Here is a 47618-nt window from a genome sequence, read left to right as displayed (position 1 = left end):
ATCACGGCAGCGTCTTTGCGTGCGGGATCGTGCCGGTCCGTTTCCGGTCCGGTCGAGGGTGTAACCTCGATATCGATCCTGTTCCGCTTGACTGCCATCGTCTCCAATATCCCATGCCCGGAAGGGGTTGGGGCAATGGAAACGCGCAATGTCATCGCAGGGGAAGGCCTCGGGCACAGCTGTGCGGAGAATAGGATACGGTGGCGTATAAAAGGGACGGGTCAGTTCCAAACAACAATCAACAATGATAAGGCCCAGTCTGATCGAACGCCTTGCGCTAAGGAAGTAAAGACAAGCCATGGCGCGAAGTATGTTTTCAAGAGTGAGATCGAAACGATCCGCAAGTAACTACAGTTCACGGCATCCAATTCAATATACACTATTGGCTTCCAATAACCTTCAACCGCATAGCGCGGGTTTCTAGAAGATAAGTCTCGACTCCGGCGAGCAGATGCAAGCCTTCTTCACCGATGGCCTTCCGCGAGAGACCAGGCTGGACGATACGAACGTCGAACTCAAAGCGGTGGTCCTGCCAGCCAACTTTCAATTTTTTAATCCCAGCGGCTGAACCCTGCTCGATCCGCGAGCTCACACCGCGATCGCGGCGCATCTTTTCGCGCCTCAGCATGTGCTGAAGCATACGGCCAGGCCGATCGCGCCACCGTGCCGACTTCTGCGCTTGGCCGCATACTTCATAGAGGTCGGCAAGCCGCGCCCCCGGAGTATCGGCCCCTGAATATTTGCAATGGTACAAAGTCACGGAGACCACGCTGTCCGTGATCCGTAACGCCACCACGTCGGCGATCTCACCCTTGCCGTCGTCGTCGAAGACCACGTCATAAGGATCAGGGTCGGCCAATAGCATCTCGATAACGCTGCGCTGGACGGAGTCCGCACGTTTTTCGGGGCCTTGCGATTCCACCCGGATATTGGTTTTCGACCAATCCCAGGCCTCGATACGGTCCGCCGGATAGGGTTCGATCGTTTCGCCTTCGGGCAGGGTATAGAGATGGCTGTAGATGAGTAGCGAACCATCGCCGAAATCGATCTGGGGCGAGTCTTCGCCGAACGATTCCGAGAGGCTCTGACTTATGCCGCCAACCTTGATTGTGGCCTTCGGGCCGGCGCGCTGAGGATAGCGGGCATGTCCATCGCTGAAGAGAATCTCGAACTCTGCTGAATTGTTATCGCTGCGCACGGCGAAGCGCAGCGGCCCGGTGCGTGCATTGCCGAGCAGTTCGATATCGCACTCGGCAAAGTTGACCGCCTCATCGCCGAATGAGATCTCGATCCGCTGAGCTGCTGCCGGTTCGGTGGACACGAAGTTAGGCTAGCTTAGCTTGCTCTTCGTATTCCACGGGGCTGAGATAGCCCAGTGTCGAGTGTCGGCGCCTCGGGTTGTAGAAGCGCTCGATATAGTCGAACACATCGGCCTTGGCGTCGTCCCTTGTGCGGTAGACCTTGCGGGCGGTGCGTTCGGTCTTGAGCGAGGAGAAGAAGCTCTCCATCGCCGCATTGTCCCAGACATTGCCAGACCGGCTCATTGAGCAGGTGATGCCGTGATCGGCCATCAGGCGCTGGAACTGCTCGGATGTATATTGGCTGCCCTGGTCGGAGTGGTGCAGCAGCCTGTCGGGCTTGCCGCGACGCCAGATCGCCATGATCAGCGCATCGGTCACCAGTTGAGCGGCCATCGATGAACTCATTGACCAGCCCACCACCCGGCGGGAGTAGAGGTCGACGACCGCCGCCACATAGAGCCAGCCCTGAGCCGTCCAGATGTAGGTGAAGTCGGCGATCCACTTCTGGTTCGGCGCCGACGCCACGAACGCCCGGTCCAGGATGTTGGGCGAGACCGCGTGGCGCTGCCCGCCATCCTTGGGCAGGCCGCGCCGACGAGGGCGTGCCCGCAGGCCTTCCTGGCGCATCAGCCGCTCGATGCGATGCAGGCCGGCCTCGAGCCCCTCGGCCAGCACATCGTGCCAGACTCGCCGGGCGCCATAGGTGCGATCACTTCCGGCAAAGCTGGACCGGATCCCGGCGACAAGCACTTCGTCATATTGAGTCCGTCTGCTCGGCGAGCGGTTGAGCCAGGCATGGAAGCCCGAGCGAGACACACCGAGCGCCTCGCAGATCCACGAGACCGGCCAGATCCCTCGGTGCTTCGCAACAAAAGAGAACCTCATATCGAGTCCCTGGCGAAGTAGGCCGCGGCTTTTTTTAGGATATCGCGCTCCGCCTTGAGCTTGGCGACCTCACGGCGCAGCTTCTCGATCTCAAGCTGCTCGGGCTTCATCTGCCCATGACCGGGGAAGGCCTGCTGCGGGTCGGAAGACTGCTCGCGCACCCACTTGCGCAACACGTTCACATGCAGATCCAGATCGCGGGCCGCCTGCGCCACCGCAACGCCCCGTTCCCTGACCAGCTTAACAGCCTCGAGCTTGAACTCCCGGCTGAACTTGCGTCTCTCCATAAAAACTCTCCAGTTCCAAAAACACCTTAACTCGGTGTCCTCAAAACCGGCAGCAGCTCAGTCGGTCAGGGCTTGCTCATGCTGGTCCGCCCGATCTGGGCGCGTCTGCTGATCGCTCTGGCGTTCGTCGCTCCGGCAGGGATGGCCGGGTTTTATGCGACGCTCGGTATCGTCAAGCACATGATGCCGTCAGAGACATGGCAGCTCATCTTCTCGGTGATCGGCGCGGTTGCCGTGGGTGTGACAGCCTTCCTGCGCGTTGCAGGCATGGCGGCAGCCGGTCCGATAGACGAGATTGTTACTCGTGCATGAAATACTTGACGTTGTCGTTTTGAGCCCGCCAATATCACCTAGGCAGATCGAAGCATGGCGCAACTTTTCGCAGGTGCATCACAAGGCTCGGTCCAAACCGGCCATCCACTGCTGTACCTTGCGCTATGGCTGGGCTTCGTGAAACCGGCGTTTGACACATCGTGCATCGTTTACAGTAGTCCAGTGGTTGCTGCGCGGGGAAGAGGTACTGCAGGATCGCCCGCAATTCGGTTGCCAACACCCAACGAATACTCATCACATGAACCTTAGTGGTTGCAAGAATGTAGCTAACCGAGGAAGATAAAGTAGCTGGGGCGTTGGAGCAGTTATAATCCATATTGTTTTCGAGGGGCTGTGTTGGAGGGCGTTAATATAGAGAGAAGTGAAGTGGGGTCGTTATGCTTCACTATTGAAAATATTTCTGAAGACCTGAAAGGTGTTGTTCGGAATCGCTTATCAGAGATTTGCCATGGTGCGGCTAAGGCGTCGAGAAAATCAATTATCTATTCATACAGAAGGACTCTTGCCGCGTTCTTCGAGAAATTCGATGCAAAGTCCCCTGATACGCAAAAGGGCATGATTGGAGAGTTGCTGACTCACGTACTATTTCTGCACTTCGAGGAAGAGTTTTGTGCGGCATCGCCATTCTTCAATATGGAAGAGGATTCAATTAAAAAAGGCTTTGACCTTGTCTTGCATCATAAAGGAACGAGCGAAATTTGGTTTGTTGAAGTGAAGGCTGGGGACTGTGGGGTAGAAACGAGCATTAACAAGTTAGGCAACCTTTTGTCTCTAGCAAAAAACGGCCTGAAAACCGCGCTGAATAGCAAAAGAAATACGCTTTGGCAAAATGCTGTGAACGGGGCAAATTTAGTCATTCAAAGTTCAGGTCTCAAGTCACAAATCGAAGCGCTGCTCGAGAGCTACAATGAAAAGGCAGTGGCGGGTGAATCGTTAAGCACTGAATATAACGCTGTTCTAGTGGCTGTGTGTTTTTCCGGCGGTCAGGCGTTCGCAACTGGGGCGGAGTTTGAAGGGCGACACACCACACAAAGGGATATGCGTGAGTTTCGCAGTTTAATCTCAATTGCCCTGCAAAAGAACACACTCAAAGGCATTGTAGACTTCCTAAGAGGCGAGGTTGCTGATGGCTAAGGCACCGCTCAGAACGCTCAGAAATTCGGATTTCTTTGAGATATATCAGGCGCTGTTAACCCGGGGTGAATTGACTCGGGTGCAAGCGGAAGCGCTTCTGACGGCTGCGGTCCTGTTCCTGAATAATGACAACCCAGATGTCATCGCTTTGGGATACCGGATTGTTGTAATGTATTCGAACCTTACCGGTGACTACGTTCCACTATACGACGTCGCGATTGGCAGGGGCTTCATGCCCATTGTAGACAGCGTGCAATCCGGCTTGGCTGATGATGAAGAGACTGTTCATTTTTTTCCGGAGTATTTTTCATCACTGCTAAATTTATTTGAGGTCGAGGGCGCGGTATTCACTCAGCAGCAACTAGAGCTGCAAAACTTCTTCTTTGAGCAAAGCGTGGCGGACGTGACTGTCACGGCTCCAACATCTTACGGTAAATCCGAACTGATTTCCGGGTTCTGCAATCAAAATCTTCAAAGCAATATCTGCGTCTTGGTGCCGACCAAGGCGTTGCTCGCGCAGACCAAACAACGCTTGCTTAGAAAGCGGATTGCTGGCGACAACCGCCAAATCATAACCCATGCCGAGATGTTCCAAGGGGGTGATCGCAATTTTCTGGCAGTCTTGACTCAGGAGCGCCTGCTCAGGTTCTTCATCAAGCATCCAGGGGTGAATTTCGACTTTGTTTTCGTTGATGAAGCGCACAATCTGCTCGGGAAGGACCCGCGGGCTTTGTTATTGGCCAAGGTGATCATTCTGCAAAAGCGGAGACATCCGGCAGTGCGTTTTAAGTACCTGACTCCATTTTTGGTTGACCAAACAAACTTGCAGCTTCGATATGCAGAAATTGAACCTGTAGGGTATAAAGTCAAAGAGGGCCTGAAGACTGAGCGTTTTTACGTGGTTGATTGCAGGGACGGCGGTACTGTCCAGCTTTACGATCAGTATTTCGACAAATTCGTTCGATGCGGCGATGGCGCTTTTGAAGACGAACTTGATTTAATTTTGCAGAAATCGGCAAGTAAGAACATAATATTTTTCAATTTGCCTAAGAATATCGAGCGGTTCACGCGCGATATTATTTCTCGAATTGATGGCGTCGAAAGCACTAGTGTTGCGCGAGTTTGCGAGAGCATTTCAAGCTTTCTTCATAGTGAGTACTTGCTTGTCGAGGGTTTGCGAAAAGGCGTATTGTATCACCATGGCTCAGTTCCGGATATTGTAAAGCTTTATATTGAGAGGGCATATGCCGAAATCCCGGAAATTCAGCATATCGTGTGCAACTCGACTTTGCTTGAAGGGGTTAATATCCCGGCAGAGAAGATGTTTATTCTCGAAAAGAAGAAAGGATCAAGTAACCTCTCAAAGGCGCAGTTCCGGAATCTTGTCGGCCGGGTCTGTAGATTCAACGAAATTTTCAACGGTGATCCTAAAAGATTGAGGATGTTGGAGCCGGAGATTTTCTTAGTGGGAGGCGACGCGTATTTGGACGGTGGAGCCAATTTAAAAGATTTCATTAAGAATGTTTCGCAAGTCGACCTGAAGCTTCAGGATGAGGTCGAAAACGTATTGCTTGAAGAAGGTGTGATCGAGGATGAGATCACAGAGGGACGGAAGCGCGAGGCCGATGAATTCCTTGAGAACATCCTTCCAGGAACGACCGGGCTGGAGGTTGAGCGCGCGAAAACGCCTGTCGGGCGCGGATGTTTTTTGAACAATCTCTCTGAGATGGATGTCCTGCAGCACGAGATAGAAATTCAGAATATACTCGACAGTGTTGTTGAGCCGCTTCAAAATTCAAACGAAGTTATGGCTTTGATTGCCGACGCGTTCATCCCTTTCCTCAAGGATGGTGCAGCCTTCGATATCTTTCGCCGTTTGAAGGAGGAAAACGCCCGGGCCTTCTACGCCATGCTCATTGATTGGAAAATCAAAGGCGCGTCTTATGGGGAAATGATCAGGAACTTCCTGCGCTATTGGGCGGGTATGGGAAGCGATGAAGTTTATGTCGGGAAGTGGGGTGAAATCGCTAGGGAAGGCTCTTTTCGCCAAAGTTGGGTTGTCATCAGCGAGAAGACACATGCCGAGCAAGTGAACCTGGCCATAGTGCGGATCAAGGAAGAGCAGGATTTCGTTGATAATAACTTGTTGAAATACGTTGAACTTCTTCACGATCTCAGCAAGCTTGATGAAGAGCTATATTTGCAGATCAAGTATGGAACGACCAACCGTGAAAAGATCAGTCTGATGAATTTCGGAGTAAACTCGATACTCGCGGGAAAGCTAATCGATAGTTATTCTGAGTTTGTTGACGTTCAGCATGATGCCGGTGTCGTAGAACTTCGACCTGATTTGATCGCAAAGATGCGCCAAGATGGTGAGAATGAAATCTTGGTGTTTGAAGCTCAAATGCATATGGGACTAAGGCACGAATTTTGAGCCGAGATAGCGAACTGTTCCGCTGAGACATAATGGCCTTTTAGGTCGGTCGGCGGCTTTCTTCACGTGTGCAGCGAACGGCAGCTTCGCCCGGCAAGACAGTCACTGAACAGTGGTACTACAACTGCTTTCCCATACCTATCGGGCTTGGTGGCAGCCGGTCCTGCGGGCGGATACCTTTCACGCACATGAACCATAGTGAGCCTCCGATGAAGACCAGGCGTGGATATGAGCCATCTTCATCATCAGGAGCGTGGCGGTGGTAGGCAGCGGCCAAGCATCGGATCAGCTTGAGGCGCAGACGCGGCACATAGGAGCGCAGAACGGTCCGCAGCAGCGTTTGTGGTCTGACCAGAACCCGGTTGGGGGCAATGCCGGTAGAACAGTCCGGGAAGAAATATGCGCATGGCCTGAGACGCAGGGCGACAGGCAAGGCCGGTGTTACCCGTCTGGTCATCATGATGGGCTTCAAGATTGCCACGTCTCCATTCAGCCCCCGTGTCTCGACCGCTCCAAACGGCCTCTTCAATGGCCTGATCTGGCCGAAGAACAGCGCGATGCGCTTCGACCGCTTTAGCGCAACAGCGTCGTCACAACTTTCTTCCCCTGACGGCAGGGCCGCCATTCCGTGCGGAACAAGAAAGTTTCTCCTGTGCTGTCCAGCCCCCAAAGGGGGTGCGCCAGCGTTCGTCTCCGGCCGGTCGATCGCCATAGAGGCCGCAATGGTGCGGGCTCGGAAAAGGAAAACGGAGACTTAAAATGGCAACCATCGGCACCTTCAAGAAGACCGGCTCGAACGAATTAACCGGCGAAATCGTCACCCTGAGCGTCAAGGCCAATGGCGTGCGCATCGTTCCCGACCTGCGCGCCACCGGCGAGAACGCCCCCAGCCACCGGGTTCTGGTCGGCCGCGCCGAAATCGGCGCCGCCTGGTCCAAGCGCTCCAACGAGGGCCGCGACTATCTGGGCCTCAAGCTGGACGATCCGAGCTTCAACGCCCCGATCTACGCCAACCTCTTCGATGACGATGAAGGCGAAACCTTCTCCCTCATCTGGTCACGCCCCAACGGTCGCCGCGGCGACTGAGGCGCGGCAAAAAGGCCCCGACCACAAGATCGGGGCCTTTCTCATGCCCGCAGGAAAGCCGTCACGCCCACCGCAACCGCTACACCCGGCTCTCCACCCGCAGGCCAGGCATGCAGACCAATACCTTCATATTGTTTGTCACCATGATCAGCCCCTCGCTACGGGCGTGTGCGCGGACCTGCCCGCAATGGGCGGCCGCCTTGTCGCCCAGCGGGCCGGGCTTGTCGAGCGCGCCGGAACCACACAGTCGCGCGTTTCCGCCATTCAGCTTCGATCACTGACACAAGTATGTCGTCAGGGTGTCTCCCATGTGATGCGCAACAGTATAATGGATTGATCGGGTTAGGCGATCCACTTATCGCGTTAGAGACGCTACCGCAAAACCATTCAATACCGCAGCCTTTTCAGGTCGGATGTGGCCTTGTGCCGTCCGGCTTTGGGAGGACGCGCCATGCAGAGCATAGATTGGCGTATTCCGGCGGCCTATAGACGCATTAAAGACCTTCCGCCCGCTGGTTTCGCCTGGGAATATCTTCGTCGTAACGAAGACTATCGCCATGACGTCGAGAGACTCGCGCAGAGGAGAGAACCCGCGGGAGAAGAGGTTGACGCCTTTGCTGCCCGCTGGGGGGTGCGATTTCGCACACGACCCCGACGCGCAGCCTGACGGCGCACCGCCTTTCTGGTCGCCGCATTTCAATCCGCAGGCTATTATTCTGTCACCGGTCGAGCAGAACAAACCCGATGACAGGAGGCTTGTCGCTCTTGCGCATCTCGATGGCCTGATCCTGCGCCGCGCGCCGGATGGCTGGCACGCAATCTGGCGTATCGGTGGGATGGAGCATCAATTCTGGCTGCCGCAGGGCGCGATCGATGCGGCAGCTTTCTATGCTGCAATCCTGCCTATGGACGAGTTCATGGAATTACGCGCCCATGCGGCACGCCGCCTCTGGCGGTGCCTGACAGGCCGCTCTCCGGGGCCGGATACTCGCGCCATGCCAGCGCAGCTTCGGCAATGGCACCTTTTGTCGTTGCGCGCCCTGGACGCACGGCTCCACGGCGAAAGCTATCGCGCCGTTGCCGAAGTCCTGCTCGGCTTCCGTGGCAACAAGGAAGATTTCGAAGCCGATCCGCGCAAGAATAAGGCACGTCGTCTTGTTTCCCACGGCATCAGGATGATGCGCGGGGGCTATCGGCTACTTTTGCATTATCCGGTAAAGCCAGGTCCGCGCTCAAAGGGCAAATGAGGCAGTCTCACCGATTCCTGTTTGCCGCAGCCTGTTCCAGTATTTGCCTGTAACCTTCCCGTGACAGCCATTGAGCGCGTTCCAGATGGCTCTGCCAGCATCGTCGGGTTCGCATCTCATCTGATGTCGGATCGCGGTGCAGAACTATTCGCGCCACTTCCTTCCAGTCGGCTTCCTCGGACTTGGCGTCGAGAAGGCGCAGATAGGTCACGAAGTGCTGCTCGTCATAGGCGGTGATGACATGGCCGGACGGGGCCAGATCATCCACATCGGGGTCAAGTTCGACGGGTGTTTTCACGATTATTCCCCTTCTTTCAGAAGAGTTTCTGCGGTTCGCCCCCGCAATAAAACTCTCTGACTCCTGGTGATCGGGGAGTTAGTAACCGTGTTGGACGGCCCCATGGCCTTTAGGCGAGAAGCCCTGGACATACGCCAAGGGCTCCCCGACCATAGGGTCAAGGAGTGTGGCATCGTCACGGCCGACACCAACCGCCAACAGGGGTTACTAAGCCCCGGAGCAGTGCGTCTGCTCCAACGGTATTCTTAACCGAATTGCACTCCGATGTCTTGAGGGATTCCGCACGCCTCCCCCTGAGTTGCTGAAATCTCAGGTCTTTTCGCACTGACACAGCCCCTATCAGGGGTGCCGTCTGCGCATAGCCGCAAATGCGGCACGCTACACGCCGCCGATCACTTTCCATGGTTCGCTACAGCGCGCAGCCGTCTCCGGCCGCCGCACCAACCTGACGAACCGGAGGTGATCTCATGGCCGAGCGCCGCAACACGGAAATGCCACCGCGCATGCTGCGCACTCAGGAAGCTGCACGTTTCCTCGGTATTTCTCTTCGCACGCTGGAAAAACACCGGACCTACGGGACCGGTCCGACCTATCGAAAAATCGGCGGCCGCGTCCTCTATACCGTCGAGGATCTTCAGTCCTGGGCCGACATTGGCACGCGCAAATCCACCAGTGACGAGGGTGCCGGCACGGTCTTTCCGGCGCGCCCCCTGACGCCTGAAGAGCGGCGCAAGCTCTGAATGCGGCGCGTCGATCACCCTGACGGCTTGCGCAGAGAAGGCGGTAGCGAGCGCAGCCACCTCGATCCCTTCGTGGTCGCAACCGGCGATGCCAGTCCGCGCGACCAACGCGATCTGATGGAACGGCCTTTCTTCTCGCTGGCGAAGACGCCGCGCACGAAGCCGATTCTCTACAAGACTGCCGATGTCGAGGTACAGGTGTTCGGGATGCCCGAACATGGCATGGCGACGATCTGGGATGCCGATGTGCTGATCTGGGCTGCGAGCCAGATCGTCGCCGCCGAAAACAACGGCATCAAGACATCCCGTTTCTTCCGCTTCACGCCCTATCATCTGCTGCGCGCCATCGGACGCGACACCGGAAACCGGCAATATCTGCTGCTGAAGGCAGCGCTTGCCCGGCTGCAATCCACGGTCGTCGCCACGACGATCCGTAACGGCAAGCATTGGCGCCGCCGCCAGTTCTCCTGGATCAACGAATGGGAAGAGATGACCACGCGCGACGGTCGGGTAGAAGGCATGGAGTTTGTCCTGCCCGAGTGGTTCTACAACAGCGTCCTCGACCGTTCTCTCGTCCTCACCATCGATCCGGACTATTTTCGGCTGACAGGCGGTATCGAGCGCTGGCTCTACCGTGTCGCCCGTAAACATGCCGGACAGCAGCCGCATGGCTGGATGTTCGAGGTTGCGCACCTCCACCAGAAATCCGGCAGCATGGCCCGACCATCGGACTTTGCGCTGGACCTGCGCCGCATTGCGGCCCGCCAGCCGCTGCCCGGTTACAGGCTCAAGATCCTGCGCGAAAATCGCCGCGAACTGCTGCAAATCCGTCCTGAACTCTTATCCACAGTGCCTGTGGATAACATTGTGGATGCCGTCGGTACATCAGGCGCAAAGGGTATCGGTACATCAGGCGCAGCACTATCGGCACATCAGGCGCACGAACCCCAATTAAGTCTCTGGAACGAAAAGAAGAATCCGACTGCTAACTTAGAATCTAACATAGAATCTAACTTTTCTTCTTTGACGCGCGCGCATGAAAGGCACGGTGCCAGTGCCACTTCCCGCCGACCTGGGCGAGGTACGCCATGATCGTCGCGCTCCTCAATCAGAAAGGCGGCGTGGGCAAGACCACGCTGGCGCTGCATCTCGCCGGAGCCTGGGCTGCGCAAGGCAAGCGGGTCATCCTGATCGATGCCGACCCGCAAGGCTCCGCACTCGACTGGTCGCAGCGGCGCAGCCATGAAGGGCTGCCAAGGCTGTTCACCGTCATCGGCCTTGCCCGCGATACATTGCACCGCGAAGCACCAGAGCTGGCGCGTGACGCCGATCATGTCGTCATTGACGGTCCGCCCCGTGTCGCTGCTCTGATGCGCTCAGCGCTGCTTGCAACCGATCTGGTGCTGATCCCGGTGCAGCCATCTCCCTTTGATGGCTGGGCCTCTGCCGAGATGCTGTCGCTTCTGAACGAAGCACGCATCTATCGCCCTGAACTGGCCGCCCGTTTTCTGCTGAACCGATGCGGTGCGCGCACCGTCATCGCCCGCGAAACGGCCGAAACGCTGGCAGACCATGATCCGCCCTTGCTGGCCACGACGATCGGCCAGCGTGTCGCCTTCGCCGAAGCCGCACAGACCGGACGGCTGGTCTCGGAGACCGATGGCGGAGAACGCGCCGCACAGGAGGTCATCGCACTTGCAACCGAGATCGATGCGCTCGGCACCGGGAGGATCGTGCCATGACACGTCCGCCCGTCAAATCCGGCTTCGCATCGCGGCCGGGCAATCCCGATAGCTGGATCAAAGCCGCCGAGGCGACGGCAACCGGCAAGGCGGCTACGGAGGCGTTCACCGCCCGCTTGACCATCGACATTACGCCCGAACTGCGCGGGCGCATTAAGGTTGCCGCTTTCCGGCGTGGCGTCACCGTCGCCGTGATGCTGCGCGAGCTGCTGGTCCGCGAGTTTCCACCCACCGAAGGGGACCAGCCATGACCGGCAAAACCGTGCGTGCAGCGCATGAACATCCGCAGGCGGACGGGCCAGCACCGTTCACAACATTGGTCGAACTGACCTTCCAGAAGAAGAAGGTCGAGCGCTGGATACGCTTCGGCCATAAGAGCTTTGAGCAGATCATCGACCGCCGCCGCAGTGTGATCGGTTTTGCGCCCGAAAGCATCTTCGCCTTCGTCCGTTGGGCCTCGAACGATTACGGCACCATCGTTTCGCGGCTCGACATTCTGCGCGCTGTCGGGCGTGGCGAACCATACCAGACCGTGCCCTTCGTTCGTCCTGGCGGCGAGATCCTGCTGCGTGTCGATGGCTGGCGACAAGTCCAGCGGGTGCTGGCTCTGATTGACGCCGTGGACGCGCTTGGCGTCGATCCGGCGGATGTTGCGCCGGACCATTGGCGGCACGTCCACAACCGTTTGAGCGCCGGTCAGGAACCTAATCCCTACACCCGGGAGCGCCATGCCGCGTGGGTCAACCGCCGGAGGATTGCGCGATGAGCCGCCGTCATATCCTCGCCATGTCCATGCTGGCTGTCGGAACACTTGTCGCCACGGCGGTTGCCGATCTGCCAACCCGACTGATCTGGAATGCGACTGCCAGTGCCCCCATCGGCTTCTACACAGTTGCTCCCGCCGATAGGCTCGAAGTTCCCGAACTGGTCGCCATCATGCCGTCTGAGCCGTTGGAGCGCTTCATGGTCGAGCGCGGCTATATCGGACGCGGCGTACCGCTGCTGAAGCGCGTCCTCGGCCTGCCGGGACAGCGCGTCTGCCGCAACCGTGCGACCATTTCCGTCGATAATGTCGAGATGGGGGATGCGCTGGAGCACGACCGCATCGGCCGGGATCTGCCGGTCTGGCAGGGCTGCCGCATCATCGGCGACGGTGAACTCTTCCTCATGAATTGGGAAATCCGGGACAGCCTCGATGGCCGTTACTTCGGACCTGTTCCCGCCAGTTCCGTCGTCGGCCGGGCGCTCCCGCTCTGGACCGATGAGGAAGGCGATGGCCGCTACGAATGGCGGGCGGCCACGCATTGATCTGACGCCAAATTCACCAACACAGGAGATATACCATGCCACAGATCGGTCAATTCGCGCGTGACGCATCCGGCTTCGCCGGTCAGCTCGTCACGCTCACCATGAAGCGTGATCTTGTTATCGTGCCCACTGAGCATTCCGATGCGGAGAATGCGCCGGACTATCGCGTCCATTACATTGAACATGACGGGCCGGAGGTCGGTGCAGCATGGAAACGCACCGGCGAAAAGGCTGGCGAATATCTCTCGGTGCTGCTCGACGATCCCGCCTTGCCGCAGCCGATCCGCGCCAACCTGTTCCGCGACGACGATGCAGGAGCGTCATGGTCGCTGCACTGGAGCCGCCCGCGGCCCCGCGAAGATCGGGACTGAGATCATGCGATCCCGCGCCCTTCTTCTCTTCACGGCCCTTCTGTCGGCTGGCAGCGGATTGACGCCTGCATTTGCGCAGGTCACGCTGCAACCCGCGCCAGTCACCGCGCATCCCCATGCGGCTTTCATTGCCGAGGCGTCACAGCGCTTCGGTATTCCAGAGCATTGGATTCGGGCCGTGCTGCGTGTGGAAAGCGCGGGTGATGTGCGTGCTATCTCATCGGCGGGTGCAATGGGACTGATGCAGGTCATGCCCGATACCTGGGCGGGCCTGCGCAGCCGCCATGGCCTCGGGCGCGATCCTTACGATCCGCGCGACAACATCCTCGCAGGTACGGCGTATCTGCACGATATGTGGGACCGCTATGGCAATGTCGCGGCCATGCTTGCCGCCTACAATGCTGGTCCCGGTCGCTATGACGAGTATCTGGCGACGGGCCGCACTTTGCCCGCTGAAACACGCGCCTATGTCGCCACTCTCGCACCTGTTCTTGGCAGTGCGACTGCGCCTGATGTGCCGACGATCGTTCCGCCGCCACCGCCGGATTGGCGTGAAGCTCCGCTCTTCGTTGCGCAATCCGGCGGCCATTCGGCGGCGGCCAATCAGCCGTCGAGCGACGTCCGTGCAACCGTTCCTCTGCGCGTTTCCGTCGATCAGGAGCCGCAGGACGGCGGCATATTCGTGGCCCGTGCAAGCGATGGAGATGGGTCATGAGCATGGCGTCCCCACGCTCCTTCGGTCCGCTTCCGGTGTGCAGCGAGGCTTGGGGGCGCCTGGCCGCATTCCCGGCAGGAAGGGCAAAAAGGGCAGGGAAGGCGGAGGGCAAGATAAAGGAAACCGGCACCCTGTCGGGCCGGTTTCTGGGCAAGCCCTTGTCTGCACACTGTTTTGGGGCGCGGCGCACGGCACCCTTCTTTTGCGTCTCGCGTGCCGCGATATGGCGCAAAGCCTTGGCTTTGCTGGGTTTTGACCGGCACTATAGCCGAATAGCTGCCGTTTGCGTGCCTAAACGTCATGGGATGCGCTCATGAGCGCCGACGACGAGAACCGCTTTCGCCCCAGGCCAGGTCGTATCAAATCCAACGTCCCGAAGGTGGGCAAGGCGAAGAGCTTTCTGACGCAGGCGAAGAAGCTGGCGCGTCAGCATAGCAACAGCCCCGGCAGATCATCATCATTCGCATCACTGACTTCCTCGTCGTCTTCATCTGGTTCGGCCGGAAAGAGCGGGAAGGCATCGCGCGCTGGCAAAGGTCCGGGCGTCAAGCGTGGTCGTGGCGCGGCCCATGTCCGCGCCCGAACCCTGTCGGGCGGTTGGCGTCACAGTGCGGCCGGAGTGCGCCGCGTCGTCGTCAAAACCCGTTATGTCCAGAGCGCGGGAAAGAATGGAAAAGGGGCTGCCCATCTGCGCTACATCCAGCGCGACGGCACCTCGCGTGACGGCGAACGCGGCCAGCTCTATTCCGCCACCGAGGACCGCGCTGATGGAGATGCTTTTCTTGATCGCGGCAAGGATGATCGCCACCAGTTCCGCTTCATCGTTTCGCCCGAAGATGCCGCCGATCTTTCCGACCTCACCGAACACACCCGCGATCTGATGAACCGCATCGAGGGCGACCTTGGCACGAAACTCGATTGGGTGGCGGTCAATCACCACAATACCGGCCATCCCCATGTCCATGTCATCGTTCGGGGCAAGGACGATCTGGGCGAGAACCTGGTCATTAATGGCGACTATCTCGCCAATGGCATTCGTGAGCGGGCGAGCGAACTGACCACGCTGGAACTTGGCCCCGTGACCGAAATCGAGCAGAGCCGCAAGCTATCTGCCGAAATCGATCAGGACCACTTCACCCGCATTGACCGCGCCATGACCGAGGAGGCCGACGAAAGGTTCCTCGATCTGCGCCATGAACCGGCCGATGCGCGTCGCGAGTTTAACCGCACTCTTCGCCTGCGCCGTCTCGCTAAACTGGAAAAAATGGGGCTGGCCACGGAACATTCACCCGGCGTCTGGGAGCTTGGCGCGAAGATGGAACCGGCACTGCGTGAACTTGGTGAGCGCGGTGACATCATCCGCAACATGCACAAAGCGCTGAAGGCCGATGGGCAGGAACGTGATCCGATGACCTTCCAGCTTCACGATGCAGCTCCTGAGATACCCATCACCGGCCGCGTCGTGGACAAATATCTCACCGACGAGATGTGCGAGAACCTGACCCTCGTGGTGGACGGCATCGACGGCCGAACACACCACCTTCCCGGCATTGATCCGGCCCGCGTCGAGGACGCCCGGATCGGCAGCGTCATCGAGATTGGTCCTGCCGATACGGCGCAGCGGCCATCCGATCGGACCATTGCCACCATCGCCGAGAACGGCATATATCGGCCGCGACGCCATCTGGAGCAGGCGAAGTTCGATGGTCGAGTTCCGGGCGGCGACTATGAGGGCTTCGTCGATGCCCATGTGCGCCGACTGGAGGCGTTGCGCCGCGCCGGGATCGCTGAACGGATCGACGCCGACCAGTGGCGCATCCCCGATGACTTCGAGAGCCGCGCCGCCGCCTATGATGCCGGTCGCAACCGGAAGGCCAGCATCCGTGTCGTCTCGACCTTCGATCTGGAAAAGCAGATCGGTGCCGATGGTGCGACCTGGCTGGACCGGAGGCTGGTTACGCCAGATGCTTCGGATCTTACCCCGGCAGGGTTCGGTCAGCAGGTGCGCGAGGCTATGGATCAGCGCCGTGAGCATCATATCGCACAGGGCGACGCAACGCGGCAGCAGGATGGACGCATCCTCTATCGGCGCAACCTGCTCGCCAATCTGCGCGAACGCGAAGTCGCCCGCGTCGGTGCGGAAATGGCCAGCAGCAAAGGCTTACCGTTCCGGGCGGCTGCCGATGGCGAGATTGTCAGCGGCAAGTTCACCGGGACCGCACATCTATCGAGCGGCAAGTTCGCCATCGTGGAAAAGAGCCATGAGTTCACCGTTGTACCATGGAGACCTGTTATTGACCGCGAGCTCGGCCGCAAGGTCGCGGGCATCATGCAGGGCGGTTCAGTGTCGTGGCAATTGGGGCGACAGAGGGGGTTGGAACTGTAATCAAACTTTACAGTCCCAACATGACCCATAGAAAACTTCTCAGAACTGTCGGCCAATATGGCCATCGATCGAATGAGCGTTGCCGCCGCGGATGACGAAGAACGCCATGATAGCGGCCCAAAGGATCGATTTCTCGGCCCCGCCATACCCTTGGCCCAATGTGATCCAGTGAAACCAGACAGTGACCAGCAAAACGATAGTCGCCGCTGCCGCAGCCGGTCGCGTGAAGAGGCCCAGGGCAATCAGCAGCCCGCCGAAAAACTCCGTTGCCGCGAGCAGTGGTGACCAGAGCGCGCCCGGATAAAAGCCAAGCCCTTCGACCATCTGCACCGATCCGAAGGGGTCCATCAGCTTCGGAAAGCCATGAGTAACGAGGGCAAGGCCCGACACTACGCGCAGGAAAGTTTCCGCCGATGTGTCGAGGCGCGCGTAGAGCTTGCCCAATGCTGGGAGGTAAAGAGCATTCCGGAATTTTGTAGTCTGCATGATTGAAAACCTTTCGTGGAGGAAAAATGAGGCCGCGCCCAACGCATGGTTCTGGCGCGGGAAAAGACTTGGCTAAGTGCGGGGGTCAGAACTTGTAAGCGTAGCCGAACATGAACGAAGCGAGGGTCTTGTCGACGGCGATCGGGCTGTCGGCTATGCCGTCACCAACTCTGGTGATGCTTGCATCGATCATCAGATGGTGGTTTTCGCGAAGGGCGGTAAATGCGCTGATACCGGCCTCGAAATTGGTCGTTGACGAACCTTCGTAGGCCGCGCGCGTGGCAGTCACCTCTTCCGGGCGCACCCCATAATAGTAATCGACGGTGTTTGAATCGAGCCAAGTGGCTCCAACTCTCGGGGTCAAGCCGATCCCGTTGAGGAAAAACGTATGCGATGCGGCCATTTTGATCCGGCTGCCTTTACTGTCGCCGGACACGTCGAACATGCCTTCAACGCTTAGATCAACTAGGGGCGTGTTCCACTCAATGGCAGGTCCAGTCCAAAACGCGGCGTGTCGACGGTTCATGCCGTCCAGAATGTCGGCATCATCGGGTTCGTAGCCCTCTCCAAACATGTAGCGGGATCTCAGCGAGACGTTCACGGCCTCCGATGAGATCCATGGCAGCTTCAGATCGGCCGCATCGCCGCGCATCCGAAAATAGGTGCTGTCAAAGTCGATGATTGGGACCGGGCTAGTTGTGGTGGTGCCATATGCCTGTTGGCTCCATACCACGCCGGCACCGGCTCCCAACTGCCAGTCCTGCGCTTGAGCGACGGCAGGTATATTGGCGAGAAATGCCAGCGTGATGGTCGAAGATATCAGTGTCCGTTTGCAAAAGCTCATGGGATGAGGCCCTTTTAGGCATGCCGGAGGCGGCCGTCGAAAAAACGACGCTCCCGACATGGTGCTTGCGATAGAGATTGATTCAGAGGTTGGATCGTGTATCGGCGGATATCTTGCCGCCGAGCCAAGGTTCTACTTGTGGTCGGAGCCGGGTGCAGCGCTTCCGCTATAGCCGACAAGGCCAGAGACCAGACCTGCTACATCCGGCATTGCCTGATAACGGCGCTTATGGATCTCGGCGATCTTTGCACTCATGTCGGGATCGGCATCGTCGGTGATGTCAAAGGACATGAATTTCTGGACAAGAGGCAGGCCGATCCGATCGATTTCACGATGCGCTGGATCGTTCATCATGGACTCGTAATCGGAAAGATTTTCGACGGTCGTAATGGCACCGTAGTCAAATTCGCCGCCATAATCGGGCCCGATGACCAATGAGCGGACGAGCGGATTATTGGCGCTTTCCCGGCGCATGCGATCGAGGACGGCATCGGCTTGTTGCTTGGAAACTTCGGGTTTGATGCTCATGCGAATGCAATGATAGATCATCTTGAGTCCTTTCGGGGGTGTGTCAGGCTCGGCCGAATGCAGCGGCGTGATCGCGGGCGAAGTCGGCGATGTCGCGCGGTGCATGGCCGGTCAGGTCGGTGACGCTGGTGTGCACGTCAGAGGCTTCGCCCCGCTCATAATGGGCGTAGTCCTCAATCAGTCCTTCGAGCTGCCAGGCCGGAACGTATCCTTGTAGGGCGCTGGCGAACTGATCTGATGTGATTTCGTGGAAAGCGACGTTGCGTCCGGTCGCTTCGGCGAGGGCGAGGGCGATTTCCGCGTGGGTTACCGCGCGCGGACCCGTCAAAGTGTAGGTGCGCCCCCCATAACCGGTTCCCGTTAGAACTGTCGCCGCCGAAGCTGCAATATCGCGGACATCGATGGCGCTGACGGCAGCGCTGCTGATGGGGGCTGCGAGGACGCCGTTGGCGATCGTCGGTGCAAATGCGAGCAGAGACTGCATGAAGAGGTTTAGCCTCAAAATGGTGAGGTCGAACCCGAGCCTTTCTACTTCATCTTCGACCTGGGCATGCCAGCGTAAGAAGCGGACGGGAGAATCCGGCCGCGCGCCGTACTGCGAGAGTAGAACGAGTTTTGTCACACCAGCCTGCCTGGCGATGTTTGCAAACCTGATCTGCAGCGTCGCTGCGTCTTCTGCCGAAGGGCTGTTCAGGAATGCGACATCGATGCCTTCCAAAGCGGCTCTGAGTGAAGTTTCGTCGCCGAGATCCGCGATGACCTGACGCGCGCCCGAGAGCGACCAGTCGGGATTCCGCGACATGGTGGTCACTGTTGCATTACGGGCTAGAAGCGCAGGGACGAGGGCAGAGCCAATTGCGCCGCTGGCGCCCGTGACGAGGATTGAAAGAGAAGACATATCGAACGACTTTCTGTTGTTGAGCGTGGACTGTGTCTCTGACGAAAGGTCAGGAGGGATCGGGTGCATCCAGTGCGCGCCGCGATTTGATGGTCGCAATGAGGGCAAGGCACAGTGCGATGAGGATAAGAAAGGCCTGGCCGGAGAATGCCGCGGTGAAGTTGATTTCCCCGCTGCCCGCCCCAATGGCGATGCCGGCGATAAGAGCGATACCCAGGGCGCCGCCGATCTGTTGCGCGGTGTTCACCAGACCGCTGAGCAGGCCGGACTCTCCTTTGGAGGCGTCACGGACAGTCATGGCGATCCCATTGACGAGGCCTACCCCGAGGCCGCCGCCGATCAGGATGAACGCAGCCATGAGGGGGATCGAGAGGCCGGTCGTGACCGGGTTGAAGGCCAGGATGAGGAAGCCCGCGAGAAGAACCGCGATTCCGGCAGCAAGAGCTGATGGCAGGCCGATGATGCGAGCCAGCACAGGGGCGGCGCCGCTTCCGACGATGGTCATCAGCGCAAGGGGGATTTGCGACATACCGGTGGTCAGCGCGTCCATGCCGAGAATCTGCTGCTGGTACTGCGGCAGAAAAAAGAACAGTCCTGCCAGCGTGGCGCCCATGAGGAGCACGATCAGACAGGCCGCGACGACTGTTCGATTGCGGAAAATCCCGAGCGGCACCAGTGGATGAGACGCGCGTCGTTCAATCGCGACAAAGCCTGCTATGGACACGAGGCCAACCGCTATGGCGGCTAGTGCGCCCGGAGCGGCCCACTGCGCTTCGGCTGCATAGATAATGCCGAATGCGAGAGCACCGATGCCGAGTGTGATAGTCACGGCGCCGGGTGTGTCGAAGGACGCCGCGCGTCCTTGTTCGGATTGAACGGCGCGGAGCACGATCAAGGCGCTCACAATGCAGAACGGTACTGGCGCCCAGAAGACCGACGGCCACCCGAACATGTCGGTAAACATCCCACCAAGGAAAACGCCAACCAGGCTGCCTGTGCCGGAAACAGCACCCCAGATGCCCATGGCACGAACGCGCTCGGACGGTTCTTTATAAAGCTCGAGGACCAAAGCGAGTGCCGAGGGCACCACAAGTGCAGCGCCCACGCCCTGTCCTATACGCCCTGCAATCAGCATTGAACTATTGAGCGACACGGCACAAAACGCCGACGCCAAAAGGTATATGACCATGCCCGCCAGAAAGACGCGACGCCCTCCGAGAACGTCGGACAATCGGCCCCCCAGCAATAGAAGGCCTGCCAGGGTGACGAGGTAGGCGTTGACGATAATCGTCAGCGTTGCGGCCGAAAGACCGAGCCCGTCGCGAATGGCGACAGTGGCGAGATTGACCATCGTTGCATCGAGAACGATCAGGAACATCGACATGGACAATCCGGTCATGGCGACCCAGCGCGGAATGCTGCGTTCGAGAGTGGATGGTTCCGGTGGAAGCGAGGTCAGTTGAGTTGAATGTTCGATCATGCTTTAGCTCATGCTAGTGAGTGGTCACTATCTAACCACGCAAATAAAAAAAGGGCACTTCCTGGCAAGTCAGCGCCCGGACTCGAGGAAGCGTTTGACCCAGTCGGCCTTGTCGACCTGGGCCGGTAGGTCCATAGAGGCGGACACCATGTAGAGCATTCCTGCCGCAAAGAAGTCATGGGCCAAGTCGGTGCCGACAGAGGGCAGCGCCTCCATCCGCTCGAAAACATCGCGCGTCCAACCTTGCATTAATTCCCGAATGACCGGATCTGCCGACGCTGCATAGCCTTGCAGCAAGATCAACATCAGCTCTCGATCCTCCATGAGGATGCCCCAGGCATTGGCCATGGCTTGCAGAGGTTCGTCCTTCGTCGTTTCCCCTGTTGCCAGCATTGTCTTGGCCACGGTCGCGAAAGCCTGTTCGAGAACAGCGGTGAACAGATCGATCTTGGTAGGATAAAGCCTGAAGACGTTCGGGTGTGAGATACCGACAGCCTGCGCGATATTTACGGTCGAGCCGCCGTGCAGACCCTTCTCGCTGAACTCGGTGAGGGCAGCTGCCAGAATCTGTTCTCTACGCTCATCGGCGCCAACGCGCTGTTTTTTTTGTGTCGATTTCATAATGATAGTGAACACTCACTTACCTCTTTTGTCAAGAGCGTTTTGAAACGGATTTGCGCTGGTGGGTGGCCGGTATTGTGCAGTGATAGGGGGGGAGAAACTGCTTTTCGATCAAAAGGTTGGAACAGGGCGAGGTGGTTTCGAGACTATGTGGTTGCCGATTGAAACCTCGTAAACCACATAGTCTCATATTGCGTCCGGGTCCGTTTCCTTGGAGCATGACGCCAGTCGCTCAGGCACGAGTTGATCAAGCGTAACCTGCCCAAAGCGTTCTATGAACAACGCCTCTGCTTGCGCCATCGTGTCAGATAGAGCTGCGTTGACGTTCTTTTGCACCCGGCAATCAGGGTGTTCATCACGGTTCCCCATGGCGAATAGCGTCGGGCGTCCAAGGGCCTCGTAAACGGCGAGAAGGGTGATGTTGTCGAGAGGTCGAGCGAGTTGCCAACCGCCGCCATGGCCTTTCCCCGATTTGACGTAACCGGCCTCACGCATACCCGCCATCGTCCTGCGAAACACTGCCGGATTGGTGCCCATACTCTTGGCCAGCACCTCGGAGGTCAGAGGTTCATCGAACTGCCCCATGTGCAACAGCACATGCAACACGTCCGAAAGCCGGGTGTCCTTGTTCATTTTTCGACCGCTCCAACGTTCTCACGCACAATGCTCACCCAAGACGATGATTCTTACGTATCAGATGTTGATACGTGATATTTAAGCTGTTATGTAGCGCCAACTGATACATTATATGGTGCTTCCATGTCCAGCATAGACAACTCATCTCAGACCGAACCTCCTGTACTCCAGACCAGCGACCCGACTATCCACGATCCGAAACGTCGGCGAAGCATTCTCATTACGGTTTGCATCGCGCTGATGGCCGTGATCGCCGCAGTGACGGGCCTCAATGTCGCGCAACCGCATCTCGCGCTCGATCTGGGAGCGTCCCAAAGCCAAGTGCTCTGGATGATCAACATCTACGCGATCAGTCTCGCCGCGCTGCTTCTGCCGCTCGGTGCCGTTGGTGATCGTTGGGGCCGGAAGCCGGTGCTGCTGATCGGTCTTGGTGTCTTCGGCGTTGCCAACATCGCGTCGGGGCTCGCACCCAGCACCGAAATCATGATGGCCGCGCGCTTTTTGAGCGGTGTCGGTGCGGCGATGATCATGCCAGTGACGCTCTCGGTTATCACTTCGGTGTTTCCTGACGAGGAACGGTCGAAGGCCATCGGCGTGTGGACCGGTGTTGCCGGCGCTGGCGGCATCCTTGGCATGTTCCTGTCTGCCGTACTGGTTGATTTTCTGTCTTGGCGCTGGCTGTTCGCGCTTCCTGTAGTATTGGTCGTGGCCGCTGCCGTCCTGGCTTTGCGCGCTGTTCCGAATTCACGCCAGTTCTCCCAGCATCGGTTCGACACGCTCGGGTCGATACTGTCGCTTCTCGCAATCATGGGCGTAAGCTTTGCGCTGCATGAAGGTCCGGCGATCGGCTGGGCAGCAACAGAAACGCTGGTCGGCCTTGCACTTGGCGTTAGTGCCTTCATCGGCTTTATCGTTTGGGAATTGCATCACGCCGAGCCGTTGCTCGATATTCGCCTGTTCAAAAAGCGCAGCCTGACCAGCGGATCGATATCCCTAACGACATGGTTCGGCGTTCATGCCGGCGTATTCATTGTCCTCTATCCATTCTTTCAGGCCGTTCTTGGCTGGTCGGGTCTCCTCGCCACGCTGGGCCTTATGCCCATGGCGTTACTTATGATGATCTTTTCCGGCGTTGCGCCGCGATTGTCCGCAAACATCGGCCCCAAGGCAACGATTGCCAGTGGCGTGCTTCTAGGTGGTGCGGGACTCGCACTCATGGCGCTGCTGGTTTCGGTCGATGGCGGTTATCTTTCGGTATTGCCAGGCATGGTGACGATGGGAGTCGGCATGGGGCTGGCCATGGCCCCATCGACAGAAGCGATCACGTCTTCCTTGCCCCGCGAACAACAGGGTGTCGCATCAGCCCTCAATGACGTGACGCGCGAGCTTGGAACCTCGCTTGGCGTGGCTCTGCTCGGTGCCGTTTTCGCCGCGAGCTATAGCAGCGCGATCGCGCCGCTTCTGTCAGGTTTCCCCGAGGACGCTGCGGCGGCAGCCAGCCAGAATATCGCCAACGCGATGGTCATTGTCGACCAAGGGCTTCCCTATGCTGACGCCCTCTACAGGACAGCACAGGAAGCGTTCGTGCAGGGCTGGCAGCAGGCGATGTGGGCCGGCGTTGCCGTGATGGCGATTCTATTCCTGTTCGTCGCCTTGCGTGGTCCGGTACGACCTGCCCCGATTGATGCGGCCCCGGCCGAAGCCTGATTTAGCGAGGTTTTCCAATGCACTACGATGCGATCATCATCGGCGGCAGTTTTGCCGGGCTTTCCGCCGCAATGTATCTGGCACGCGCCCGCAAAACGGTGTGCGTCTTGGATACGGGCGAACCGCGAAATCGGTTCGCTGCCGAGTCCCACGGCTTTTTTGCCCAAGATGGCAGTGATCCGAAGGCCATGCTGGACACCATGCACCAGCAGGTCGCCGCCTATGCGACTGTTAGTTTCATCAGGGATGCCGCAGTGGATGCGTTCGAGGAAGACGGCACGTTCTCGGTAGCGCTGTGGAGCGGCGCTGTCATCACTGGCAAGCGCCTGCTTTTGTCCTTCGGCATTTCCGACATCATGCCGAAGACGTCCGGACTGGCAGAACGGTGGGGCGCGTCGGTCATCCATTGCCCCTACTGTCACGGTTACGAGTTCAGCGGTCAGCAACTCGGAGTGTTGAACGTCTCGCCCATGTCGAGTCATCAGGCCATGCTCATCTCCGAGTGGGGGCAGACAACGTTTTATCTCGATGGTGGCGATCTCGAAGCGGCGGAGAGCCAAGCGTTGACGCAACGGGGAATCCGCATCGAGCCTGTTGCCGTCGAGCGCCTGGCCGGCGAGGGTCGCAACTTGTCGGAAATCCATCTCACCGATGGCCGGTCGCATGGGCTCGATGCTCTGTTCATTGGCCCGCACCATCATCTCAACAGCGCCATAGCCGAGCAGATCGGGTGCGCAATCGAGGCCGGTCCACTTGGCCCGATGGTCAAGGTCGATGAGATGCAGATGACCAGTGTGCCGAACGTGTTCGCGGCCGGCGACATTACGCGCATCGCGCACAACGTCACTTTTGCCTGCGCCGATGGCGTTATGGCCGCCATGGCGATTCATCGTTCGCTAGCCTTCGAGGCAGCAGCATGAACGCAAATCTCGCACCGTTCACGAACCCGGCTGCCGTAGCATCCTATACTCAGGACGCCCCGAAAAAGGTGCCGGGACTGGCCGATCTCCACCGCATGACGACCATTTTGCTTGGCGAGCGCGCACCGGGTGCCGCCGATATTCTCGTGGTCGGTGCCGGCGGCGGTTTGGAACTGAAAGCAATCGCGCAGACGCGGCCCGACTGGCGGTTCACGGGCGTCGATCCATCGCCCGCGATGTTGGATATCGCTCGACAGACGACTGCGCTCTATGCTGATCGGATCGAGCTTTTGGCGAGCACTGTGGATCAGGTGCCCATTAGCCGGTTCGACGGCGCGACATGCCTGCTCACGCTGCACTTCCTCAACAGAATCGAGCGTCTGCACACCCTAAGGGAAATCCGTCTGCGCCTGAAACCGGGGGGCGTACTCGTGATTGCGCATCACACCGCGCCTGACGGCAATCCAGAGCGCTGGCTAGCACGTTCAGCCACCTTCGCCGATCGCACAGATTCCGATGCGCGAAGGTCTGCGGCCTCCGCCAAGGCGATGGCTGAACGTCTATCGCTGCTCTCCCCGGACGAGGAGGAAGAGCTTCTGCGGGAGGCCGGGTTCGTAGAGCCAGCATTGTTCTATGCCGCCTTCTCGTTTCGCGGATGGGCGGCGATCGCCGGCTAACCGATGTCCTCTTTCAGCCAGCACAAGGAGCACAAGACGTTGCCGATCAAACTCTACAACTTCGCTTTTGGACCCTACCCGCAAAGGCTGAATATTTATCTGGCCGAGAAGAATCCGGCCAATGTCGAGTTCATAATATTCGATGAACCGGGCAAGCAGGCCGGTATGCCTCCAGCAGCGGTCAGAGAACTCACTCCCACAGGATCGATGCCAATCCTTGAAGATGATGACGGCACGGTCATCGGGCAATCGCTGGCGATCCTCGAATATTTAGAAGACAAGACGTCCGGTCCTGACATGCTGGGAGCCACCCCGGCGACACGGGCACGCACCCGTCAGTTCGTTCATGTTCTCGACGAGGCGTTAACCTTCTTCGGGCTTTGGGCTCGCCATGGGAGTCGCCTCGGACATGGCATTGTGCGGACCAGCCAAGACGTCGCTGAAATCTGTGCCGCGCGGTATTTCGAACAGTTAAGGCTGATCGAAAAGATGACAGGCGACACAGAGTTTATCGCTAACGATTGCGTGACTATCGCGGACTGTGTCGCCATGGCGACCTTACAATACTCAATTGACTTCTACGACGTGCCGATCCCACGCGATTGTGCGGAACTTGCGCGCTGGTATGCCGGGTTTTCCAAACGGCCAAGTGCAGTATCCCCTCACTATCCCGAAAATAAGCGTGCGAGGGCGCGGGGACTGATGGCCCAAACCCAAGTTACTATGTAGCGGACAGGCTTTCCCGATGCGCAGGCGAGAGCTGAAACACATTACTCCCCGTGAGCTACCCCAACTGCTGGGCGGACGCATCCCGCTTGCGTCGCTGATCCAGACGCTCGCCGTTGCCGAACATCTGAACTTTCGCCATGCTGCCAAGGCGCTTGGCGTGGCGCAGTCCAGTGTCAGCGCGCGGGTAAAGGCGCTTGAGGAAGACCTCGACATCCTCCTCTTCGAACGTCACGCACGCGGCGTCCGGCTGACCGAGGCAGGACGCCACTTCGTCGAGCGGATAGCGGCCGGCGTCGATCAACTGGACCGCGCCGTGAAGACGGCCGGCATGGCGGCGGTGGGAGAATGTGGTCGCTTGCGCATAGGCATCCATGCCCTCATCCCCGGAAGCTTCCTTGCAGAGTTGATCAGACAATATCGGGAGAACCATCCCGGCATTGAGGTCGAGATAACGGAGTGCACTGCGCGTGATGCGGTCGTACATATTCGTGCCGACCGACTGGACGTGGCGTTTGTTGCCGGCAAGCTAGAATTACCGGATTGCCACGCGCGGCCGATCTGGAGCGAACCTTTAGTGGCCGTGCTGCCAGAACAGCATCGCCTTGCCGGTCAGTCAGCAATCACTTGGACCGATCTGGTCGGAGAGACCTTCCTTGTCCGAAGTGGCGGCGCTGGCCCGCAGGTGCATGATCATATCGTGCTACGTCTCACTGGCCGCTGGCTCACACCATCCATCCAGTGCTTTGATGTCGAGCGTAGCACATTGCTATCTATGGTCGGACAAGGTTTCGGCATTACTATTACCGCAGCCGCAACGGCGTTGCTGCCGACTTCCGGCGTCGTCTTCTTGCCCTTCGCCGATGAGCCAGAGCCAGCCGCTTTTACCGCAGTCTGGTCGCCGTTCAATCGCAGCGCTATCCTTAGAAATCTGCTCACGCTCGCAAGCAGCATGCACCGTTGTGATGATTCGCCCGGCTAGTAGCGCAGCGGCAAAGATCCTAGCGAACGGTGACGACAACCCGTCCTATTTGCCGCCGATAGTATCCAGCAGCCCTCCGGCAGCCTCTTTCCTGTTGCCCGTCTCGATTTTGCCTACTCTCTGATCGGCTCCACCTCTTTTGCCGACTGGAGCCTGCATTGCGCGGAGGACGAATCCTTTGGGGTCAGATCGCCGTCGTCTTCACCATCGTTCTGGTGATGGCGTGGGCGGCCACGCAATGGACGGCGTTCCGACTCGGCTTCCAGTTGCAGCTTGGAGCACCATGGTTTGAGCTGGCGGGCATGCCGGTCTATTATCCGCCCGCCTTTTTCTGGTGGTGGTTTTCGTTCGACGCCTATGCGCCCGCGATCTTCGTCGAGGGCGCGATCATCGCAGCGTCCGGTGGCTTCGTCGCCATCGCCGCCAGCATCTTCATGTCGATCATCCGGGCACGGGAGGCGCGCAACGTCGCCACCTACGGATCGGCGCGATGGGCCGAGGACAAGGAAATCCGCGCGGCCGGTCTGCTCGGCCCCGATGGTGTGGTGCTCGGCCGCTACGACCGGGACTATCTGCGCCATGACGGGCCGGAGCATGTGTTGTGCTTCGCCCCAACACGGTCGGGCAAGGGCGTCGGCCTTGTCGTGCCGTCGCTGCTAACATGGCCGGGAAGCTGCATCGTCCACGATATAAAGGGCGAGAACTGGACCCTCACGGCCGGCTTCCGCGCGAAGCATGGCCACGTCCTGCTGTTCGATCCGACCAATGCCAGATCGTCAGCCTACAATCCGCTGCTGGAGGTCCGCCGAGGCGAATGGGAAGTCCGCGACGTGCAGAACATCGCGGATATTCTGGTCGATCCCGAAGGCAGCCTCGACAAGCGCAACCATTGGGAAAAGACATCCCACAGCCTGCTTGTCGGCGCGATCCTGCATGTCCTGTATGCGGAGAAGGACAAGACCTTGGCGGGCGTCGCTAACTTCCTGTCCGACCCCCGCCGTCCGGTTGAGGCGACCTTGCGCGCCATGATGGACACGCAGCATCTCGGCGAGGCGGGCGTTCATCCCGTCATCGCGTCGTCGGCCCGCGAGCTGTTGAATAAATCCGAGAACGAACGGTCGGGCGTGTTGAGCACGGCCATGTCCTTTCTCGGCCTCTACCGCGATCCCGTGGTGGCGCGGGTGACGGCGCGATGCGATTGGCGCATTGCCGATCTGGTCGGCAGCCGCCAGCCCGTCACGCTCTATCTGGTCGTGCCGCCGTCCGACATAAACCGGACCAAGCCACTTATCCGCCTGATTCTCAACCAGATCGGCAGGCGGTTGACGGAGGAATTGACCAGCTCCGGCACGCGCCATCGGCTGCTGCTCATGCTGGACGAGTTTCCCGCGCTCGGCCGTCTGGACTTTTTCGAGTCCGCCTTGGCCTTCATGGCGGGCTACGGGCTCAAGGGCTTCCTGATCGCGCAGAGCCTCAATCAGATCGAGCGCGCCTATGGGCCGAACAACGCGATCCTCGACAACTGCCATGTCCGCGTCAGCTTTGCCACGAACGACGAGCGTACGGCTAAGCGGGTGAGCGACGCGCTCGGCACTGCGACCGAGCTGCGCGATTCCACCAACTATGCCGGCCACAGACTCGCGCCCTGGCTGGGGCATCTCATGGTGTCGCGGCAGGAAACCGCGCGCCCGCTGCTGACGCCCGGCGAGATCATGCAGCTTCCGCCCACCGAGGAAATCGTCATGGTCGCGGGCACGCCGCCGATCCGCGCGACCAAGGCCCGCTACTATGAGGATGCGCGGTTCATGGAGCGCGTCCTGACCCCACCCGATCTGGTCGCCGCTCCGCTGGCGCCCAACCCATCCGCCGATGATTGGTCCGGCCGCGTGGTCGCGGCGGAAAGCAGTTCCTCGGCCGGCGTGGCAGACGAGACCGAGGGCGATCCGGCCAATGCCGGAATCCGCCGTGAACCGGATTTGCCCGAGCATGAGGAGATCATCCCACCGCCATCATCGCCTGCGCAGGAGTTCGATTTTTTGGACGATGACCCCGACGTGGACTCGGCCAAAGCCCGCGCACTGCGCTCGCGGATGCGGATGATCGCGCGGCAGGCGTCTATGAATCCAGATGACGGTATCGAGCTTTGAGAGACCGCTGATGACAACCCGTACCCGTATGAATGTCTATTTCGACCCGGACCTGCTCAAACAGGTCGACGCGCTGTCGTTGCGCCGACAGGTATCGAAGTCCGCTATTATCGAGGCAGCCGTCGCGTCCTTCCTGTCGGGCGACACGTCGGATCGGCTGGAAGCAGCCATGTCGCGCCGCCTTGACAAGATCGGCCGACAGGTCGACACGCTAGATGAAGACGTCGCCGTCCTCGGTGAGACCCTTTCTTTGTTTGTCCGCTTCTGGTTGACGATGACCCCTCCGTTGCCGGAAAGCGCGAAGCAATCCTCGCGGATCAAGGGGAATGAGCGGTTCGAGGGCTTCATGCAGAATCTCGGCCGCAGGCTGGCGACTGGCGACAGGTTCCTCAAGGAAATCTCGCGTGAGGTGCCGGCAGAGCAGGCGCCTCATGATGATGATTAGAACGGTGTGAGGAATGCGCGTCGATTCTGGCACTCTTCGGGGAACTGCAAGATGCGTGATTTATGCGGCCTGGCCTCTGGCAGCGAAAGCGCCGGGTGGCGTGCCGACATGTCGCGAGAACGCCATGCTGAAGGAACTGACGGACCCGTATCCGACACGGCTCGCGAGCTCGGCCATTGCGATGTTTCCTCCTATCAGCATGTCCTTTGCCACTGCCATCCGCCAGGCAGTTACATATTCCATAGGCGCTGATCCGACCTCGCAGTTAAAGCGGTGGAAGAAGGTTGAGCGGGACATACCCGCTGCGGCGGCCAAGCCTTGAACGGACAGACTGGCACTGGGGTCGGCGTGGATTTTCCGCAGTGCCAAGGCAAGTCTTCGATCAGCAAGGCCGCGGAGCAAACCTGGTTCTGCCATCGTGCTCTCGACGGAGCGCAGGGCCTCAACCAAAAGCAGCTCCAGAAGCCGCCCGAGCACCATGTCACGGGCCGCGAGATTGCTTTGCGTCTCTTCCTGAATCATCTGGCCAAGCGCAATCAGGCGGCGTTGTGCGCGCACATGGACGACCGCCGGCAGCAGTGAAACGAGCAGCTCCCGGTCCGGCGAGGCAAAGTTGCAGTGGCCCACCAAGCACCGCACCTCGATCGGCGCGTCCTGCTCGCCCAAGCGGAAAATGCCTGGACCAGTCTCCAGCGGCAGATGCGGTGCACCGCTTTGTGGAGGGTTGATGCTTGACATGGTGAAATCGAAAACTTCGGGCACCAGCACAAAGTCCCCCGCTTCAAGTACAAGCGGTGGACGGTTTTGAATCGTCAGCAGACACGTGCCTTCGACCATTGCGCAGTAGAACGGGTTTGTCATGTTCGTACGCGTGACGCGCCAGCGACCACCGCCACTGACAAGCTTGGCGATAGACGGCTCTGGCTTGAGCAATGCGACGACGCTGGCGAGGGGGTCAGTTGTCGAAATGGTCAAGTTTCGGACTTTTGCTGAATGATGATGGACTTATAAATATAGGAAGTCCGGGTATTTTGTCTATCTCTCATCGTACAAACGACAGGAGATACACTCATGCCAAAAATTCTTATCACCGGTGCCTCAACGGGCTTCGGCCTTGCAACAGCAGAGCTATTCCTCGCTCAAGGTTGGGATGTTGTCGCAACCATGCGCACACCGCAGGAACAGACAATGCCGGAGCACGATCGCCTGCAAATCCTGGCCCTCGATGTCACGGATGCAGACAGCATCGCACAAGCCGTTGCAGACGTCGGTGTTGTCGATGCGCTCGTCAACAATGCTGGGGTCGGCATGCTGAACGTGCTGGAGGGCGTAGATATCGCCAAGGCCCGTGAGCTTTTCGAGACCAATGTCATTGGTACGATGGCTATGACTCAGGCTGTTCTGCCGGGCATGCGTGCGCGACAAACCGGTGTCATCGTGAACATCAGTTCCAGCGTCACGCTGCGCCCGTTTCCGGCGCTGTCGGTCTACAGCGCCAGCAAGGCCGCCATTAATACGTTCACGGAAAGCCTCGCCCTTGAGGCAGCGCAGTTCGGCATCCGGATCAGGCTAGTCCTGCCAGGATCAGCTCCGACGACAGCCTTTGGAAAGAACGCCGTGGCACGCATGGGTATGAACGTCCCGGCGCCCTACGAGGCTTTCGTGCAAGACTATTTCGCCACGATGCGCACCTCGACCGAAAAAACAGAGGTTGGCGATGTGGCACAGGCCGTGTGGCGGGCCGTGACAGACCCGGGCGCGCCGATGCGTCTGCCGGCGGGTGCCGATGCCGAAGCAATTTACAATGAGACCGCCGCCGAGGCCAGAAACTGAACGCACTGGACTTTTTGACCCAGCAGCCCGTTGAGGGGCAATGAAGGATGATACATGAACAATCTTATTGATCTGTCACGGTCAATCTCAGCGCCCCCAGCGGCGCTGACCGTAGCCTATACCCCGATCCTCTTGCCGATGGCAGGACGCGCGCCGCTTGAACTGCGTGTGACTGCACCAGCCAAAGGCGATGCCTTGCCCATCGTGCTGCTGTCGCATGGGGCAGGGCCATCAAAGTATATTCCGTCTAAAGATGGCTATGCACCTTTGGCGCAGTTTTGGGCTGAACGCGGTTTTGCCGTGATTCAGCCAACCCATGGAAATTCGCCCGTCGGTGGTCTGCCGCAGGACGCCCCCGGCGCGCCCTACTTCTGGCGCCAACGCGTGACTGAGATTACAGCAATTCTTGACCAACTAAATGAAGTGGAACGGCAGGGGCCAGCAATAGCAGGTCGGCTTGATCATCAGCGCATTGCGGTGGCAGGTCACTCGTTTGGCGGCCATACCGTTAGCTTGCTGCTGGGCGCGCGACTTGCAGGGGAAAGCTTCGCCGACCCGCGGATACGCGCAGGGGTCCTGCTTGCAGCACCAGGTCGGGGCGGAAGCGACCTATTCGCGCAAAGCGCAGCCCGTTTTCCGTTTTTCGACGTGGATTTCACGCTTATGAAAGCGCCCAGTCTGGTGGTCTGCGGCGCTGACGACGCCCCGCACTTCACAGGGCGCGGACCGGAATGGCATGCAGACGCGTTTTACGACAGCCCGGATGCCCAGGCACTTGTCACGGTGTACGGTGTTGGTCATGGATTGGGGGGAATCGCCGGGCTGGATGCGAAGGAAACCGAGATCGAGGCACCTGAGAGCCTTGAAGCGACTCGGCGGTTGACCTTGGCTTGGCTTCGCAACGTCCTGGACGTTGATAAGGATACCTGGCCAGCCGCAATAAGTTCACTCGACGGACCAGCACGTACCTTGGCGAAGGTAACGCTGGCTACCACTCCCTAAGGCCATGATGGCGGTTACCCTATTCTTTCAAAGCGATTAGGTCAGAGGTTGCCGATTGATCCAAAGCTCGACATCCCGCTTCCATCTACACCTGAGGCATAACCTCTCCGATTTCCCGCCGATCACCGCCCATGGCCGCGCGCGCGTAAATACTTGTTGAACCGCCCCAATTTCGGGATTTCTTAATCGACCCCATTGCGGGGACCGTCTGTCGCGCCCCGCGAGAAATCGGGGCCGATATGACTGCACACCACCATAAACCTGAGGCTATCGCACGCGGCGCGCAAATGCTGCGCACGGCGCTTGGGGCCTCTATTGCCCGGTTTCTGGAAGATCCCGGTGTGGTGGAGGTGATGCTGAACCCGGATGGTCGCATCTGGGTGGACCGGCTGTCGGAAGGGCTGGCCGATACGGGGGAGAAGCTATCCGCCGCCGATGGCGAGCGGATCGTGCGGCTTGTCGCCCATCATGTTGGCGCGGAGGTTCATGCCCGCAACCCGCGTGTGTCGGCTGAGCTGCCCGAAACTGGCGAGCGGTTCGAGGGGCTTCTGCCGCCTGTCGTCGCGGCACCTGTCTTCGCCATCCGCAAGCCTGCCGTCGCGGTGTTCACGCTTGATGATTATGTGACCGCCGGAATCATGACCGGCCTTCAGGCGGAGGTGCTACGCCTGAACGTCGCCACGCGCGCCAACATCCTTGTGGCTGGCGGCACGTCCACCGGCAAAACCACACTGACCAATGCGTTGCTGGCCGAGGTGGCGAAGACCTCGGATCGCGTGGTCATCATTGAAGACACGCGCGAGCTGCAATGCGCCGCGCCCAATCTCGTGGCCATGCGGACCAAGGATGGCGTGGCGACGCTCTCCGATCTGGTCCGCTCATCGTTGCGGCTTCGCCCTGATCGCATCCCGGTCGGGGAGGTGCGTGGTTCCGAAGCGCTTGATCTGCTCAAAGCCTGGGGAACGGGACATCCCGGCGGCATTGGCACCATTCATGCCGGTTCAGGCATCGGTGCCCTGCGCCGCCTCGAGCAGCTCATCCAGGAAGCTGTCATCACCGTCCCGCGCGCGCTGATCGCCGAGACCATCGACCTTGTTGCTGTCCTTGCCGGACGCGGATCTTCCCGCCGCCTGGTCGAACTCGCCCGCGTTGATGGGCTGGGACCAGACGGCGACTACGCCATCACCCCTGCAACCACCTCGAAAGGAGATCCTTCATGATCCGCACGATTTCGCGCGGCTGCCGCATCATGGCAACCACCGCCGCCGTTGTTTCCATCAGCCTGATGCTGGCGCCTGCCGCGCACGCCTCCGGCTCTTCCATGCCCTGGGAGGCACCGCTTCAAAGTATTCTTCAGTCGATCGAGGGGCCGGTCGCCAAAATCATCGCCGTGATCGTCATTATCTCGACAGGTCTGGCGCTGGCCTTCGGCGATACGGGAGGTGGTTTTCGGAAGCTGATCCAGATCGTGTTCGGTCTGTCCATCGCCTTCGCCGCATCAAGCTTCTTCCTGTCGTTCTTCTCCTTCGGCGGCGGAGCGCTCATCTGATGGCGGGCGGTCTCGAACAGCTCGATGCGGTGCCGGGATTTTCGATCCCGGTCCATCGGGCGCTGACCGAGCATATCCTGCTCGGCGGCGCACCGCGCTCCATCGCCATTGTGAACGGCACACTGGCCGGGGCCGTCGGCCTCGGCCTTCGGCTCTGGCTGGTTGGCATCGCCATCTGGGCGGTCGGACACTTCCTCGCGGTTTGGGCAGCTAAACGTGATCCGCTCTTCGTCGAAGTCGGGCGCAGGCATCTGCGCATCCCTGGTCATTTGTCGGTGTGAGGGCGCGAGCATGATGAACCTCACTGAATATCGCGGCACCTCCGCTCGCCTTTCCGACTATCTGCCATGGGCAGCCTTGGCCGGCCCCGGCATTGTGCTGAACAAGGATGGCAGCTTCCAGAGGACAGCGAAATTTCGTGGCCCGGATCTGGATTCTGCTGTCGCCGCCGAATTGGTCGCCGTCGCTGGCCGCATCAACAACGCCGTGCGGCGTCTCGGCTCCGGCTGGTCGATCTTCGTCGAGGCGCAGCGTTCTGAGGCCGCGACCTATCCTGACAGCCAATTTCCCGATCCGGCTTCCGCACTGGTCGATGCCGAGCGCAAGGCAGGGTTCGAGGAAGCGGGCATGCATTTCGTGTCCGGCTACTTCCTGACCTTCCTCTGGCTGCCGCCTGCGGAAGACGCGGCCCGCGCCGAAACCTGGCTCTATGAGGGCCGCGAACAATCAGGTGTTAATCCGCATGAACTGATGCGCGGCTTCATCGACCGCACCGACCGCGTGCTGGCGCTATTCGACGGCTTCATGCCGGAATGTCGCTGGCTGGATGATGGTGGCACGCTGACCTATCTGCATGCCACCATCTCGACCAACCGTCATCGCGTCCGCGTACCCGAAGTGCCGATGCACCTCGATGCGCTGCTGGCCGACCAGCCCCTGACCGGCGGGCTGGAACCGCGTCTTGGCGACCAGCATCTGCGCGCCCTGACTATCATCGGTTTCCCGACAGCGACCACGCCCGGCCTGCTCGACGAAATGAACCGGCTCGCGTTCCCGTATCGCTGGTCCACCCGCGCCATCCTCATCGACAAGACGGATGCGACGAAACTCCTCACAAAAATCCGCCGCCAGTGGTTCGCCAAGCGGAAGAGCATCGCCGCGATCCTCAAGGAGGTGATGACCAACGAACAATCGGTGCTGGTGGACACCGATGCGTCCAACAAGGCGCTCGATGCCGACATGGCCTTGCAGGAACTCGGCGCTGACGTCGCGGGCATGGCCTATGTCACAGCCACTGTCACGGTCTGGGACGCCGATCCCCGTATGGCTGACGAGAAGCTGCGTCTGGTCGAGAAAATCATTCAGGGCCGCGACTTCACGGCCATGCCGGAAACCGTCAATGCCGTCGATGCCTGGCTCGGCTCGATCCCCGGACACGCTTACGCCAATGTCCGGCAGCCACCGATCTCGACGCTCAACCTTGCCCACATGATCCCGCTATCGGCCGTGTGGGCGGGGCCGGAACGGAACGAACACCTCGGAGCGCCCCCCTTGCTATATGGCAAGACCGAAGGTTCGACGCCGTTCCGGCTTTCTCTTCATGTCGGCGACGTGGGCCATACCCTCGTCGTTGGCCCGACCGGCGCGGGCAAGTCCGTGCTGCTGGCGCTGATGGCGCTGCAATTCCGCCGCTATGAACGCAGCCAGATCTTCGCCTTCGATTTCGGGGGCTCGATCCGGGCATCCGCGCTCGCCATGGGTGGCGACTGGCATGATCTCGGCGGCGAGTTGACCGAGGGATCAGAAGTTTCCGTCTCCCTGCAACCATTAGCGCGGATCGATGACGCTTATGAGCGATCATGGGCCGCTGACTGGATCGCCGCCATTCTGATGCGTGAAGGCATGACCATCACGCCGGAAGTGAAGGAGCATATCTGGACGGCGCTGAACTCGCTGGCATCCGCACCCGTCAGCGAGCGCACCATCACCGGCCTTGCGGTCCTGCTGCAATCCAATGACCTCAAGCAAGCGCTGCGACCCTATTGCATCGGCGGCGCCTATGGCCGGTTGCTCGACGCGGAGGCGGAACATCTCGGCCACGCCGATGTGCAAGCCTTCGAGATCGAAGGACTGGTGGGCACAGGCGCTGCGCCGGCTGTTCTGGCCTATCTGTTTCATCGCATCGGCGACCGGCTCGATGGTCGGCCAACCCTCCTCATCATCGACGAAGGTTGGCTGGCGCTGGATGACGAGGGGTTCGCCAACCAGCTCCGCGAGTGGTTGAAGACGCTCAGGAAGAAGAACGCTTCCGTCATCTTCGCCACGCAGTCGCTCTCGGACATTGACGGGAGCAACATCGCGCCCGCCATCATCGAAAGCTGCCCGACACGGCTGCTTCTGCCGAACGAACGCGCGATCGAGCCACAGATCACTACGATCTATCGGCGCTTCGGTCTCAATGACCGGCAGATCGAGATCCTCGCACGGGCCACGCCCAAGCGGGATTATTACTGCCAGTCGCGGCGCGGCAATCGGTTATTCGAGCTGGGCCTGTCCGAAGTCGGCCTCGCGCTCTGCGCCGCATCATCCAAAACCGATCAGACCCGCATCGCCGATCTTGTCGCCGAGCATGGGCAGGACGGCTTCCTCGCCGCCTGGCTGCGCGATCGCGGCGTCGAATGGGCGGCGGAGCTGATCCCCGATCTCACCAATCTCATCCCCCAGACCGAAAAGGAGTCCTGACTATGACGATCCGTCTTTCCCGTTCGCGGGCCATGCTCATGGCGGCAACCATGCTTGTCGCACCGCTTGCGCTCTCGCCCATGCTGACCAGTCCGGCCCATGCGCAGTTCGGCTTCGGCCGCATTGTCTATGACCCGACCAACTATGCCCAGAACCTGCTCACGGCCGCGCGAACGCTGGAGCAGATCAACAACCAGATCACCTCGCTTCAGAACGAAGCGCAGATGCTCATCAATCAGGCTCGCAATCTTACCAGCCTGCCATATTCCTCGCTCCAGACCTTGCAGCAGAATGTGCAGCGCACGCAGCAGCTCCTGAGCCAGGCCCAAAACATCGCCTTCGACGTGCAGAACGTCGATCAGATGTTCAGCCAAAAATACGGCAATGTCTCGCTGTCGGCCACCGATACCCAGCTTGTCGAAGATGCCCGTTCGCGCTGGCAGAACACAGTTGGCGGTTTGCAGGATGCCATGCGCGTGCAGGCTGGCGTTGTCGGCAATATCGACACCAACCGCGCCGAGATGTCCGCCTTGGTCGGGCAGAGCCAGAACGCCACCGGCGCCTTGCAGGCAACACAGGCGGGCAACCAGCTTCTCGCCCTCCAGTCGCAGCAGCTTTCCGACCTGATCGCGCTGATGTCGGCCAATGGTCGGTCCGAAGCGCTGATCGAGGCCGAGCGGGCCACCGCCGCCGAACAGGGCCGCGTTCAGCGCGAGCGCTTCCTCACGCCGGGATCGGGCTACCAGCCCGGCAATGCCCGGATGTTCGGCAACGGCAACAACTGACCGGACAGGAGGGGCGCGACATGGACGGCAAGATGCTGGCACGGCTGGGCGCGATCATATTCGTGGCTATCGCCATCACCGCCACGGTGATCGAAATGACCCGCGAAGATGATCCGGCGCAGAACCGACCTGCGCCATCGCTTCAGCCCTCTGCCGATCCGCTGCGCCAGAGCCTTCGCCACTGCCAGCAGTTAGGCGAGGCCGCCGTGAACGATCCCGGTTGCCTCGCCACCTGGGCCGAGAACCGCGACCGCTTTCTCGGCCGGACGCCGGTGCCCGCCGCCCCGCATCAGAACGGGGGAGAGTGAACCATGGGCGGCACCGGCGTCATCGACTCGTTTCTAGGCGTATTCACCTCCTATATTGACAGCGGCTTCGGTCTGCTTGGCGGGGAAGTCGCCTTCATCGCCACCACGTTGATCGTCATCGACGTGACGCTGGCCGCACTGTTCTGGTCTTGGGGTGCGGATGACGACATCATCGCCCGGCTGGTCAAGAAAACGCTCTTCGTTGGTGTCTTCGCCTATCTGATCGGCAACTGGAACAATCTCGCCCAGATCATCTTCAACAGTTTTGCCGGTCTGGGCCTCAAGGGATCGGGCACCGGCTTTTCCGCCGCCGATCTGCTGCGTCCCGGCAAGGTGGCGCAGACCGGCCTTGATGCTGGTCGCCCGTTGCTCGAATCCATCTCCGACATGATGGGCTACTGGTCGTTCTTCGAGAACTTCATCCAGATCGCCTGTCTGATGTTTGCCTGGGTGTTGGTGCTGCTCGCCTTCTTCATTCTGGCCGTGCAGCTCTTCGTCACGCTGATCGAGTTCAAGCTGACCACGCTGGCCGGTTTTGTGCTGATCCCCTTCGGCCTCTTCGGCAAGACCGCCTTCATGGCTGAGCGCGTTCTGGGCAATGTCGTTTCCTCCGGCATCAAGGTGCTGGTCCTGGCCGTCATCATCGGCATCGGATCGACGCTGTTTTCACAGTTCACGGCAGGCTTCGGCGGTGTGACGCCGACTATCGATGATGCCATGGCGATCGTGCTAGCCGCGCTCTCCCTTCTTGGTCTCGGCATATTCGGTCCCGGTATCGCTTCCGGTCTCGTCTCAGGCGGCCCGCAGCTTGGCGCAGGTGCTGCCGTTGGAACCGGCCTTGCCGCAGGCGGCATGATGCTTGCCGGGGGTGCCGCCGCAGGCATGGCCGCGAAGGGAGGAGCAGCTGCGCTCTCTGGGGGAGCGGCTGCCGTGCGGGGTGGTGCTGCCGCCGCAGGTGCGGCGAGCGCCGCCTATAGTGTCGGTTCGCTTGGCCAGTCCGGCGCTGCCGGTGTTGCCTCGGGTCTGGTTGGTGTTGCCCGTGCCGCAGGCTCCGCCGCCGCATCGCCCCTGAAACGTGCTGCCTCGAAGGCATCTGAAAGCGTCAAGTCCAGCTTTTCCGATGGAGCGCGTGCCGGCTTCGGCGTCACTGGCGGCTCTTCCACGGCTGGAGCCGTCGGAGGCGCCAGCGAGGCCGCCAGCGCTGCCCCATCGCCCTCCGCGCAGGCTGGCGGCTCTCCGGCATGGGCAAAGCAGATGCACCGCAAGCAGACACTCAGTCACGGCACGTCGATGGCCGCCCATGCCGTGCGCTCCGGCGACAGCCATGGCGGCGGCTCCTCCATCAATCTTTCTGAAAGTGACCGCTCATGAACATCTTCAAACGTCCATCGGCCCATTACGGCAAATCGCCCGAACCCGAGACGCCTTACCAGAAGGCTGCTCAAGCGTGGGATGAACGCATCGGCTCGGCTCGCGTACAGGCAAAGAACTGGCGCATCATGGCCTTTGGTTCGCTGATCCTCTCAGCCGGTTTCGCCTCTGCCCTTGTCTGGCAATCGGCGCGTGGGACTGTGGTGCCCTGGGTAGTGCAGGTCGATAATCTCGGCCAGTCGCAGGCCGTTGCGCCCGCCGTGGCTGAATACCGTCCGACCGATCCCCAGATTGCGTTTCATCTCGGCCGCTTCATCGAGCAGACACGCTCTATCCCGTCCGACGCCATCATCGTGCGGCAGAACTGGCTCCGCGCCTACGAGTTCACCACGGATCGAGGTGCGGCAACACTCAATGATTACGCCCGCGCCAATGATCCGTTCACCAAGGTCGGCAGGCAGCAGATTGCGGTTGAAGTGTCGTCGGTGATCCGCGCCTCGAATGACAGCTTCCGTGTCGCCTGGACGGAGCGTCATTATGAGAACGGCCAGCTCTCCACGACCGAACGCTGGACCGCGATCCTGACCATCGTGATTCAGACCCCGCGCGACGCGGATCGCCTGCGCGCCAATCCGCTCGGCATCTACGTCAACGCAATCTCATGGTCGCGGGAGATGAGCCAATGACCCGCACGATGATCCGTAAAGCCGCGTTCCCGGCTTTCCGTAAACCCGCTTTGGCTGCTTTGTTGCTGTCCGCCACCATGCTCGCCGGCTGCGCAACCAACCGCACCCCGCAGTTCAGCTATGATGCCGATGTGCCAGCGCTTCCCGTCGTGCCGGCAGCCGTTGCCGATGACCGGCCCCGGCCTTTGCACACGCCGCCGGCATGGACTGTGGCGCGCGGCGGGACCGTTGCCACGACGCCGACTGGCCGCGTCGAGAACGCCAATGCCGCCGCCCGGGTCGAGCCGCGGCGTGAGGGCTACTATAATGCCATCCAGATCTACCCCTGGTCGGAAGGGGCGCTGTTTCAGGTCTATACCGCACCGGGGCAGATCACGACAATCGCGCTGGAGCCGGGCGAAAGCCTGACCGGCGCGGGACCGATTGCGGCAGGCGACACCGCCCGCTGGATCATTGGCGATACCGAAAGCGGATCGGGTACAAGCCGCCGCGTCCATATCTTCGTCAAACCGACCCGTGAGGATATTTCCACCAATCTTGTCATCAGCACGGATCGCCGTGTCTATCTCATTGAGCTTCGCGCCCGCGCGGCGCTCTATATGCCCGCTGTGGCCTGGGCCTATCCCGCGCTACCTGCTGGTCAGCGTGTAGCCGTTCCCGCCGCGCCCATCATCCCTGTCGAGACGGCCCGTAACTATCGTTACGGACTGACTGGAGACACGCCACCGTGGCGGCCCATCTCCGTCTTCGACGATGGCCGCCGTGTCTATGTCGTCTTCCCGCGCGGCATCGTGCAGGGCGAGATGCCGCCAATCTTCGTCATCGGTTCCGAGGGTGAAACGCAGATCGTCAACAGCCGCATCCACCAGAACATCCTGATCGTGGATCGCCTGTTCGGTGTTGCCGAACTGCGCCTTGGCAGCGGTGATCGCCAGCAGACCGTCAGGATCGTCCGCGTCGAACAAAGGCAGGCGGCCCAGCCCGCAAAGACCGGGGAGACTCCGTCATGAGCGAAGAGACGACCACCAACGCGCCTCCTATGCGCCTGCGCGCCGAGCCGCCGCGTGTCACCCGCCTGTCGCGCAAGATGCTGGCTGGTGTTGGCGCCATCGCGCTCCTCGGCATTGGTGGCGCACTGATCTATGCGCTCCAGACCCGCGACATGAGCGGCAGCGGCGAAGAACTCTATTCAACCGAGAACCGCCCCACAGCGGACGGGCTGGCCGGTCTGCCGCGTGATTATACCGGCCCCGTCCTGGGACCAGCTTTGCCGGGCGACCTCGGCGGCCCAATCCTCGACGCCCAGAACAGGGGGCAACCCGTTACGCCGCCCGCTATGGCAACACCAACCCGCGATCCTGCCGAGGAGCGCCGTCTTGCCGAGGAAGAAGCGGCACGTCTTAGCACCGTGTTCTTCCAGTCGGGGCAGCGATCAGCAACGATACCTGGCTCCAATATGCCGGGCCTCGCTGGCCTTGACCTTGGCGGTCAGCCCGCCACGCAGGACCGGCACACGGCATTTCTGAATGGTCCGGTGGATCGCCAGACCGTTGCCATGGATCGGATCATGGCGCCAGCCTCGCCTTATATCCTTCAGGCTGGGGCCGTAATCCCGGCTGCTATGATTACCGGCATCCGTTCCGATCTGCCTGGCCAGATCACCGCGCAGGTCACGGAAAATGTCTATGACAGCCCGACCGGCTCGCTTCTGCTTATCCCGCAGGGCACGCGCATCATCGGCCAATATGATGCCGGCGTGCAGTTCGGCCAGCGCCGCGTGCTGCTCGTCTGGAACCGCCTGATCCTGCCCAATGGCCGCTCCATCGTTCTGGAGCGCCAGCCCGGTGCTGACGCTTCCGGCTATGCCGGTCTGGAGGATGGCGTCGATTACCACTGGTGGGATCTGATGAAGGCGGCGGGCCTGTCCACTCTGCTCGGCATCGGCACGGAACTGGCGACCGACGACGAGGATCGCCTGATCCGCGCCATCCGCGACGGGGCGCAGGACACTATCAATCAGGCCGGACAGCAGATCGTCCAGCGCCAGTTGCAGGTCGCGCCAACGTTGACCATCCGGCCGGGCTATCCGGTCAGGGTCATCGTCACCCGAGATCTCATACTCGAACCTTACAGGAACTGACCATGACGAAGCTGAAACTCGGACCGCTTGTTGAGGACAAACCCGTCAAAGTGACGGTGGAACTGTCGGGCGCGCTCCACCGTGATCTTATCGCCTATGCCGAGGTGCTGGCCCGCGAAAGCGGCCAGACCGCAGCCGATCCCGTCCGGCTCATCGTGCCGATGCTGGAGCGTTTCATCGCCACAGATCGGGGGTTCGCAAAGGCGCGTCGTCTGGGGAGCTAATTCGCTGCGATGCCGCGCAAGGCACCATTTGCATGTGCTTCTCTGAGCGAGGTCATATAAACGAAGAATTCACATGCGGCAGATGTGCTGTTCTGTTTACCTAAGTAGGGCTGGGGGCTGAGGGTTCTTGGGGATAAACGTTTACGCCAATAAGACGGTGATTATCGATCACTCCCATCAGGAACTCGTGGATACCTCCACCGAAGGAAATCCGACAGAGGGCGCGATAGACGGGCTACGGCTTCAATATGTCTTCCGCCGCAAGACTACGAAGGGGCATGACCGTGATGGAAATCCGCTAGTCTATGCTCTCAAGGAGATGAACGGCTACCGTATGCAGCCAATGTACCATCAGATGCTCTACAAGCGCGCCGATGAGATCCTGACAGCATTCGTCGGCGATTTGGACGTAGATGTCCTTGTCGATGTTCCGTCGAGTAAGCCCTTGTGTCGTTCGTTTGCGAAGCAAGTGTCGAAGGCGTCGGGATTGCCGCTCGTAGAATCGAGCTTTCTACGCAAGCGGATGGTCGGTGAGGTTCTGGACGCTATCGATGCCGGCTTTCCGCAGTTCGCGAAAGATCGTGATGAAAGAGCCTTCAAAGCTGCACTCGGCCAACTGAGAAGGGCAAAGCGGGACACGGATTTCCAGATGAAGGAAGTCGCCAAACCGATGCGGCGTTTCTTTCAGCCGTTTACCATAAGCGGAGAAGTGCCCGTCCTGGAAGGGCAGCGGATTGCGCTGATCGACGACCTTGTGTCGTCGGGAACATCTATTATCTCTGTGGCGGAATGTCTGCGAGAGCAGGGTGCGATCGTCCAGCGTGGGGTGTGTCTGTTGAGCGACCTGAACGCGGTCCGCGCTTCCTGATGATTGACATTTGAGGCTTGTTACGCTATCTTTCCACCCATCAAGACAGACCGTGCCTATGCCTCACGGTCTCAAAACATCAAGCACGGCAACGTGCAGGTCCGAGCGGCGCCCGAGGTGGCCATCCTGTAAGGGGAAAAAGCCTCACGATCAGGTATCGGCTGGTCAGGTTCAGGAAGCCGTCACGCTGCGAAGTGTGACGGCTTTTCCTTTCTGGTCGATGTGTGCCGATGTTCATGGTCATCCCTGAACTTCTTTTACGAAGCCGCGCGGAGTAACCACACGGCCTTGTCCGCTCCACTACACCCAGATTAGACGGCAATTTGGAGCGAATGTCGGTATCGGTAGTTGCGTGCCCCCGCAACCAACGATCCCTGAAAATCCATCAAGCCCTTCTTAACGAAGGGCTTTTTTGCGTTTACGGATATGGCGAGAATGCCAGCCAGATCACCGCGAACGTCGATCTCCATCCTGCCATCTGCTGGTGTGAGGACGATTGCATCAACGAGCGAACGGATAGCATCGACAGCTTCCATGCGCGTGTCTTCGCTATCGTGCTGTAGTGTCTCGTAGAGTTGCTGGACGCGTTTGCGATATTGTAGCGCCATATTTGGATGGAGCGCTCATCGGCAGAGGCAAGAAACCCTGTCAGTTCTGCCTTACGGAATTTGAGCTGATCGCCCCGTTCCTTTACCACCTCAATGTAAATAACCTCCTTAGGATAGAGGTCCATCAGTCGGCCTTCTTCCCGAGTGATGGAGACGACTAAAACCACGTCACCAGAAGTTTCGTATCGCTCGCAAACCCATGTGGGTTCGGACATTACAGTGGGTGGTTCCGTCGGTGTTAACGCAGGCGGTCCTGCGGACACCAGCGGTTCGCACGATATCATTATCATAGGCTCGAAAGTCGATACCAAGGAAAAGGCGGCTCGTTCAGCAAGCGACAAGATAACCAGAGCGGAAGCACGGGACATTAGCGAATTCGAAGCACATAGCAGTTCAAAAAAGCTGTTCGGCAAAAAGGCAAGCTACAGCCGGACTGAAACGTCTCCGTTGTCGAATGATTTGAGACAAGTTTGTCTTTAGAAGATTGGAGTTTCCGGCTCTGTTTGCGGTTTGATTTAAGCTGCTTTGGACTGGTGGTTCAAGCGACGCTGTCCGATCGTGTTTCGTTTAATCCTTTCGCGTTCGAGTAGAATGGTTTGGCCGCGCCCGAAGTAGACGTAGGCCGGGGTTAGATTGTCGAGGCTCTCGTGGCATCTGCGATAATTGCAATGCTCGACGAAGGTTGCGATCTGGGCTTCGAGGTCCTCCTTGAAGAAGTAGTTTTCGAGCAGGATGCGGTTCTTGATCGTCTGGTGCCAGCGTTCGATTTTCCCTTGCGTCTGCAATTGCCCAGGCGCGCAATGGACCTGATCGATCTTGTATTTTTGCAGCCATTCACCAAGGTTGGAAGCGACATAACACGAACCGTTGTCCGACAGCAGACGGGGGCGATGCTCGACCTTGACCACGTAATAGCCTGAGCCAACCAGTGCCAGGTTGAGCGTATCGGTGACATCACTGACTTTCATGCTGGTGCACAGTTTCCAGGCGTTGATGATGGACAAGCAATGAACTGGACATCAATATCATCAAAGGCGTAATTTCTGGTGATCATGTGCATATGATGATCTCAATCCCGCCACATCTGGCCGTAAGCGATATCGTGCGTCGTATGCAAGGACGCTCATCCATAAGGTCCGGCGGGAATTCCCCGCCTTAAAAAAAGCGCTACTGGGGTCGCCATTTCTGGGATTGTAGATATTTCTGCACAACAAGCGGCAATGTCACCGATGATGACATACTTCAGTATATCCAGAACCATGCCGACAAACCTACCGTCGCCAACCGTTAGTCGTTTAGTTGATAAAGAGACCGGTAAGTGCATCGGAGCATGTGAAGTCAGCCTCTCGGTCAGTGGAATTTATCCGAATAGTTTCTTTCCGATGCGCGATGAATAGAACTCTCCGATGATGCCTTTTCGGAATACCAGCACGCATGTCATAAAGATAACTCCTGTGACTATGGTGACAGGGAAGTCGGAGGTTGCGAGATAGTTCTGGAGAGCTACAATGAAGGTAGCACCGACGATGGGGCCGATGAGCGTTCCGATGCCGCCCAGAAGCGTCATTAGGATCACTTCGCCCGACATCTGCCAACCCACATCGGTGAGAGTTGCAAACTGGAAGACGAGTGCCTTCATGCCGCCTGCAAGGCCGGCAATAGCTGCCGACATCACGAAAGCGGCCAGTTTGTACTGATCAACGGAATAGCCGAGTGATATGGCACGGCTTTCGTTTTCTCGCACCGATTTCAGAATCATGCCGAAAGGTGAGTTTATAATACGCCAGATCGCAACGATCCCAACCACGAAAAGGGCCAGCACAAGATAATACATGTTCATTGTCTGGTTGAGATCGATGATGCCAAAAAGATAGCCCCGGGGTACGCCCTGAAGGCCGTCTTCGCCATGGGTGAAGGCTGCCTGCAGGCAGAAGAAGAAAAACATCTGCGCCAGTGCCAGCGTGATCATCGTTGAATAAATGCCCTGACGGCGGATTGCGAGATAACCGATTACAAGCCCCAGCGCTGCAGCGGCGAGAATACCGAGTAAAATACCCAGCTCCGGCGTCACACCCCATTCTTTGACCGCATGTGCCGTAACATAGGCAGCGCCGCCAAAGAAGGCTGCGTGGCCGAAGGACAGAATACCGGTATAGCCAATTAGCAGATTGAAGGCCGACGCGAAGAGAGCAAAACACAGCATTTTCATCAGAAATATAGGGTAGACCATGAAGGGGGCTGCGATCAGGCCAAGAAGAGCAATGGCAAGAATGATTGCCGAAAGGCCGTTGAGCGTCCGAGCCTTGGTCTCATGTGGTGAAGCTGTTGCTTTAAGAGTGGTATCAGCCATGTCAGGCTTCCTTCCCGAACAGTCCGGCGGGTCGCACCAGAAGGACGATAGCCATGATAACGAAGATTACGATGTTGGAGGCTTCAGGATAAAACACCTTGGTCAGACCTTCAGCCAGTCCCAGGAGATAGCCGGTGATGATAGCTCCTAGGATCGAGCCCATGCCGCCGACCACGACTACGGCAAAAACCACAATGATGATATTGGATCCCATCAGCGGGCTGACCTGATAGATAGGAGCTGCCAGAATGCCAGCAAGACCGGCAAGGGTGGCACCCAGAGCATAAGTGAAAGTCAGAAGCAGCGGTACGTTGATGCCGAAAGCTCTAACCAGAGTTGGGTTTTCGGATGCAGCACGCAGGTAGGCACCAAGCTTGGTCTTCTCGATGAGTAGCCAGGTACCGATGCAGATCACAAGTGAAACCACCACCACCCATGCGCGATAGTTGGGCAGGAACATGAAGCCGATATTATTGCCACCCGCAAGCGATGCCGGCACGGCATAGGGTTGGCCGGCGGCTCCATAATAATAACGGAAAGTACCTTCGATCACGAGCGCTAGACCGAAGGTGAAGAGCAATCCGTAAAGCGGATCAAGATTATAGAGCCTTGAAAGGGCAGCGCGTTCGATGATGACGCCGCCCAATCCCACGATGAGTGGAGCCAGAATAAGAGCGGGCCAATAACCGATGCCAAGGCCGTTCAAGAGTAGATAGCCGACGAACGCGCCGAGCATATATTGCGCGCCATGGGCAAAATTGATGATGCGTAAAAGCCCGAAGATGATGGCAAGGCCAAGGCTCAGGATTGCATAGAAAGAACCGTTGATCAGGCCGACAAGCAACTGCCCGAGAAGCGCCTGCACAGAGAATCCGAAGATCATTGTCATTGCTTCAGACCCCCAATGCTTCGTTCAGTGCCGTCATGTGTGCTGGCAGTTCGGCGGTTGCGAAATTTCCCGTCACCACGCCATGATCTATCAGATAGAAGCGGTCGGCGACCTTGGCAGCAAAGCGAAAGTTTTGCTCGACCAGAAGCACTGTCATGCCGCGTTTCTTCAACTCAACCAGCAAATCGCCGATGCGCTGAATTATGACGGGGGCTAGCCCTTCGGTAGGTTCATCGAGCAGCATCACCTTCACCCCGGTACGCAGGATGCGGGCAATGGCCAGCATTTGCTGCTCACCGCCCGAAAGCCTGGTTCCCGGAGTGTTGCGGCGTTCGTAGAGATTGGGGAAGAGTTCGTAAATCTCATCGAGTGGCATGCCCCCCTTGGCAACCACCGGGGGAAGCAGTAGGTTTTCATGTACATTGAGCGTTGAAAAAATTCCGCGTTCTTCCGGCACAAAGCCAAGGCCCGTTCTGGCAATGCGATGCAGCGGCACGCGCAGAATGTCTTCGCCTTCTAGTGTGATCGTACCTGTGCGTTTTCGGATAATACCCATAATGGCGCGCAATGTTGTCGTCTTTCCCACGCCGTTGCGGCCCAAGAGTGTGATGGTTTCACCGGGCCAGATATCGAGATCGACTCCGTGCAGGGCATGGCTTTCGCCGTACCAGGCATTGAGCCCTCGCACCGACAGCAGGGGTTGGCCTCTATTCATGTTCGGTTCCCATGTAAGCCGCGCGTACGCGCTCGTCTGTGGAGACGGTGGTATAATTGCCCGATGCGAGGATTTCGCCGCGTTGCAGCACCGTGACGTGGTGAGCGATGTCGGCCACCACCTTGAGATTGTGTTCAACCATCAGCACCGCGCGATCCTTGGCCACGTCGGCGATGAGGGC

General features: G+C 59.2%; 55 protein-coding genes and 2 pseudogenes (2 of these 57 running past the window's edge). 38 read left to right on the top strand and 19 right to left on the bottom strand.

Features of this window, described 5'->3' with window-relative positions; all coding sequences use genetic code 11:
* The 3 genes from AAIB41_RS17250 to AAIB41_RS17240 form a co-directional block, all read right to left on the bottom strand.
* Positions 1-98: the 5' portion of a hypothetical protein gene (locus AAIB41_RS17250; RefSeq protein ID WP_343315225.1), read on the bottom strand. 97 nt of this gene lie to the left of the window's left edge; the window shows 98 of its 195 coding nt (coding positions 1-98); the start codon lies at positions 96-98; its stop codon lies beyond the left edge, outside the window.
* A gap of 281 nt (positions 99-379) precedes the next feature.
* Positions 380-1321: a hypothetical protein gene (locus AAIB41_RS17245; RefSeq protein ID WP_343315224.1), complete on the bottom strand. Its 942-nt coding sequence runs from the start codon at positions 1319-1321 to the stop codon at positions 380-382.
* Between the two features lie 4 nt (positions 1322-1325).
* A protein-coding gene (locus AAIB41_RS17240) for an IS3 family transposase (RefSeq protein ID WP_343312851.1) occupies positions 1326-2473 on the bottom strand; the annotation gives its coding sequence in 2 pieces (ribosomal slippage) (positions 1326-2215 and positions 2215-2473; 1149 coding nt in all).
* 57 nt (positions 2474-2530) lie between these two features.
* Here AAIB41_RS17240 and AAIB41_RS17235 point away from each other — a divergent pair.
* From AAIB41_RS17235 to AAIB41_RS17225, 3 genes and pseudogenes are all read left to right on the top strand, one after another.
* Positions 2531-2785: pseudogene (locus AAIB41_RS17235) on the top strand (hypothetical protein); the annotation flags it as partial.
* Positions 2786-3142: 357 nt separating this feature from the next.
* On the top strand, positions 3143-3940 hold the full coding sequence (locus tag AAIB41_RS17230) for a hypothetical protein (protein WP_343315223.1): 798 nt from the start codon (positions 3143-3145) through the stop codon (positions 3938-3940).
* Positions 3933-6377, top strand: coding sequence for a DEAD/DEAH box helicase (locus tag AAIB41_RS17225; RefSeq protein WP_343315222.1), 2445 nt, complete (start codon positions 3933-3935; stop codon positions 6375-6377). The genes AAIB41_RS17230 and AAIB41_RS17225 overlap by 8 nt, the downstream gene beginning before the upstream one ends.
* A 118-nt stretch (positions 6378-6495) precedes the next feature.
* Here AAIB41_RS17225 and AAIB41_RS17220 read toward each other — a convergent pair whose 3' ends face one another.
* Entirely contained in the window at positions 6496-7089 is a 594-nt protein-coding gene (locus AAIB41_RS17220) for a hypothetical protein (protein WP_343315221.1), read from the bottom strand.
* Between the two features lie 47 nt (positions 7090-7136).
* On the opposite strand from AAIB41_RS17220, the gene AAIB41_RS17215 reads away from it, so the two are divergent.
* From AAIB41_RS17215 to AAIB41_RS17205, 3 genes are all read left to right on the top strand, one after another.
* Entirely contained in the window at positions 7137-7463 is a 327-nt protein-coding gene (locus AAIB41_RS17215) for a DUF736 domain-containing protein (RefSeq protein ID WP_343315220.1), read from the top strand.
* 451 nt (positions 7464-7914) lie between these two features.
* Positions 7915-8130 (top strand): DUF6499 domain-containing protein, encoded by a 216-nt coding sequence (locus tag AAIB41_RS17210; protein WP_343315218.1) that lies wholly within the window; start codon positions 7915-7917, stop codon positions 8128-8130.
* Positions 8069-8710, top strand: a complete 642-nt coding sequence (locus AAIB41_RS17205; protein ID WP_343315217.1) for a DUF2285 domain-containing protein — start codon at positions 8069-8071, stop codon at positions 8708-8710. The genes AAIB41_RS17210 and AAIB41_RS17205 overlap by 62 nt, the downstream gene beginning before the upstream one ends.
* Positions 8711-8717: 7 nt before the next feature.
* Here the strand turns inward: AAIB41_RS17205 and AAIB41_RS17200 are convergent, their stop codons facing one another.
* Entirely contained in the window at positions 8718-9008 is a 291-nt protein-coding gene (locus tag AAIB41_RS17200; RefSeq protein ID WP_299363738.1) for a DUF2285 domain-containing protein, read from the bottom strand.
* 467 nt (positions 9009-9475) lie between these two features.
* Here AAIB41_RS17200 and AAIB41_RS17195 point away from each other — a divergent pair, with 467 nt between their 5' ends.
* Genes AAIB41_RS17195 through AAIB41_RS17150 form a run of 10 tightly spaced genes read left to right on the top strand, consistent with a single transcriptional unit; the run spans position 9476 to position 16270 of the window.
* Positions 9476-9748 carry a helix-turn-helix domain-containing protein gene (locus AAIB41_RS17195; RefSeq protein WP_343315215.1) on the top strand — a complete coding sequence of 91 codons (273 nt, stop codon included), beginning with the start codon at positions 9476-9478 and terminating at the stop codon, positions 9746-9748.
* Positions 9749-10840 carry a replication initiator protein A gene (locus AAIB41_RS17190; RefSeq protein ID WP_343315214.1) on the top strand — a complete coding sequence of 364 codons (1092 nt, stop codon included), beginning with the start codon at positions 9749-9751 and terminating at the stop codon, positions 10838-10840.
* Positions 10837-11490, top strand: a complete 654-nt coding sequence (parA, locus tag AAIB41_RS17185) for a ParA family partition ATPase (protein ID WP_343315213.1) — start codon at positions 10837-10839, stop codon at positions 11488-11490. Before AAIB41_RS17190 ends, parA begins: the two co-directional genes overlap by 4 nt.
* The gene (locus AAIB41_RS17180; RefSeq protein ID WP_343315212.1) at positions 11487-11741 is read left to right on the top strand and encodes a hypothetical protein; all 255 of its coding nucleotides are present in this window, start codon (positions 11487-11489) and stop codon (positions 11739-11741) included. Before parA ends, AAIB41_RS17180 begins: the two co-directional genes overlap by 4 nt.
* The gene (locus AAIB41_RS17175) at positions 11738-12256 is read left to right on the top strand and encodes a DUF2840 domain-containing protein (RefSeq protein WP_343315211.1); all 519 of its coding nucleotides are present in this window, start codon (positions 11738-11740) and stop codon (positions 12254-12256) included. The genes AAIB41_RS17180 and AAIB41_RS17175 overlap by 4 nt, the downstream gene beginning before the upstream one ends.
* Positions 12253-12798, top strand: a complete 546-nt coding sequence (locus AAIB41_RS17170) for a S26 family signal peptidase (RefSeq protein ID WP_343315210.1) — start codon at positions 12253-12255, stop codon at positions 12796-12798. The genes AAIB41_RS17175 and AAIB41_RS17170 overlap by 4 nt, the downstream gene beginning before the upstream one ends.
* Positions 12799-12833: 35 nt before the next feature.
* Entirely contained in the window at positions 12834-13169 is a 336-nt protein-coding gene (locus tag AAIB41_RS17165; protein WP_343315209.1) for a DUF736 domain-containing protein, read from the top strand.
* Between the two features lie 4 nt (positions 13170-13173).
* On the top strand, positions 13174-13884 hold the full coding sequence (locus AAIB41_RS17160; RefSeq protein ID WP_343315208.1) for a lytic transglycosylase domain-containing protein: 711 nt from the start codon (positions 13174-13176) through the stop codon (positions 13882-13884).
* Complete coding sequence (locus AAIB41_RS17155; RefSeq protein WP_343315207.1) at positions 13881-14201, top strand: hypothetical protein; 321 nt, start codon at positions 13881-13883, stop codon at positions 14199-14201. The genes AAIB41_RS17160 and AAIB41_RS17155 overlap by 4 nt, the downstream gene beginning before the upstream one ends.
* Positions 14198-16270 carry a DUF3363 domain-containing protein gene (locus tag AAIB41_RS17150; RefSeq protein WP_343315206.1) on the top strand — a complete coding sequence of 691 codons (2073 nt, stop codon included), beginning with the start codon at positions 14198-14200 and terminating at the stop codon, positions 16268-16270. Before AAIB41_RS17155 ends, AAIB41_RS17150 begins: the two co-directional genes overlap by 4 nt.
* A 39-nt stretch (positions 16271-16309) precedes the next feature.
* On the opposite strand, the gene AAIB41_RS17145 is transcribed toward AAIB41_RS17150, so the two are convergent.
* The 7 genes from AAIB41_RS17145 to AAIB41_RS17115 all read right to left on the bottom strand — a co-directional run bounded on the left by AAIB41_RS17145 (position 16310) and on the right by AAIB41_RS17115 (position 21760).
* Positions 16310-16756: a DoxX family protein gene (locus AAIB41_RS17145; RefSeq protein WP_343315205.1), complete on the bottom strand. Its 447-nt coding sequence runs from the start codon at positions 16754-16756 to the stop codon at positions 16310-16312.
* Between the two features lie 85 nt (positions 16757-16841).
* Positions 16842-17600 (bottom strand): MipA/OmpV family protein, encoded by a 759-nt coding sequence (locus tag AAIB41_RS17140; protein WP_343315204.1) that lies wholly within the window; start codon positions 17598-17600, stop codon positions 16842-16844.
* 132 nt (positions 17601-17732) lie between these two features.
* Complete coding sequence (locus AAIB41_RS17135) at positions 17733-18149, bottom strand: Dabb family protein (RefSeq protein ID WP_343315203.1); 417 nt, start codon at positions 18147-18149, stop codon at positions 17733-17735.
* Between the two features lie 22 nt (positions 18150-18171).
* A complete protein-coding gene (locus AAIB41_RS17130; RefSeq protein ID WP_343315202.1) occupies positions 18172-19026 on the bottom strand; it encodes an NmrA family NAD(P)-binding protein in 855 nt (284 codons plus the stop codon).
* Positions 19027-19075: 49 nt separating this feature from the next.
* A complete protein-coding gene (locus AAIB41_RS17125; protein ID WP_343315201.1) occupies positions 19076-20506 on the bottom strand; it encodes an MFS transporter in 1431 nt (476 codons plus the stop codon).
* A gap of 69 nt (positions 20507-20575) precedes the next feature.
* A complete protein-coding gene (locus AAIB41_RS17120; protein ID WP_343315200.1) occupies positions 20576-21142 on the bottom strand; it encodes a TetR/AcrR family transcriptional regulator in 567 nt (188 codons plus the stop codon).
* Between the two features lie 171 nt (positions 21143-21313).
* Positions 21314-21760: an Rrf2 family transcriptional regulator gene (locus tag AAIB41_RS17115; RefSeq protein ID WP_343315199.1), complete on the bottom strand. Its 447-nt coding sequence runs from the start codon at positions 21758-21760 to the stop codon at positions 21314-21316.
* 126 nt (positions 21761-21886) lie between these two features.
* On the opposite strand from AAIB41_RS17115, the gene AAIB41_RS17110 reads away from it, so the two are divergent.
* From AAIB41_RS17110 to AAIB41_RS17080, 7 genes are all read left to right on the top strand, one after another.
* Entirely contained in the window at positions 21887-23470 is a 1584-nt protein-coding gene (locus AAIB41_RS17110) for an MFS transporter (RefSeq protein WP_343315198.1), read from the top strand.
* Between the two features lie 17 nt (positions 23471-23487).
* Entirely contained in the window at positions 23488-24390 is a 903-nt protein-coding gene (locus AAIB41_RS17105; RefSeq protein WP_343315197.1) for an NAD(P)/FAD-dependent oxidoreductase, read from the top strand.
* Positions 24387-25067, top strand: coding sequence for a class I SAM-dependent methyltransferase (locus tag AAIB41_RS17100; protein WP_343315196.1), 681 nt, complete (start codon positions 24387-24389; stop codon positions 25065-25067). The genes AAIB41_RS17105 and AAIB41_RS17100 overlap by 4 nt, the downstream gene beginning before the upstream one ends.
* 3 nt (positions 25068-25070) lie before the next feature.
* A complete protein-coding gene (locus AAIB41_RS17095; RefSeq protein ID WP_343315194.1) occupies positions 25071-25796 on the top strand; it encodes a glutathione S-transferase family protein in 726 nt (241 codons plus the stop codon).
* Positions 25797-25812: 16 nt separating this feature from the next.
* A complete protein-coding gene (locus AAIB41_RS17090; RefSeq protein WP_343315192.1) occupies positions 25813-26775 on the top strand; it encodes a LysR substrate-binding domain-containing protein in 963 nt (320 codons plus the stop codon).
* Positions 26776-26933: 158 nt separating this feature from the next.
* Positions 26934-28922, top strand: a complete 1989-nt coding sequence (locus AAIB41_RS17085) for a conjugal transfer protein TraG (RefSeq protein WP_343315191.1) — start codon at positions 26934-26936, stop codon at positions 28920-28922.
* Between the two features lie 10 nt (positions 28923-28932).
* Positions 28933-29367, top strand: coding sequence for a CopG family transcriptional regulator (locus AAIB41_RS17080; RefSeq protein ID WP_299363689.1), 435 nt, complete (start codon positions 28933-28935; stop codon positions 29365-29367).
* Between the two features lie 60 nt (positions 29368-29427).
* Here AAIB41_RS17080 and AAIB41_RS17075 read toward each other — a convergent pair whose 3' ends face one another.
* Positions 29428-30342 (bottom strand): AraC family transcriptional regulator, encoded by a 915-nt coding sequence (locus AAIB41_RS17075; RefSeq protein WP_343315190.1) that lies wholly within the window; start codon positions 30340-30342, stop codon positions 29428-29430.
* Positions 30343-30438: 96 nt separating this feature from the next.
* On the opposite strand from AAIB41_RS17075, the gene AAIB41_RS17070 reads away from it, so the two are divergent.
* From AAIB41_RS17070 to AAIB41_RS17005, 14 genes are all read left to right on the top strand, one after another.
* Complete coding sequence (locus tag AAIB41_RS17070; RefSeq protein ID WP_299363686.1) at positions 30439-31200, top strand: SDR family oxidoreductase; 762 nt, start codon at positions 30439-30441, stop codon at positions 31198-31200.
* 54 nt (positions 31201-31254) lie between these two features.
* A complete protein-coding gene (locus tag AAIB41_RS17065; RefSeq protein WP_343315189.1) occupies positions 31255-32202 on the top strand; it encodes a dienelactone hydrolase in 948 nt (315 codons plus the stop codon).
* Positions 32203-32441: 239 nt separating this feature from the next.
* Positions 32442-33422: a P-type conjugative transfer ATPase TrbB gene (trbB, locus tag AAIB41_RS17060; RefSeq protein ID WP_299365658.1), complete on the top strand. Its 981-nt coding sequence runs from the start codon at positions 32442-32444 to the stop codon at positions 33420-33422.
* 29 nt (positions 33423-33451) lie between these two features.
* Positions 33452-33751 (top strand): TrbC/VirB2 family protein, encoded by a 300-nt coding sequence (locus tag AAIB41_RS17055; protein ID WP_299365660.1) that lies wholly within the window; start codon positions 33452-33454, stop codon positions 33749-33751.
* Positions 33751-34032, top strand: a complete 282-nt coding sequence (locus tag AAIB41_RS17050) for a VirB3 family type IV secretion system protein (protein ID WP_015740165.1) — start codon at positions 33751-33753, stop codon at positions 34030-34032. Before AAIB41_RS17055 ends, AAIB41_RS17050 begins: the two co-directional genes overlap by 1 nt.
* 10 nt (positions 34033-34042) lie before the next feature.
* A complete protein-coding gene (trbE, locus tag AAIB41_RS17045) occupies positions 34043-36493 on the top strand; it encodes a conjugal transfer protein TrbE (RefSeq protein WP_343315188.1) in 2451 nt (816 codons plus the stop codon).
* A 2-nt stretch (positions 36494-36495) separates the two neighbouring features.
* Positions 36496-37278, top strand: a complete 783-nt coding sequence (gene trbJ / locus AAIB41_RS17040) for a P-type conjugative transfer protein TrbJ (RefSeq protein ID WP_343315187.1) — start codon at positions 36496-36498, stop codon at positions 37276-37278.
* A gap of 20 nt (positions 37279-37298) precedes the next feature.
* On the top strand, positions 37299-37586 hold the full coding sequence (gene trbK-alt, locus AAIB41_RS17035; RefSeq protein ID WP_343315186.1) for a putative entry exclusion protein TrbK-alt: 288 nt from the start codon (positions 37299-37301) through the stop codon (positions 37584-37586).
* A gap of 3 nt (positions 37587-37589) precedes the next feature.
* Entirely contained in the window at positions 37590-38957 is a 1368-nt protein-coding gene (gene trbL / locus AAIB41_RS17030; protein ID WP_343315185.1) for a P-type conjugative transfer protein TrbL, read from the top strand.
* Positions 38954-39643 (top strand): conjugal transfer protein TrbF, encoded by a 690-nt coding sequence (trbF, locus tag AAIB41_RS17025; protein ID WP_343315184.1) that lies wholly within the window; start codon positions 38954-38956, stop codon positions 39641-39643. The genes trbL and trbF overlap by 4 nt, the downstream gene beginning before the upstream one ends.
* The gene (gene trbG, locus AAIB41_RS17020) at positions 39640-40653 is read left to right on the top strand and encodes a P-type conjugative transfer protein TrbG (RefSeq protein ID WP_299365343.1); all 1014 of its coding nucleotides are present in this window, start codon (positions 39640-39642) and stop codon (positions 40651-40653) included. The genes trbF and trbG overlap by 4 nt, the downstream gene beginning before the upstream one ends.
* Positions 40650-41783: a TrbI/VirB10 family protein gene (locus AAIB41_RS17015; RefSeq protein WP_343315183.1), complete on the top strand. Its 1134-nt coding sequence runs from the start codon at positions 40650-40652 to the stop codon at positions 41781-41783. The genes trbG and AAIB41_RS17015 overlap by 4 nt, the downstream gene beginning before the upstream one ends.
* Positions 41784-41785: 2 nt before the next feature.
* On the top strand, positions 41786-42007 hold the full coding sequence (locus AAIB41_RS17010; protein ID WP_299365347.1) for a DUF2274 domain-containing protein: 222 nt from the start codon (positions 41786-41788) through the stop codon (positions 42005-42007).
* Between the two features lie 127 nt (positions 42008-42134).
* On the top strand, positions 42135-42875 hold the full coding sequence (locus tag AAIB41_RS17005; protein WP_343315182.1) for a hypothetical protein: 741 nt from the start codon (positions 42135-42137) through the stop codon (positions 42873-42875).
* Positions 42876-43186: 311 nt separating this feature from the next.
* On the opposite strand, the gene AAIB41_RS17000 is transcribed toward AAIB41_RS17005, so the two are convergent.
* On the bottom strand, positions 43187-43483 hold the full coding sequence (locus tag AAIB41_RS17000) for a hypothetical protein (protein ID WP_343315180.1): 297 nt from the start codon (positions 43481-43483) through the stop codon (positions 43187-43189).
* A 147-nt stretch (positions 43484-43630) separates the two neighbouring features.
* On the opposite strand from AAIB41_RS17000, the gene AAIB41_RS16995 reads away from it, so the two are divergent.
* A complete protein-coding gene (locus AAIB41_RS16995; protein ID WP_343315179.1) occupies positions 43631-43963 on the top strand; it encodes a hemagglutinin repeat-containing protein in 333 nt (110 codons plus the stop codon).
* A 35-nt stretch (positions 43964-43998) separates the two neighbouring features.
* Here AAIB41_RS16995 and AAIB41_RS16990 read toward each other — a convergent pair.
* The 5 genes and pseudogenes from AAIB41_RS16990 to AAIB41_RS16970 all read right to left on the bottom strand — a co-directional run.
* Positions 43999-44478 (bottom strand): annotated as a pseudogene (locus AAIB41_RS16990) (integrase core domain-containing protein); the annotation flags it as partial.
* A gap of 365 nt (positions 44479-44843) precedes the next feature.
* Positions 44844-45833 (bottom strand): branched-chain amino acid ABC transporter permease, encoded by a 990-nt coding sequence (locus AAIB41_RS16985; RefSeq protein WP_343315178.1) that lies wholly within the window; start codon positions 45831-45833, stop codon positions 44844-44846.
* Position 45834: 1 nt separating this feature from the next.
* Positions 45835-46722: a branched-chain amino acid ABC transporter permease gene (locus AAIB41_RS16980; protein WP_343315177.1), complete on the bottom strand. Its 888-nt coding sequence runs from the start codon at positions 46720-46722 to the stop codon at positions 45835-45837.
* 4 nt (positions 46723-46726) lie between these two features.
* Positions 46727-47437 carry an ABC transporter ATP-binding protein gene (locus AAIB41_RS16975; RefSeq protein ID WP_343315176.1) on the bottom strand — a complete coding sequence of 237 codons (711 nt, stop codon included), beginning with the start codon at positions 47435-47437 and terminating at the stop codon, positions 46727-46729.
* Positions 47430-47618, bottom strand: the end of a protein-coding gene (locus tag AAIB41_RS16970) for an ABC transporter ATP-binding protein (RefSeq protein WP_343315175.1). The gene runs 594 nt beyond the window's last position; the window shows 189 of its 783 coding nt (coding positions 595-783); its start codon lies off the right edge, out of view; it ends in the stop codon at positions 47430-47432. Before AAIB41_RS16970 ends, AAIB41_RS16975 begins: the two co-directional genes overlap by 8 nt.

The organism is Brucella sp. BE17, assembly GCF_039545455.1.
In the GTDB taxonomy this organism is placed as follows: Bacteria; Pseudomonadota; Alphaproteobacteria; order Rhizobiales; family Rhizobiaceae; genus Brucella.
This window is presented reverse-complemented; position numbering and strand designations above follow the sequence as displayed.

Coding starts and splice junctions, on each gene's coding strand:
- trbB (WP_299365658.1), top strand. CDS start 32,442: ATGACTGCACACCACCATAAACCTGAGGCTATCGCACGCGGCGCGCAA.
- AAIB41_RS17055 (WP_299365660.1), top strand. CDS start 33,452: ATGGCAACCACCGCCGCCGTTGTTTCCATCAGCCTGATGCTGGCGCCT.
- AAIB41_RS17225 (WP_343315222.1), top strand. CDS start 3,933: ATGGCTAAGGCACCGCTCAGAACGCTCAGAAATTCGGATTTCTTTGAG.
- trbG (WP_299365343.1), top strand. CDS start 39,640: ATGACCCGCACGATGATCCGTAAAGCCGCGTTCCCGGCTTTCCGTAAA.
- AAIB41_RS17050 (WP_015740165.1), top strand. CDS start 33,751: ATGGCGGGCGGTCTCGAACAGCTCGATGCGGTGCCGGGATTTTCGATC.
- AAIB41_RS17105 (WP_343315197.1), top strand. CDS start 23,488: ATGCACTACGATGCGATCATCATCGGCGGCAGTTTTGCCGGGCTTTCC.
- AAIB41_RS16980 (WP_343315177.1), bottom strand. CDS start 46,722: ATGACAATGATCTTCGGATTCTCTGTGCAGGCGCTTCTCGGGCAGTTG.
- AAIB41_RS17150 (WP_343315206.1), top strand. CDS start 14,198: ATGAGCGCCGACGACGAGAACCGCTTTCGCCCCAGGCCAGGTCGTATC.
- AAIB41_RS16995 (WP_343315179.1), top strand. CDS start 43,631: ATGGAGACGACTAAAACCACGTCACCAGAAGTTTCGTATCGCTCGCAA.
- AAIB41_RS17015 (WP_343315183.1), top strand. CDS start 40,650: ATGAGCGAAGAGACGACCACCAACGCGCCTCCTATGCGCCTGCGCGCC.
- AAIB41_RS17145 (WP_343315205.1), bottom strand. CDS start 16,756: ATGCAGACTACAAAATTCCGGAATGCTCTTTACCTCCCAGCATTGGGC.
- AAIB41_RS17080 (WP_299363689.1), top strand. CDS start 28,933: ATGACAACCCGTACCCGTATGAATGTCTATTTCGACCCGGACCTGCTC.
- AAIB41_RS17175 (WP_343315211.1), top strand. CDS start 11,738: ATGACCGGCAAAACCGTGCGTGCAGCGCATGAACATCCGCAGGCGGAC.
- AAIB41_RS17000 (WP_343315180.1), bottom strand. CDS start 43,483: ATGGCGCTACAATATCGCAAACGCGTCCAGCAACTCTACGAGACACTA.
- AAIB41_RS17125 (WP_343315201.1), bottom strand. CDS start 20,506: ATGATCGAACATTCAACTCAACTGACCTCGCTTCCACCGGAACCATCC.
- AAIB41_RS17165 (WP_343315209.1), top strand. CDS start 12,834: ATGCCACAGATCGGTCAATTCGCGCGTGACGCATCCGGCTTCGCCGGT.
- AAIB41_RS17160 (WP_343315208.1), top strand. CDS start 13,174: ATGCGATCCCGCGCCCTTCTTCTCTTCACGGCCCTTCTGTCGGCTGGC.
- AAIB41_RS17195 (WP_343315215.1), top strand. CDS start 9,476: ATGGCCGAGCGCCGCAACACGGAAATGCCACCGCGCATGCTGCGCACT.
- AAIB41_RS17190 (WP_343315214.1), top strand. CDS start 9,749: ATGCGGCGCGTCGATCACCCTGACGGCTTGCGCAGAGAAGGCGGTAGC.
- AAIB41_RS17065 (WP_343315189.1), top strand. CDS start 31,255: ATGAACAATCTTATTGATCTGTCACGGTCAATCTCAGCGCCCCCAGCG.
- AAIB41_RS17100 (WP_343315196.1), top strand. CDS start 24,387: ATGAACGCAAATCTCGCACCGTTCACGAACCCGGCTGCCGTAGCATCC.
- AAIB41_RS16975 (WP_343315176.1), bottom strand. CDS start 47,437: ATGAATAGAGGCCAACCCCTGCTGTCGGTGCGAGGGCTCAATGCCTGG.
- AAIB41_RS17180 (WP_343315212.1), top strand. CDS start 11,487: ATGACACGTCCGCCCGTCAAATCCGGCTTCGCATCGCGGCCGGGCAAT.
- trbL (WP_343315185.1), top strand. CDS start 37,590: ATGGGCGGCACCGGCGTCATCGACTCGTTTCTAGGCGTATTCACCTCC.
- AAIB41_RS16985 (WP_343315178.1), bottom strand. CDS start 45,833: ATGGCTGATACCACTCTTAAAGCAACAGCTTCACCACATGAGACCAAG.
- trbK-alt (WP_343315186.1), top strand. CDS start 37,299: ATGGACGGCAAGATGCTGGCACGGCTGGGCGCGATCATATTCGTGGCT.
- AAIB41_RS17010 (WP_299365347.1), top strand. CDS start 41,786: ATGACGAAGCTGAAACTCGGACCGCTTGTTGAGGACAAACCCGTCAAA.
- AAIB41_RS17140 (WP_343315204.1), bottom strand. CDS start 17,600: ATGAGCTTTTGCAAACGGACACTGATATCTTCGACCATCACGCTGGCA.
- AAIB41_RS17070 (WP_299363686.1), top strand. CDS start 30,439: ATGCCAAAAATTCTTATCACCGGTGCCTCAACGGGCTTCGGCCTTGCA.
- AAIB41_RS17135 (WP_343315203.1), bottom strand. CDS start 18,149: ATGATCTATCATTGCATTCGCATGAGCATCAAACCCGAAGTTTCCAAG.
- trbE (WP_343315188.1), top strand. CDS start 34,043: ATGATGAACCTCACTGAATATCGCGGCACCTCCGCTCGCCTTTCCGAC.
- parA (WP_343315213.1), top strand. CDS start 10,837: ATGATCGTCGCGCTCCTCAATCAGAAAGGCGGCGTGGGCAAGACCACG.
- AAIB41_RS17155 (WP_343315207.1), top strand. CDS start 13,881: ATGAGCATGGCGTCCCCACGCTCCTTCGGTCCGCTTCCGGTGTGCAGC.
- AAIB41_RS17095 (WP_343315194.1), top strand. CDS start 25,071: ATGTCCTCTTTCAGCCAGCACAAGGAGCACAAGACGTTGCCGATCAAA.
- AAIB41_RS17215 (WP_343315220.1), top strand. CDS start 7,137: ATGGCAACCATCGGCACCTTCAAGAAGACCGGCTCGAACGAATTAACC.
- AAIB41_RS17110 (WP_343315198.1), top strand. CDS start 21,887: ATGTCCAGCATAGACAACTCATCTCAGACCGAACCTCCTGTACTCCAG.
- AAIB41_RS17220 (WP_343315221.1), bottom strand. CDS start 7,089: ATGGCGATCGACCGGCCGGAGACGAACGCTGGCGCACCCCCTTTGGGG.
- trbF (WP_343315184.1), top strand. CDS start 38,954: ATGAACATCTTCAAACGTCCATCGGCCCATTACGGCAAATCGCCCGAA.
- AAIB41_RS17090 (WP_343315192.1), top strand. CDS start 25,813: ATGCGCAGGCGAGAGCTGAAACACATTACTCCCCGTGAGCTACCCCAA.
- AAIB41_RS17130 (WP_343315202.1), bottom strand. CDS start 19,026: ATGTCTTCTCTTTCAATCCTCGTCACGGGCGCCAGCGGCGCAATTGGC.
- AAIB41_RS17170 (WP_343315210.1), top strand. CDS start 12,253: ATGAGCCGCCGTCATATCCTCGCCATGTCCATGCTGGCTGTCGGAACA.
- AAIB41_RS17210 (WP_343315218.1), top strand. CDS start 7,915: ATGCAGAGCATAGATTGGCGTATTCCGGCGGCCTATAGACGCATTAAA.
- trbJ (WP_343315187.1), top strand. CDS start 36,496: ATGACGATCCGTCTTTCCCGTTCGCGGGCCATGCTCATGGCGGCAACC.
- AAIB41_RS17115 (WP_343315199.1), bottom strand. CDS start 21,760: ATGAACAAGGACACCCGGCTTTCGGACGTGTTGCATGTGCTGTTGCAC.